This is a genomic window from Pseudomonas sp. SWRI77 (genome assembly GCF_014269105.1).
Taxonomy (GTDB): Bacteria; Pseudomonadota; Gammaproteobacteria; order Pseudomonadales; family Pseudomonadaceae; genus Aquipseudomonas; species Aquipseudomonas capeferrum.
On sequence record NZ_JABWRV010000016.1, the window covers coordinates 57672 to 112104 of the forward strand.

The window sequence follows — 54433 nt, forward strand, 5'->3', positions numbered from 1 at the left end:
TGGCTTGCTCATCCACGGCGTGGGTGGCTTCTGCCACGCGCTCGCGGCTGCTTTCACTGCGCAAGTGGTCGATGGCGAGGTTGCCGGCACAGCGCAGCAGGTAGGTGTCCAGTGCCTCGACCTTGACCTCGGGGCGGCGCCAGAAACGCAGGAACAACTCCTGCACCAGGTCCGATGCCGTAGCCCGGCAGCCGACGCGGCGGTTGACCAACGCTTCCATGCGCGCCCGCTGCGCCAGGAACACCTGGACGAAACGCGCGCGCCCGCTGGCGCTGTCGGCGTCAGGTTCGCGCATGTCTTGCGGCTGGCTCAAGCGCTCACCCCGCCAGCACAGCCAGCAGCGGGCCCAGCACCAGGCTCGCGGCGGCCAGGCCCAGCAACAGACGTGGCTGGTACGGCAGGACGAACACCCAGAGGGTCACCCCCGCCATCAACACCGCGCTCCACTCCACCAGGCCATGGCCCCAGCCCCGCAGGTGCACGCTGAGTACCAGCGACAGCATCAGCAGCAGCCAGCCAGCGACCCGCAGCAAGCGCACCTGTTGCGGGCGCGGCTTGCACCCAAGCAGGTCGCTGAAGTGTTTTTCCATGGCCAGGCACAGGGCAGCGAAGCCTGCGAAGCCGATCAGCGCAATACCTAGCATCAGCCCACCTCGACCACGTCAGCAGCCGGTTTTTTTGCCACGCGCGAGGCGCGCTTGGCCACGGGTTTGGGGGCGCGCAGCATCTTGCTGGCCGCCCAGGCCAGGAACAGGCCGACGGCCAATGCCGTGAGATCGAACCCGGCCATGGCCCAGTCGCCAACCTGCAGCGAATGATCAAGGCCCTGGCCGGTGGTCAGGCCATTGACCAGCGGCAGCAAGGCGAACGCCAGCGCGCCCAGCGCCAGTTGCTCACCCCAGGCGCGACGCCCGGGACGCAACACGGCATGCACCAGCGACAGCAGCCAGGCCAGGAAGAAGGCGTTGACCTCCCAGTCGGCGCGGCCTTCCAACGCCACAGGAACCAGCCGGTTGGCCCAGAAGAACCCCGCCACCGCCAGCAGCAGGCCGCTCATGCTGGCAATGTTGAGCACCTCGACCAGGCGTAACTCGCCTGGCATGTGCGCGCTCTTGGCATGCTTGAGCTGACGCTTGCCCAGCCACATCACCAGGCCTGTGCCGATCACCGCCGTGCCGGCCACACCGAACACGAAGTACAGCCAGCGCAGCCAGGGGCCCGCGAAATTGCCCATGTGCAGGCCGGCGAAGCTGAAGGCCGTCGCCATCGCGCCGCTCTCCGGCGCACCTTGGCTCAGCAGCGCGCCGTTGGTGCCGTCGAAGGTCCACTTGGCGCTGCGCTTGTAGGCGATGTTGTCGGCGGAGGCCTGGGTGAAGGTGACCTGGGCATTGCTGTCGCCGGGGTTGTGCAGCTGGATGTAGCCGATACGCGCACCTGGCACTTGTTCCTGAACCTTGGCGTACAGCGTCGGCAACGGCACCAGCGGCGTCGCGACGTTGGCCGCCTTGGGTGGATCGTCACGGCCGAACAGCTCGTTGAAGTAATCGCCGGTGTTGCCGCCGTAGCTGGCCAGGATGCCGGCAGGCATCACCATGTACATGAACAGCACCAGGCTGCTGTAGCTGATCATCAGGTGGAACGGCAGCACCAGCACACCGATTGCGTTGTGCCCGTCCAGCCACGAGCGCTGGCCCTTGCCAGGGCGGAAGGTGAAGAACTCCTTGAAGATTTTCTTGTGGGTGATGATCCCGGTGACCAGGCCTACCAGCATGATGAAGGCACAGAAGGTCGACAGCCAACGGCCAAGCGGATACGGCATCTCGAGCTGGAAGTGGAAACGGTAGAAGAACTCGCCGCCGCGGCTGTCGCGGGCCTCGACCGGCTGGCCGGTCTGCGCGTCGAGGCTTTTGCTGACAAAGCCACGCCGCCCGGCCTCGGGGTCACGCCAGCTCACGCTCAGCGCAGCCTCGCGGGCATTGGGCAAACGGATCATCCAACTGCCGGCGTGCGCGGCGTTGGCCTCCAGGTAGCGCTGGGCCAGGCCTAGGCTGTTGACCGGGTCGAGCGCATGGCGGCGCACTTCGGGCTGGGACCAGTGGTTGATCTCTTCCTTGAAGTACGACAGCGTGCCGGTGAGGAAGATGGCAAACAGCAGCCAGCCGAAGATCAGGCCGGTCCAGGTGTGCAGCCAGGCCATGGCCTGGCGGAAGCCTTCTTTCATGGGGTTTTCATCCAGTAGGCAATCCCGCTGGCCATGGCCATCAGCAGGCTGGGCAACAGCACGCCCAGCCAGGCACGCCAAGCGCTGCGGCAAGCGAAGCACCAGATGAAGGCCAGCAGGTAGAAGACGAACGACAGCAGCAAGCCGATGAGCGTCGCGTCTACCCGTGACAGGGGCGCCAGCAACGCGATGCAGGCACTGGCCATGGACGCCAGCAGATAACCGCCCAACACCGCGGCCAGGCAACGTGAAGCCACGGCCAGGCGGTAGCTGAGTGGGAGGCCGGCGGCTTTGCTCTTCATGGCGGAGGTCCGGGCATTTTCGGGGCTGCAATAGTAATGATTTCAATTCTCATAAGCAAAGCATTGCCTGTAGCGCAGGAGGTTGCGGGGCCCTCAACGTGCATTTGCAACAAGAAATTTATTTTCAAGAAGGGCTTGAAATCATGCCTCGGTTGCCTGACCTTAGAGTCAAGAGGCGCAGAAATTCCAAAGGTCTCAAGGGCCTAGGCACGCCTCCATGCGAGCAAGCTGAATAAGGATTGAATCATGCAAATCCAGGTCAACAGCAGCAACCATATCGAAGGTAACGCCCGGCTCGACGAGTGGGTCCGCAGTACGCTGGAAAGCTCACTCGAACGTTACGAGGACGACCTCACCCGCATCGAGGTCCACCTGCGCGACGAGAACGGCGCCAAGCCCGGACCGCATGACAAACGTTGCCAAATGGAGGCTCGCCCGAAAGGCCACCAGCCGATTTCCGTGACCCACACCGCCACCTCGCTGGACCAGGCGGTCGATGGTGCCGCCACCAAGCTCAACCATGCGCTGGAACACTTCTACGGCAAGCTGCGCAGCAAGCGCGGTGTACTGGAACTGAGTGACCCAGACGCCTGATGGTTACAACAAAACGCCCGGCCTAGAGCCGGGCGTTTTCGTTTCTGCCGATCAACGGCGCTGAACCAACGAGGTTTTTGTCGGGTCAACCTGTGCAATCCATTTGCTGCAGAAGCATGACCATGAACAACCCATTCGAACTCATCAGCGCCGCCTTCGCCCCCGAGTACCGGGTCAACCTGAGCATCGCCAACCTCGATGGCAGCATCATGCTGACCCTGTCCGACGACGCCGGCGTGGTCGCCAAGCGCCTGATCAGCCAGGCCCAGCGCAACGACCCGGTGCGCCTGCAGCGGGTCATCGACAGCATCCGCCTGGGCCTGGCCATAGAACTCGGCCAGAACCCCATGCAGGTGCTTGCCGCGCTGACCCGTGATGCGCAACACGCGCCGCGTCACTTCGTGGCCAACTAGGGTTTGGCCTGGGGTTTTACTTGCCCTCCTCCACTTCCTTGCCGTTGGCATCCAGCACCTTGGTCGAGGGATAGCGGTACGAGGCGTAGCGCACCACCAGGATCGAGAACGCCAGCAGCAGGATGCCACCGCACAGGTACAGCAGGCCCTCATCCGGCGCCTTGTGATGCGAGACATCGCCGATCAGCAGGCGCGTCAGCGCAGTGATCGCCACGTACAGCAGGAAGCGGATGGGCATGTGGTTGGTCTTGAAGTAGATCCCCACCATGGCCCCCAGCTCCAGGTAGATGAACAGCAGCAGGATGTCATCGACACTGACCCCGCCCTTGCCGAGCATGTCCAGAAACGTCACCACCGCCGCGTAGGCAGTGATGGCGCCAATGCCGAACAGCGCCAGATAATGGAATGCCTCGACGCACAGGTTGCCCAGTGAGTCGGCCGAGCCGTGCAGGCCCTTGCGCAGCTTTTCAGCCCATTTGATGTTCACGATTGTCCCATTCCCCGATACGCCATGAAGGATGATGCGCCACCTCTGTGACGCTTGTGCCTTGCAGTTAAAGGGCCAAGCCCCCCGCTTTGGAAGGCGACCGATTGCCGCAAGGCACCTGTGGGCTACGCTTTTGCGCAAGATTCTGGTTGCGCAACGATGCCCGATGCCATTACTGTATATAGATACAGTAAAACGCAACCCAACCAGCAAAAAGGCATAGAGGTGATGAATGGCCGTCGAAGTGGTGTACCGCAGCAGCCGCGACCCGGAGCGCTTGTTCATGGATAAGGCCGAAGCAGATCGTCACGACAAGATGCTCGAACTGGCCGAGCGCCTGGCCGAAGTGCTGCACAAGGCGGTGCCATCGCTGACCGAGCAGCAGGTCGAAGAAGCCGGTATCTACATGGCCAAGAACCGCGATGTGTTCGCCCGGGCGTTCAAGAGCCAGCCAGACGCCTTGGCCGAGCTGCTCGATGGCCAAGCAGCCGAATAGTATCGCGCGCATTTGGGGAGCAGGTTTAACCGCTCCCACAGGCAACAACGCCGCACTCAACCGTAGAGCAACCGCTCCGCCAGCATCTGCGCCACCCGCGCCGGCGAACGTTTCTCCGCCTGGGCATGGCCAAACACTTCGGTCAGCCGCGTGGGAATACGCGCCAGGTGCGCTGTGATGGTGCTCAGGTCCTCACCCCGATGGGTCAATGCCACATAGATCAGCCCACCGGCATTGATGACATAGTCAGGCGCATACAAGATGCCGCGCGACTCCAGTTGGTCGGCCACCTGCAGGGTGGTCAGCTGATTGTTCGCCGCCCCCGCCACCGCCGCGCAACGCAGTTGCATCACGCTCTGCCCGTTGAGCACCGGCCCCACGCCACAAGGGGCGAAGATATCGCAGGGGGTGCTGATCAAGGCATCGTTGGTCACCGGGTGCGCATTGAACTGCTCGACCGCCAGTCGCACACGCCCAGGGTCCAGGTCACTCACCAGCAGCTCCGCGCCCGCCGCGTGCAACTGCTCGGCCAAGGCATAGCCAACGTTGCCCAAGCCTTGCACCGCAACCCGCAAGCCTTCCAGGTTGTAGCTGCCCAGGCGGGCATAGGACGTGGCGCGAATACCCGCGAACACCCCCATGGCGGCATGCGGTGAAGGGTCACCCGAGGCTGTGGTGCTGGTCACATGCGGGGTACTCTGGGCGATGCAGTCCATGTCCACGGTCGAGGTACCGCTGTCTACGGCGGTAATGAAACGCCCCTGCAGGGTGTCGACGAAACGGCCGAACGCCTCGAACAGCGCAGCGCGGTTTTCGACATGGGGGTTGCGCATGATCACCGCCTTGCCCCCCCCCAGCGGCAACCCCGCCAGCGCGGCCTTGTAGCTCATGCCTTGGGCCAGGCGGATCGCGTCGGTCATGGCGCTCTCGTCATCGGCGTAAGGCAGGTAGCGACAACCGCCCATGGCGGGGCCCAGTTGCTCGCTGTGGATAACCACCACGGCCTTGAGCCCCGTGGGCGGGTCGATGAACAAGTGCAACGAGTGGGTACGGGTACTTTGCATGAGTGCGAACATCGGCGGGCTCCCCAACGAGGTGCTCCTAGCAGTATAGGCACGCCCGCGAGGGTAGAGCCTTGGTCAGACCACTGGACGAAACAGCGCGCCACGGCTAATAGTTAAACGTGTGTGGAGATACCCCCATGAAGCCACGTCAAGCCTGCTTGGCCTGCCTGGAACGCGAGCCTGTCGCCCTGCTGGAAGCCGCATTGTGGATTGCCGCCGAGCACGACGCTGCTGTCGAGCCCGCGCACAGCCTTGCCCTGCTGCACGACCTGCACCGCGAGATCAACGCCCACCTGCCGATGCTGCCCCTGTGCGAACTGGCCCAGCCGCTGCTGCGCCAACTCAATGCACTGGGTTTTCAGCAAGACGAATATCACCCATTGCGGCCCCAGGCGGCGTTGCTGAACCACGTCCTGCAACGCCGCCGTGGCCAACCGTTGACCCTGGCCATTCTGGCGCTGGAGCTGGCGGGGCGCCTGTCCATCCCGCTGGAAGGCGTGGGCTTCCCCGGCCACTTCCTGCTGCGCGTGCCCGGGGCCGACCACCTGCTTGACCCCTGCGGTGGCAGGCGCCTGTACCCAAGCGATTGCCGTGACCTGCTTGCCCGCCAGTTCGGCCCGCACGTGCCGCTGAACGCAGAGCACATGCGCACGGCCAGCCCACGGCAGATGCTGCAACGCCTGTCACGCAACCTGCGCCAGTTGCACATCAGCAACGACAACCACCTGGCCGCGCTGATCGATGCCGAGCGGGTCATGCAGCTGGGCCCGGTGCAAGTCAGCGACTACACCACCCGCGCTTCGCTGTACCAGTCCCTGGATTGCCCGCAGGCCGAGCGCTTCGACCTGGAGCATGCCCTGCTACTGACGGACGACCCGGCGCAACGCCTGAAGCTGTCCGAACGTATCGGCAAACTCCCGGCGCCGACCCATTCCATTCACTGAACCGGGGTATCGGGCTGCTGCGAGGGGTGCGCCTTGGCGAACGCCGGGTGCTGGGCAGCCAGTGCCGCAACGCGACGCAGCCGCGGGTAGCCGCTGAGGTCAATGTTGAAGCGCTCGGCAGCGTACAGCTGCGGCAGCAGGTAGACATCCGCCAACCCCGGCTCATCGCCAAAGCAGAAGCCGTGCTCGCCGATCAGTTGCTCCACCGCCGACAGCCCTTGGCTGATCCAGTGCGCGATCCACTGGTTGACCTGAGCCTCGTCCTGGCCGGCCTGGCGCAGCAGGTTGAGCACGCTGACGTTGTGCAGCGGGTGAATGTCGCAACCGATGATCGCCGCCACGGCGCGCACCTTGGCCCGCGCTTCGGCCGTGTCCGGCAGCAGCGCAGGCTGTGGATAAACCTCTTCCAGGTATTCGATGATCGCCGGTGACTGCACCAACAGCGCACCGCTGTCGGTGCGCAGGGCCGGCACTCGGCCCTGCGGGTTCACCGCGACATAGCCCGCATCGCGCTGCTCGCCCTTGAGCAGGTTGACCGGCAGTGACTGGTAACCCAGCCCCTTGAGCGCCAGCGCGATGCGTACCCGATAGGACGAGGTGGAACGGTAGTAGGTGTACAGCTCCATACCCCTGCCCCCTCAGTTGGCCGCGATGACGGTGCCGCGGCATTCGCCGAAGCCAATGCTGGCCACGCCATCACGCGTGCACCGGGCGCGCAGGATGATCTCGTCGCCGTCTTCGAGGAACTTGCGCACCTCGCCGCTGGCCAGTTCCACCGGCAGCTTGCCGCCCTCGGTGATCTCCAGCAGGCTGCCAAAGGAGCCCGGCGTTGCGCCCGACAGCGTGCCCGACCCGAACAGGTCGCCCGGTTGCAGCTGGCAACCGTTGACGCTGTGGTGGGCCACCATCTGCGCCACAGTCCAGTACATGCTGCGGGTGTTGCTCAGGGTCAGGCGGTGAGCGGCAAGGCCTTGCTCGCGCATGCGCTCGGTGAGCAGCAGCACTTCAAGCTCGATATCAAATGCGCCATTAGCCTGGTCACGCGCGTCCATCAGGTAGGACAACGGCTGCGGATCGCCTTGCGGGCGCGCCGGTTGTGCCGTGCGGAACGGCTCCAGGGCTTCGGCGGTCACCACCCAGGGCGAAACGCTGGTAATGAAACTCTTGGACAGGAACGGCCCCAGTGGCTGGTATTCCCAGGCCTGGATATCACGCGCCGACCAGTCGTTGAGCAGGCAGAAGCCGGCCACATGCTCGGCGGCATCACCCACCGGGATCGACTGGCCCATGTCGTTGCCCTGGCCGATCCAGATACCCAGCTCCAGCTCGTAGTCCAGGCGTGCGCAGGGGCCGAAGCTCGGCTCGCTGTGCCCGGCCGGCAAGGTCTGGCCCTTGGGGCGGCGCACATCGGTACCGGACGGGCGAATGGTCGACGCACGGCCGTGATAACCGATTGGCACGTGCTTGTAGTTGGGCAGCAGCGGGTTGTCCGGGCGGAACAGCTTGCCGACGTTTTTGGCGTGTTCGATGCCGACATAGAAATCGGTGTAGTCGCCGATGCGGGCCGGTACATGCAGTTGGCAATCAGCGGCCGGGTACAGCGCGGCGTTGAGCGCCGACTGGTGTTCGCTGTGTTCGCCGAGCAGTACCAGCAAGCGCTCGCGCAGGGCCACACGGGCGCCACGGCCGAGGGCAAAGAAGGCGTTCAGCGCACCGCCGCGGGTGGCTTCTGCCGCCGCCTTGGCTTCACCTTCGAACAGCCCCGCGGCAAGTACTGCCTCCAGGTCAAGAATGGCATCGCCGATGGCCACGCCGCAGCGCAGCGCTTCACCCGGCCGGCTGAAGATGCCCAACGGCAGGTTCTGCAGCGGGAAATCGCTGTGCCCGTTGGCATGCTCGACCCAGCTACGGGTAATGGCGGTCTGGTTCATGGGTTATCTCCGGTTCGGGTTGAAGGTGCTCGGCAAGGTGGCCCAGCAACTATCGTAGTCGGCCTGCAATTGCGGGCATTCGAGTGCATGGCGGCTCGGACGCAGCACTTGGCTGGTCTCGAACATGAAGGCCATGGTGTTGTCGATCTTGTGCGGCGCAAGGTCGGCGGCGATGGCCTTGTCGCAGGTATCGGCGTCCGGGCCGTGGGCGCTCATGACCCCGTGCAGCGAGGCGCCGCCAGGCAGGAAGCCCTCGGCCTTGGCATCGTAGGCACCCTGGATCAGGCCCATGAACTCGTTCATCAGGTTGCGGTGGAACCAGGGTGGACGGAAGGTGTTCTCGGCCACCATCCAGCGCGGCGGGAAGATCACGAAGTCCATGTTGGCCAGGCCATGCACGCTGGTGGGCGATGTCAGCACCGTGAAGATGGACGGGTCGGGGTGGTCGAAGCTGACCGTGCCAATGGTGTTGAAGCGGCGCAGGTCGTATTTGTAGGGCACGTTGCTGCCGTGCCAGGCGACCACGTCCAGCGGCGAATGCTGCAGCTCGCAGGCCCAGTGTTCGCCAAGAAACTTCTGCACCAGTTGCACGGGGCCTTGGGCCTCTTCGTAGTGCGCCACCGGGGTGAGGAAGTCACGCGGGTTGGCCAGGCCATTGCTGCCGATCGGCCCGAGGTCCGGTATACGCAGCGGCGCGCCATGGTTTTCGGCAAGGTAGCCACGAGCCTGGCCATCGAGCAGTTCGATGCGAAACTTCATACCCCGCGGGATCACCGCGATTTCCAATGGCTCGACGTCCATCACCCCAAGCTCGGTGGCGATCCGCAGGCGGCCCTGTTCCGGCACCAGCAGCAGTTCGCCGTCGGCATTGAAGAACACACGCTCCATGGAGCGGTTGGCGCTGTAGATGTAAATGCTCACACCCGCCGGCTTGTCCGCTGGCGCATTGGCCACCATCGGCACCCAGCCTTCGATGAAGTCGGTGGGTTCGGCCGGGATCGGTTGCGGGTTCCAGCGCAGGCGGTTGGGCGTGACCGCACCCAGCGGCCCAGCCAGTGGCTGGCGCGCCAGGCGTTCGAAACGGGGGTGCAATGCAGACGGGCGGATGCGATACAGCCAGGTGCGACGCAACTCACTGCGGCTCATGGTGAAGGCCGTGCCCGAAAGCAGTTCGGCATACAACCCATAGGGGGCTTTTTGCGGCGAGTTCTGCCCGACCGGCAAGGCGCCAGGCAGTGCTTCGCTGGCAAACTCGTTGCCGAAGCCGCTCAGGTAGTGAAGGTCGGGGGACGTGTCGCGGTTCATCGATGCCTCCGGGCTCTGGCAGAGCCGTTGCTGGCAGCTGGCTGCTGACCTGGCCCGGCGGTTTCCGGGGTCAGGCACTGGGGTGGCAGCACGTCTGCATTGTTTTTATCGTAATCAGATTACGAATAACGTAATTTGCTACGGACAAGGCGTCAAGCTATAAAGGCGCCACTCGACGAATCCGGAAGCCCATGCCCATGGCCAAAGCCAGCTCACCCACTGATAACGGCAAGCAGAAGGTCCGCTCGGCGGAAGTCGGCACCGATATTCTCAAGGCACTCGCCGAACTCGCCCCCTCCACGTCGCTGTCACGCCTGGCAGAGCATGTGCAGATGCCGGCGAGCAAGGTGCACCGCTACCTGCAGGCGCTCATCGCCAGCGGCTTCGCCGAACAGGATGCGGCCACCAACCACTATGGCCTGGGGCGTGAAGCGTTGCGCGTGGGGTTGGCGGCGTTGGCCAGCATCGATGTGCTGAAGATCGCGGCGCTGCCGCTGTCGCAGTTGCGCGATGAGCTCAACGAAAGCTGCTTTATTGCCGTATGGGGCAACCAGGGCGCGACGGTGGTCAGCATTGAACCGGCGGTGCGCGCGATCACCGTGGTGACCCAGATTGGCTCTGTGCTGCCGCTGCTCAGCTCGTCCACCGGGCTGGTGTTCGCCGCCTACCTGCCAGAACGCGAAACCATCGACTTGCGCGACCGGGAACTGACTGCGCTGCAGCACCAAGCCTGCGACTACGCAGCCTTGTTGGAAGGCATTCGCGCGCGTGGCCTGCACCATGTGCATGGCCTGCTGATGCCGGGTGTGGATGCGCTGTCGGCACCGGTATTCAATGCCATGGGGCAGATCGCTGCGGTGATGACCGTGGTGGGGCCGACGTCGATATTCCATGCTGACGAACATGGCCCTGCGGCGCAGCGATTGTTGGCGGCTGCGCGGGATACCAGTTGGCGGATGGGGTATGCGCCTGCGGGTTGAGCGAAGTGGGCACTATTGCCCGAAACGTAAAGGTGAATGTCATAGGCGGCTATTTTTCCCACGGGATCAAGCGCTTATTCTTGACTCACTGGCCGGCATGAAGGGCACTACCCCCCGCCTTTCAGGCCTGCGAGGTTCACCGACGTAGATTTTGAAGCTCCTTGATCTAACGTCTCGATTGGCCGCTGCGATTGCAGCGGCCTTTTTTTTTGGGTGATCGCCTGAGGGCTGGGAGGGGCAAGCCCCCCTCAAGACCACGCCACCTTCTGCTGCAAGAAACTCAGCGGTTGCTCACGAAAGGCCAGGTAATGGCGCAGCACCTGCACCGGCGCTTCGGTATGCGGGTAATGCCCGATGCCCTGCAGCAGCACGGTATCCGGCTGCGGCACCAGTTGCCGGTAGCGCTCGACCATGCGCCCGCCAGACACCGGGTCGACCACACCGTTGATGAAACGCAGTGGCACCCCCTCGCGTTGCAACGCACCCACCCAACGCTCGCGATGCACGGTGCGCTCCGGCAAGTAGCCGACCAGCTTGTGCAAGATACGCGTGCCCCGGTTGGCGGCGATCAGGCTCCAGCAATCATCCAGCGCGCTTTCACTCGGGTGGGTGCAGGGGCCATAGACCTGCGACACGTTGCGCACCAGGTCGTCCCGCCCGAACGAGCGCCCCACCAGCCAGCCCAGGCGGCTGAGCAACAGCTTCTGGATCAGCAGCATCCGGTAGCTCTCGGGGAACAGCCCGCTGTTGAGAAACACGCAACTGGCGATGTTCGCTCGCTGCTCGTGGTGCCGCGCCAGCAGCTCCTGGGCCACGCTGCCGCCATAGTCATGGGCCAGCAGGTGCACAGGCTGGTTGACCTTGAGATGGGCAAGCAACGCTTGTTGCAGGTCTGCCTGTTCCATCAGGCTGTAGGCATGGTTGACCGGCTTGGCCGAATCGCCAAAGCCGAGCATGTCGCAGGCAATCAGCCGAAAACGCTGCGCCAAAGGCGTCCATAGGTAGTGCCAGTCCCAGCTGGCGGTGGGGAAGCCATGTAACAGAAGCAGGGGCTCTCCTTGCCCTGCGGTCCAGTAGCGGATGCTCTGGCCCCGGAAGATGAAACTCTGTCCCCGGGTACGCCAGACGCACAATGGAATTTCGGCCAAAGGCATCAGATCGGTCCCGGTGGAGTTGTGTTGACGGAATAGGGCAAGGCTGCGGTCATTGCATGTTACCTCGGCACTTACATGTGCTCTCTATGTCGAGGCTGAGTCTAGCCAGCAGCCCATGGGCTGAAACTTGCGTTTCCAGCCAGCTTGATGACCTTGCGAGTCAGTGGCACGAACGGTCAGAGCAGCATGGCCAGCAGCGGTGCGGCGAACAGGTTCAGCAACCCGGTCAGGACCATGACCAGGCCGGCCACGGAACCTTCTTCGCGGCCCATTTCCTGCGCCCTGCTGACTCCGGCACCATGCGCGCCCACCCCGAACAACGCGCCCCGCGCCAGCGCGGTACGCAACGGCAACCAGCGCAGCAGCACACCGCCGAACAGGGCGCCCAGTACCCCAGTGAACATCACGAACACCGCAGTCAGTTCCGGCACGCCGCCCAAGTCGTGGGCCAGCGGCATGGCAAACGGCGTGGTGATCGAGCGCGGCACCAGCGACAGGCTGGTTGCATTGTCCAGCGCCAGCAGGTGGGCCAACCCCCACGAGCTGGCGATCGAGGCCGTGCTGCCAGCCAGCATGCCCATCATCAGCGCCGGCCAGTGACGCGCCAGCAGCGCCCGCTGTTGCCATATGGGCACGGCGAACGCCACGGTCACCGGGCCGAGCACGGCCATCAGCCAATGGGTGTTGCGGGCGTATTCGGCATAGGCGGTATGCAGCGGTACGGCCACCGCCAGCAGCAATGCGGGCACCAGGATCAGCGGAGACAGCACATAGCGCCCGCTGCGCCGGTACAGCCAGCGGCTGCCCAGGTACGCCAGCAAGGTCAGCGCCAGCCAGAACAACGGCATGGGTTCAAGGCTCATGGCGCAAGCTCCAGCGGCACACCAGTTCGACGGTGAGTGCGGTCACTACCATGACCATCAACGTGCTCACGGCAATCACCAACAGAATGCGCCAACCTTCTTCGCGCACCAGGGTGCCGTAATCGAGCAGGCTCATCAGCGCCGGAATGAAGAACAACAACATCTCGGCCATCAGCCAGCCGGCGCCCAGTTGCAGCGTGGCCGGCTTGACCACGCCGCTGGCGAACAGCAGCAGAAGCAATGCCAGCCCCATGACCCCGGCGGGGATCGGCCAGCCCAGCCAGGCAGCCAGCTGGCCGCCGAACAGGAACAAGGCATAGAGGGTCGCCAACTCGACAAGCAGGCGCAGGGCTTTTTTCACTAACGCGGGTTTCATGGGGGCTTCCTCGACAGGCCCTCATTTTAAGATTTGCCTGCCTAGGCCAGAAGCGAATTGTTAGACTGGCCTGCATTCCAGAATGGAATTGGAAACATGGAATTCAAACAACTGCGCAGCTTCATCGAAGTGGTCCACCGCGGGGGCTTTACCCAGGCGGCGCAGACCCTGCACATCAGCCAGTCGGCGGTGAGCAAACAAGTGGCTCAGCTGGAGCAGGACGTGGGCCAGCCGCTGCTTGAACGGCAAGCCTCGCAACTGCACCTGACTGCGGCCGGGCGTATCGTGCTGGAGCGCGGCGAAGCACTGCTGCGCCAGCGCCAGGCATTGCTCAGCGAACTCGATGACCTCGGCCAGATGGCTCGCGGCGAACTGCGCCTGGGCTTGCCGATGCTGGGCAGCGATGCCCTGTTCGCCGGCCTGTTCGCCGAATACCGGCAACGCTACCCGAACATCACCATCCAGTTGCTTGAAGGCGGCAGCCGTAGCGTCGAGCAAGCGGTACGCAGCGGCGAGCTGGAACTCGGTGGTAGCCTCACGCCCAGTGACAGCGCCTTCGAGCACCAGCCTTTCTGCAACGAACCACTCGATGCCCTGCTGCCCGCCGGGCATGCGCTGGCGGGCGCGGATGGCGTGCATCTGCGGCAACTGGCCGATACGCCGTTTCTGCTGTATCAACGCAGCTTCGTACTCAATGACCGGTTGCTAAAGGCCTGCCAGCAACAGGGTTTCACCCCGAAAGAAGGCGGGCGCAGTGGCCAGGCGGATTTTCTGGTGGCGTTGGTGGCAGCGGGCCAGGGCGTGGTGTTGCTGCCCCGGGTGGTGGCCAAGGCCCTGGAACGCCCCGGGGTGGTGCGCTTGCCGCTGCAGGCGCCGCTGGACCTGCGCTGGGACATCGCGTTCATCTGGCGGCGGGGGGCGTACTTGTCACGGGCAGCGCAGGCGTGGTTGGCGTTGTTGCGTGAGCGCGCCCGTTGAATCGCAGGTTGGAGCGGGTCAGCCGTTGAGGGCCTGCGCAAACGAGGCCAACCACGGTTCGGCATCGGTTTCCGGGGTCACCGTCTCACTGGCATCCAGGCGCAACATGGGCTGCACTTCATGCACCCCCAGCTCAGCGAACAGCTCACGCATCTGCTCGCCACCGCCGCAGTACGTATCACCATAACTGGAGTCGCCCAATGCGATCACCGCCCCCGGCAGACCACGCCAGGCGGCGGGCAAAGTGTCGCGAATCATGCTGTACAGCGGCATGAGGTTGTCCGGCAGCTCGCCCATGCCGGTGGTCGAAGTCACCGCCAGCAATGCCTCGGGGGCAAAACCTTCTACGTCCTGCAGGGTGGCACGCGCGGCATGCCAAGCCTCATGGCCCGCAGCCTTGAGCAACGATTCGGCATGGCGGGCGACTTCTTCGGCGGTGCCGTACACCGACCCGGAAATAATGGCGACTTTCATCGGGAAGAGGATTCCGAAACTGAGTGAAAACGTAGGATACTAGCATTCAACGCTGGCAAAAGGCCGCCTCGCCCCAACTACCAGCCCCCTTTTCTCGCCCAATGGCCCGGACATGATCAACGCGCAACTGCTGCAATCGATGGTCGCTGCGTCCAACGACGGCATCGTGGTCGCCGAAAAGGAAGGTCAAGACACCATCCTGATCTACGTGAACGCCGCCTTCGAACGCCTCACCGGCTACTCCCGTGACGAGATCCTCTACCAGGATTGCCGCTTCCTGCAGGCCGACGACCGCACCCAGCTAGGCCGCGCGCGTATCCGCAAGGCCCTGGCCGAAGGCCGCCCGTGCCGCGAAGTGCTGCGCAATTACCGCAAGGATGGCAGCGCCTTCTGGAACGAACTGTCGATCACCCCGGTGAGACAAGACGCCGAGCAGCGCACCTACTTCATCGGCATCCAGAAGGACGTCAGCCGCCAGGTCGAACTGGAGCGCGAACTGGCAGAAATGTACGCTCGTCAGAAATCTGACCTACGCTCCTGAACCAAGCGCGCCTCGCACGGTCAATCCCGTTGAAGAAATCGCCACCGCCGAGTTCGATCATGCAAGCAGATGCGCTCCTGACCCAGGACGAGCTGGATTTCATCCAGAACATGCAGCACTCGCCCCAGTTCAACCTGGCTGACACGATGTCCAGCCTGCTGGTCAATGGCGACCGCCGGATTCAGACCTTGCTCACCCGCCTGGTGGCCAACGAGCAGGTGACCTTGCAGGCGCAGTTCAACAACCAGCAGATCAGCTTTCCGCTGCAACTGGTGGAAGACGAGTTCCATGCCCTGCACCTGCAGTTAGGCTCCCCGGAAATCTACGAAGACGGCCCGATGCGGCGCCCATGGCGCTTGTCCATGGACCAGCCAAGCGCCCTGCTCGATGCACATGATCAGCAAAGCGGCCTGTGGGTTCGCGAAATCTCGTTCAAGGGCGCTTTGCTGGAGATCCGCGACCTGGCACAAGCCCCTGCGCGCTTCGAATTGTGCTTTGCACCTGCCGGCATTGCCCCTATCGAGCTGCACGGCGTGCTGCGTCGGCGCATTGGCCCCGACCTTGCGGCCTACGATTTGAGCTGCAGCCCCGCCGAAGAGATCGAGCGCCTGCGCGAATACATCCTGCAAGCCCATCGCCAGGCTCACCCGGAGCTGCACAGTCAGGTATCGAGCTGACCACCCAGAAACTGCCGCAGCCGTTGGCGCATCACGCTGCCTTGTGCCCCCAGGCACGCTACCGGGCTGCCTGCCAGGCTGTCCTGGGCGAGCTCGGCCACTTTACCGGCCAGCAGCAACGGGCACTCAAGGCCCACCACCAGCCGCCCAAGGCGCTTGCTCAACTCGGCGGTCGGCGCCTGATTGGAAAACAGCACCAAGGCATCAGGCCTGAGCCGCTCGCAAATCAGCGTCAGCTCTTGCAAAGGCTGCCCTGGCGCCAACACGCTTACCTCCACCTCGTCGCACCCCAGCAACAAGGCCGTCACCAGCAATTCCAACTCGTGACAAGGCCCCGCCAATGGCGCCAGCAAGACGCTGCGGCTGCGCGGCATGCGCGATAGCTGCAAGCGCACGAATACGCGGCTGCGCATGAACTGATCGAAGAACAGCCATTCACTGGCCTGGCCGAAGGCCCGCTGGCCGTAGCCGCTCTGGCCTGCCGCCAGATCGTGCCACACCGGCATGAAGATTTCGCCGAATACCTGATCCAGCGAATGGCTCGCGAACGCCTTGTCGAACAGACGGTGCAGGCGCGTGCCATCAAAGCGCAGAACCGCCTCGTGTATCTGCTGCCGCCATCTCAGCCGGGCACTTTGCTCATCGCCGTTATCCTCCACCAGCGCCTGGCTGCGGACAAGGATGCTAGCCACCTTGCTCACTGCAACGCCGCGCTCCAGCCAGCCGAGGATGTTGCGGATATCATCGATATCGGCTTGGGAGTACAGGCGATGGCCACTGTCGGTACGGGTGGGCTGAATAAGCCCATAACGGCGCTCCCAGGCGCGCAGGGTCACCGGGTTTACGCCCGTCAGGCGGGAAACTTCACGAATCGGGAACAATTCCTGGTGTTGCAGTCCCTCGTCGATCGGCGAGGTACGTCCCTGTTTGCTCATCTGCACTGAGTACCCGTGTGCGGAAGTTGAACGCGCATGTTACTACGAACAGCCTAGTGCGCATGTTAACAACTGTTCGCCCCTTGCTCTTGCGGTACGACGCCATATCGCGATAATTCGCGCCCGATTCTTGCATGCATGCCTGTGTCGCCCACCACCCCGGGCGACGCCGCCAAGGGGCCAGCTACCCGCCAGCCCCGTCGCCAGGAGATACACAATGTCTACCCCACCCGTCACCCTGCTGGTGTCGCGCCGCGCCGCCCATGGCCGTTACCAGGCCCTGCTGGCTTGGCTCCACGAAGGCGAGCAACTGGCCACCGACTTCCCCGGCTACCTCGGTTCGGGCATCTTCGCACCGCCTCGCGATAGCGATGAATTCCAGATCATCTTTCGCTTCAGTGACGAACCGACACTGCACGCCTGGGAGCATTCCGCCTCGCGCCGGGCCTGGCTGCAACGTGGCAACGGGCTGTTCGAACGCCCCAAAGAAGCGCGCGCTAGCGGTCTCGATGACTGGTTTGGCACCAATAGAGTGCAAAAACCGCCACGCTGGAAGCAGGCAGTCGCTATCTGGCTAGCCTTTTTCCCGGTCTCGTTGCTGTTCAACCTGTTGTTCGGGCATTGGCTGGCAGGCATGGACCTGGTGCCGCGTGTGATGCTCAGTACCTTGGCCCTGACGCCTGTGATGGTGTACCTGTTCATCCCCCTCTCCACACGCCTGCTGGCGGGCTGGCTGCATGCCGCCCCAGCTACTGCTGCAGCCCTGCGCAGCCGCTGAGGGCTGGTCTACAAGAGGGAAACAGTTCGGGTATGCTGGGCGGCAACGAAAGGACAGACAAGTTGACCGCCCCGAACATGAACAGCCCAATTCTCGTTACCGGAGCCAGCCAGCGCGTCGGGTTGGCCCTGGCCCTCGAACTGGCGCAAGCCGGCCATACGGTGGTCAGTGCCAGCCGCAGCCTGCAGCCGCAGTCCGCACACCCCAACATCGTGCAGTTCCAGGCCGACCTGTGCCAGGCTGCCGACCGCCAGGCGCTGATCGACTACCTGCAAGGCCACTACGACGGCTTGCGCGCGATCATCCACAACGCGTCCCTGTGGCTTGACGATGGCCTGGCCAACCTCGACACCATGTTCCGCCTGCACGTCGAAGCCCCCTACCACCTCAACCTGGCCCTCGGCGACATGCTGGGCAAGGCAGGCAGCGTGGGCAAGGCCGACATCATCCACATTTGCGACGAAACCTCTTCGCGGGGCAGCAAGAGCCACATTGGCTACGCCGCCACCAAGGCCGCGCTGCAGAACATGGTGCTGTCGTTCGCCGAAAAGTACGCGCCCAAGGTGCACGTCAACGGTATCCTGCCCGGGCTGCTGATCCTCAAGGAAGGGGGTGACGAAGCCTACCGCCAGCAGACCCTGAAAAAGGCCCTGCTGGAATTCGAGCCCGGCGCCGGCCCGCTGATCGAGACGGTCAAATACCTGCTCGAAAGCCAGTACAGTACCGGTAGCCAGGTGGTCATCAACGGTGGCCGCCACCTGAAGAATCGCATGACCTGAGAGAAGCCCATGACCCCGCAACAACAGCTCGAACTCGAAGCCGCCGCGTTCCGGCGCCTGGTCGACCACCTGCAAAAACGCACCGACGTGCAGAACATCGACCTGATGAACCTGTCCGGCTTCTGCCGCAACTGCCTGTCCAAGTGGTACAAGGCCGCGGCCGACGAGGGCCAGGTCGATGTCAGCCTGGATGACGCCCGCGAAGCGGTGTACGGCATGCCCTACGCCGAGTGGAAAGCCCAATACCAGAAAGAAGCCAGCGCCGAACAACACGCGGCGTTCGAAAAAGGAAAACCTCGTGACTGATCTGAACACCCTGCGCGCCAGCCTGAAAAGCGGCGAACACGTCTTTGCCGATACCTTGGCGTTCATCGCCGCCCACTACAGCTATCAGCCACAGGCCTTCAACAACGGCGGCGTGGAAAATGCCGCCGGGCAGAACGAAGGCTCGTGCAAGACCCTGGGGCTGGCGCTGCTGGAGGGCTTGAGCGATGAAGAGGCCCTGTTGGCCTTTGGTGAGCATTATCGCGATGTGGTGGCCACGCCTGAGGGCAGCGACCATGGCAATATCCGTGCGCTGATCGCGCATGGCCTGGCTGGGGTGAAGTTCACCGGGCAGCCACTTTCGCGTAAGGCTTGAGCGTGCTGGGGCCGCTTTGCGGCCCTCTTCGCGACGCGTGGCCGCGCCTACAAACGTTACCCGACCCCTGTTATTTGATGACCGTCCCCGGCACCTCTTCGGGCAAGCTGCCCTGCTGCAACCACGCCAAGGCAATCGGCCACAGGCTGCCCCGAAAGCGGTCATGGAAAAACGCAAAATGGCCAATTTCCTCGACCGAGATATCCACAGGTGCAATACGCAGGTGCTGACGCTCAGCCCCCTGCAGGTACCCTAGCAATCGCTCTGTAGCCGCCACGGTGCCAAACGGGTCATCGGTCAGGCTGATTGCCAGCGTCGCCCCCCGCACCTGTGCAAACGGCACCCCCTGCAACCGGCGCCCGCTTGGCCGGTGCTCATAGCGTGGCGTACGGGTCGTCCAGTCGTGCACTACCCCGGCCGGCGTGTCTTCCATCCAGCCCAGGCGCTTGCCCGGGAAGTAGCCGAACGCACGGGTCAGCAAAGGCATCACCAGATGCCATTTACCGAACAGCCGCCAACGCTGATCAGCCGCGTAGTCGCGCCAGTAGGCGAATTGCGCACCCACCATCACCACCCGCCTGACTTGCCCGGCAGACGGTGCCAACCCCACCGCGCAACCGCCGAAGCTATGCCCCACCACGTCCACCGGTTGCCCGGGAAACGCCTGCGCGGCGTGGGCCAGCATGGCTTCGAAGTCCAGCCGGCCCCAGTCGCTCCAGGACGCCTGGAAGCCACGCAGTGACGGCGGCCGTGATTCGCCGATGCCTCGGTAATCGTAGGTCAGCACATCGCAGCCATGGGCGAACAGGTAGTCGGCAAAGCGGGCGTAATAGCGGCAACGCACAGAGGTGGCGGCGTTGATGATCACCAGCGGGCGCAGGGGGTTGGCCTGGGCGTGGCGCCAGCAGAAGCCGCCGAGGCTGTAGCCGTCGGCTGCGGTGTGGCGAAAGGCGGTGGCCGGTTGGGTGAGGCTGCTCATGGCGCGCGTCCTGTTGTTGTGCGCCAACGCTAGCAAAAAAATCGGGGGCTGTACCGGCCTCTTCGCGGGGCAAGCCCGCTCCCACAGGATCCCCATTGAGCCAAAGCCTTGTGGAGCACCGGTGGGAGCGGGCTTGCCCCGCGAAGAGGGCGGTACAGCCCCCTCATGTTTCAGCCGTGCTTACAGCTCGATGCAGTCGAACTTCACATCGGTGGCCACGTCTTCGTCGTAGTTGACGTCAGCGCGCTCGAAGCCGAACAGGTTGAGGAACTGCTTCTTGTAACCGGCATAGTCGGTCAGCTCGAACAGGTTCTCGGTGGTGACTTGCGGCCACATGGCCTTGCAGGCGTCCTGCACGTCATCACGCAGCTCCCAGTCGTCCAGGCGCAGGCGGCTCTTCTCGTCGACTGCGGCCGGGGCACCGTCTGCACGGTACAGGCGATCACGGAACATGCGGTCCAACTGGTCCTGGGTACCCTCGTGAACACCCTTCTCCTGCATGATCTTGAAGACCATCGACAGGTACAACGGCATCACCGGAATGGCCGAGCTGGCCTGGGTGACCACCGACTTCAGCACGGCCACATTGGCGCCGCCCTTGATTTCGCCGGCCAGTTTCTGGTCAAGGCGCAGCGCGGTTTCGTCCAGGTCCTGCTTGGCCTTGCCCAGGGCACCGTGCCAGTAGATCGGCCAGGTGATCTCGGTACCGATGTAGCTGAAGGCCACGGTGCGGGCGCCTTCGGACAGCACGTCGGCACCGGCCAGGGCATCGATCCACAGCTGCCAGTCCTGGCCACCCATGACGGTGACGGTGTCAGCGATTTCCTGCTCGGAAGCCGGCTCGATGCTGGCCTCGATGATGGTGTCCTTGTTGGTGTCGATGGCGGTCGACTTGTACGGCTGGCCGATAGGCTTGAGCGCCGAGCGAATCACTTCACCGGTTTGCGGCAGCTTGCGCACGGGGGAGGCCAGGGAGTAGATGACCAGGTCGACCTTGCCACCCATTTCGTTCTTGATCAGCTCGATGACCTTGGCACGGGCCTCGTCGGAGAACGCATCACCGTTGATCGACTTGCTGTACAGGCCTTCGGCCTTGGCAAACTTGTCGAAGGCGGCGGAGTTGTACCAGCCCGCAGTACCGGCCTTGGTCTCGGTACCTGCTTTTTCGAAGAACACGCCCAGGGTGTCGGCCTTGAAGCCGAACGCTGCGGTGATGCGGGCCGCCAGGCCGTAGCCGCTGGAAGCACCAATCACCAGGACCTTCTTCGGGCCATCCTCGCGCACGCCCAGCTTGCGGGTGGCTTCGATCTGGTCACGGACGTTGAGCTCGCAGCCCTTCGGATGGGTCGTGGTGCAGATGAAACCGCGGACCTTAGGATGAATGATGGCCAATGTCTGTACCTCGTCAGGTTTATGCCAGGGAAGCGCCACCACGGGCGATTCCGATTGATCAGAGGGTGAGACTACCCCCGCCGGTTATCCGACACATATTACGGGGTGATTGGGGGTATACAAAACCCAGGTTGCCGCCGAGTACCGCTTTCAGCCACTGCAGAAACGGCTGCGCCAGTGGATCGTCCTGTTGCACTAACACGCAACGCGCCATGCCTGGCGCACAACTAAAAAGGGCCAGCCAAATGGCCAGCCCTATTGCTTTCAACCGCCTGGTCAGGCCGCCTTGTGCTTCACAGTGATATCAATTTCCAGATTTGCGCTGGCCAGCATGTTCACCAGAGCATCCAGGGAAAATTTGTCGATTTTCCCATTCAGCAGCTCGCTCAAACGCGGCTGTGTTACGTGCAGCTGACGTGCTGCATCTTTCTGTGGGAGGTCCCAAGACTTAACTGTCTTGGTAAGGATACGCATTAGCTTTGCGCGTACCCGAAGGTTCTCGGCGTCTTCTGGCGAGTCAACCAACGCGTCCCACACGGAGGTAGTGCGTTCGTTTGCCATTTTATATGTCCCTCTGTTACGGATTAAGTTGTTTCTTGCACAAAGCAATTCGTAAGTTAATCGAGTGGGCCCTAGGTCTAGAACTTTACCCCTTGCCGTGAGGGAAGGGGTATCCAAGTCCTTTACCCCCAGCATTGGCAGGGGATAGCAGCAGTCCATCAGTCCAGCGACTTGTACCGAGCCTTACCCAGGTCGATATCGCGCTTTTCCGTCTTTTCAGTGGTCTTGCGAAACGCATGCAGGACGTATACCGCTTCCGGCCGGTTTACCACATAAAACACGCGAAAAGCCCCGTCTTTGCATTTGATACGGATTTCCCGCACCCCCTGCCCTACGCTTTCCATTGGTTTCCAGTCGTTAGGTTCATCACCGTACTGGATCAGCTCCAGCTGGTAACCAGCCCGCTGTTTCGCACCCTCCGGGAAATCCCGCAGGTCTTCCCTACTGCTGCCAACCCATTCGAGGGGCTTTTGCTCGTCTTGTATGGGACAAACTTCTTAATCGTTCGTGACAAAAATGTTGAGTGCTCATCATGAGATCCATCCTGGTATTGGTAAGGGAGGCTGAGTACCCGGCGTGCCTATCGTGGGGCTCAAATGCGCGGGGTTAGCGACATCAGCAAGGCGCTGATTATATCGGTTTCGAGATAACATCAAGCTCCCGTCACGATTTTTATATCGATATCGACATACGACAAAGACACCACCGCCCAGCCTACAGGCTCTACCGTGTGGGATTTTGAAGAGCGTCGGGGCATGGAGCGCCATTGCGGCAGGGGGTGACGGCATCTATTGCGCGACCCATCAGTGCTCGGCGGTGTAGGTGGCCGCGAGCGTAAAACGCTCACTGATCTTCCGGTAATCGTCTCCGGCCGGTGATCATCGACAAGGGCAGGTTCTCGCCCAGGCGCAGGCTTTCGACGATGGCTGCCAATACATGCACGCAGACCAACGCCAGCACCGCGTCGGCCAGAAAGCTGTGCAGGCTCATCGGCCAGTCGGCGCCCCACAGGGCGTCGACCTCTTGCGACGCCCAACCGGTCAGGCCCAGGCCCGCGATGCCGGTGAGCATCAGCAGCATCACCAGGGCGCCGATCGGCGAATGCCCCAGGCGATGGTAGGGCTGCCCGCTTATCAGCGCGCGGGCGTGGGCGGCCAGGCGCGCCGGGGTCGGCCAGAAGTCGGCCCAGCGCGCGCTTTGCGGCCCGACGAAGCCCCAGACCAGGCGCAACATCACGCACGCCAGCCCGTAATAGCCCAGCCACTGGTGCCAGTCGTCGCCCTCTTCATTGAAAAAATAATCCGCGAAGAACACCGTGGCCAACGACAGGTGGCACAGCCGCAGGAGCGGGTCCCACAGCTGTACCGTGGGGCGGGCCTTCAATCGTGGTACTCGGTCTTGACCGCCTTGCCGCTGATCGGGTCATGGTAGATCTCGATCTTGCGGCCATCCTTGTCGAAACCATAGATTTCGTAGCAGTTGCCTTTAGTGACCTTGAACTTGCTGATCTTGTAGCCCTGATCCTTGAGCTGGGCCTGGAACTTGCCCGGGTCTTGCCAGGTGCTTTTGTCTGCAGTGGTGCACTGGGTGGCGGCGAATGCTGTGCTGCTGCCGATCAGGAGGGTAAGAGCGATCAAGATGCGCATGGCCATGAGCTCCGTTGCGTTGAGTGAAACAGCACGACATCCAGCTTAGACCCAGGGTCAGCGCCTTGCCTGCAGGGCCGGCATCATTCATTTGCTTTCCAGAACAATCGCAAAGAAAAACAAACTTAACAAATGAACCAAACCCGCCGATGCTGACAACATCCTGCCCTCGCGGCGCCCACCCTTGCACGGAGAACAACAACATGAACGACGTGGTCATCGTCGCCGCCACCCGTACCGCCATCGGCAGCTTCCAGGGCGCCTTGGCCACAGTGCCCGCCGTCGACCTCGGCGCAGCCGTGATCAAGCGCCTGCTGGAACAGACCCAACTGGACCCTGCCCTGGTCGACGAAGTGATCCTCGGCCAGGTACTCACCGCCGGCGCCGGCCAGAACCCGGCCCGCCAGGCCGCGATCAAGGCCGGCCTGCCCTACAGCGTGCCCGCGCTGACGCTCAACAAGGTCTGCGGCTCGGGTCTCAAGGCCCTGCACCTGGCAGCCCAGGCTATTCGTTGCGGTGACGCCGAGGTGGTGATTGCCGGCGGCCAGGAAAACATGAGCCTGGCCCCCTACGTCATGCCTTCGGCCCGCACCGGCCAGCGCATGGGCCACGGTCAACTGGTCGACAGCATGATCACCGACGGCCTGTGGGACGCCTTCAACGACTACCACATGGGCATTACCGCCGAGAACCTGGTGGACAAGTACGGCCTCAGCCGTGAACAACAGGACGCCTTCGCCGCCGAGTCCCAGCGCAAAGCCGTGGCCGCGATCGAGGCCGGCCGATTCAAGGACGAGATCACGCCGATCGTGATGCCGCAGAAAAAGGGCGAGCCCACGGTCTTCGAGCGCGACGAACAACCCCGCCCAGGTACCACTGCCGAGTCCCTGGGCAAGTTGCGCGCAGCCTTCAAGAAAGAGGGCAGCGTGACGGCCGGCAATGCTTCCAGCCTCAATGATGGCGCCGCTGCCGTATTGCTGATGAGTGCAGCCAAGGCCAAGGCCCTGGGCTTGCCGGTGCTGGCGAAGATCGCGGCCTATGCAAGTGCGGGCGTGGACCCGGCGATCATGGGTATGGGCCCGGTTTCGGCTACCCAACGCTGCCTGGACAAGGCGGGCTGGCAGCTGGCGGACCTGGACCTGATCGAAGCCAACGAGGCCTTTGCCGCACAGGCGTTGGCGGTGGGCAAGGCCCTGGAATGGGATGCGGCGCGGGTCAATGTGAATGGCGGGGCGATTGCCCTGGGCCACCCGATCGGTGCGTCGGGGTGCCGGGTGCTGGTGACCCTGTTGCACGAGATGATCAAGCGAGATGCCAAGAAAGGGCTCGCCACGTTGTGCATTGGTGGTGGCCAGGGGGTAGCGCTGGCGATCGAGCGTTGATCCGTCATTGATGCCTGCAGGCCCGGCCTCTTCGCGAACAAACCCGCGAAGAGGCCGGGCCTGGTTACTCAGAAGCGCTCATCGGCAATCGCTGGCAGTGTCAGCTCACGCACATAACTGGCCGCCGACAGTTCCAGCATCGTGCGCACCATCAGCACCACATCGTGCAGCGGAATCAGCCCCCCTTCCCCGCGCGCCGCGGCTTCTGCCACTGGCACATCCAAGCCATCCTCGGTGTTCAGGTAGCCCAGGTTCAGGCACGTCACACCAAGCCCCTGCTCGCGATACCCTTCACGCAAGGCTTCAGCAATACCGCGCAGGGCAAACTTGGACGCGGCAAAGGTCACTTCAGGGCGCCCGCTTTGCGGCAGACCCGAGGTGGAACCGGTAAGCAGGATCCGTGGCTTTTCGCTTTCGAGCAGCATCGGCAGCAAGCGCTTGATCAGCAGGATGGTGGCCGTGATGTTGCAGTCGACCATGCCTTGCAGTTCGGCATCGCGGTCGGCAAGAAAGCTGTAGTGCTCGGCAAACGCCTCGGCTTCCCACAGCCCGAGGTTGTAGATGAGGGTATCCACGCCACCGCCCGCCAGCGCCTGGGCAATGGCCTCGACGGCGGCGGCCGGCTGAGCGAGGTCGGCCGCGATCCACTGCACCTCCACATCCTTGCTGGCCACCACCCGCTCGGGGCGCGAGCGGGACACGCCGATCAGCGTATCGCCCGGTTTGCCCAGCCCTTCCATGAAGGCCTTGCCCAGCCCCTTGCTGGCGCCGACTACCAGAACTCTCATCGCATCATTCCCTGTCGATTACCTTTCGAGCCGGCATTATAAGCACCCGTAGCGGCCCGATGATCAAGCCGTGGCGCGCAACGCGCGGGCAGCCTCTGGCGCGTCGAGCGCTTTGCTCAGCGCGGCCACTTCCTGGCACTTCTGCACGGCGAAGGCCAACCCGCCTTTGCGCTCGGCGTCGAGCTGGTCTTCACAGGCCAGCCCCAATGGGTTGTGCAACAGCGAGCAGGACGGCGCGACCCACAGGCGGTCACCCAGGCGTTCGGCCGCGTGCTGCAGCACAGCCAGGGCTTTTTCCAGGTCGCAGGCCGAGACACTACAGCCGTCGACCAGGCCCAACGACAGGATCTTGTAAGCCGGCAGGCGGTCGAGCAGGGTCGGGTACTGGTCTGGCGCACGCACCAGGTCGATGTGCAGGCCATCGACGGGCAGGTTCGCCGCCAGGCCCAGGTTTTCTTCCAGGCCACCAAAGTAGGTGGCGATCAGTTTTTTCAGCGGCGCACGTTGCAGGATGTTGTAAACGCGCTCGTAGGCATTTTTCCATTCTTGCGGCAAATCCAGCACCAGGATCGGCTCGTCGATCTGCACCCATTCAACGCCCTGTGCGGCCAGGCGGTTGAAGATTTCGTCGTACAGCGGCAACAACCGGTCGACCAGCTCAAGCTTGTCGACGTCGGCGCCTTGGGCCTTGCCCAGCCACAGATAGGTCAGCGGGCCGATCAGCACGGGTTTGACCGCATGGCCCAGGGCCTTGGCTTCTTCGACCTCTTCGAACAGTTGCTCCCAGCTCAGGGCAAACTGTTGGTCGGCGGTGAATTCCGGTACCCGGTAGTGATAGTTGCTGTCGAACCAGCGGGTCATTTCCTGGGCGTGGGCACCGCTGCTGTCGCTGCGCTCGGTCGTGCCTCGCGCCATGGCAACCACGGTTTGCAAAGTGGGCTTGGCACCGTCGTGGCCGCGAAAGCGCTGCGGGACGACACCGAAGGTCAGCGAATGGGTCAGCACCTGGTCGTGCCAGGCGAAATCGCCCACCGGCAGCAGCTCGATGCCGGCGTCCTTCTGCACCTGCCAATGGCTGGCACGCAGCGCGCGGCCCACAGCGCGCAGGCCGGCTTCGTCGAGTTCACCTTGCAAGAAGGCTTCCTGGGCTTTTTTTAGTTCGCGATCATGGCCGATGCGTTGAAAGCCCAGGGAATGTGCCAGTGCCATGTCTCGTGCCTCAGAATGTCTAAATGAATGTGGGCATTTTCGGGACCAACGAGCGCTGAGACAAACTCATTTAATTTGATATGAAATCAAGATTTACTCATGTTGATGTGTCCACCTGCATGTCTCGTTCAGAGCAGCACCCTACGCATCCGGACATGACCCCATCGGCCCTTTGCCGCACAATGCCACCCTGCCCCAACCCGGTGCCCGATCCATGAGCCTGCTGAAAACGGCGCTGCACGAAAAAACCTTCGTCTGCGTCATGGAGTTCGTCCCCAAGCCCTCGGCGGAACGTTTCGCCGCCATGGAAGCGATCATGGCCCGTGCGCACCTGTGTGGCTGGCCGATGACCCTGGCCATCGGTGATCGCGTCGGCAGCCCATTGGACCTGTCGCCCCTGGACGCCCTCGCCAGCTTCAGCTCACCCGTGCCTGCCCTGCCGCACTTTTCTGGCAAGGACCGCGAACGGCACCACTTGCTGGCGCAACTGCAACGCATGGATGCCGACGGGCTTGACCAACTGCTGCTGCTCACTGGCGACCGCCTGCCTGGGCATCAACCCGCAGAGCGTCCGGTGCGCTACCTGGAATCGGTGGCCGCCCTGCAGCTCGCGCGCCAGGCTTGCCCACACTGGTTGCTCGGTGCCGCGCTCAACCCATTCAAGTACTGCGAGGAAGAAGGCGGCGCGCAGTACTTCAAGGCCGAGAAAAAACTGGCTGCGGGCGCCGACTTCCTGACCCTGCAGCTGGGCTTCGATGCCAGCAAGCACCAGGAAGCCCAAACCTGGATGAACCGCCAGCCGCACCCGAAACCCTTGCTGGCCTGCCTGATGAGCCTTACCCATGGCCGCGCCGCAATGCTCGATCACGTGGCTGGCGTGACGGTCACGCCGTCCATGCGCGACATGCTCGAAGCGGAAGCAGCCGTGTCCAAGGCCCACGCCCAGGCGCGCAGCGTCGACCGGCTGGCGCTGCAGGTGATTGGTGTAAAACTGATGGGCTACGCCGGGGTGCACGTGTCGGGCATTCACGAACTCAAGCAGCTGTTGGCCCTGGAACAACGCATCGAACACTGGCAAACGCAGATCCACTCACTGGAACAGTGGGCGCCAGCCTGGGCGGCCAGTTGGCAGGTGCCCGGCCTGCCTGCCGTGGTCTTTCATCCACCGTCAGCGAGCTGGCGCCAGGGCGAGTCGAAGGTCAGCGCGTCGAACAAAGAGAAGGCGCGGTACCACCTGCTGCACGCGTCCCATGCCTTGCTGTTCAGCCGCAGCAACTGGCTGAGCCAGGCATTCGGCTGGGCCGTTCGCCAACCGTTGTGGGCAACAGCCCGCGGTGCGCGCGTGCTGCACGGGGTGGAGCGTGCGCTGAAGCGACCGCTGGTGGGCTGCGATACCTGCGGCCGCTGCCGCCTCGAAGACACCCTCTACATCTGCCCGGAAACCTGCCCCAAGGGCCTGGCCAACGGCCCCTGCGGCGGTACCTCGCTGAACCGCTGCGAATTCGGCGACCGCGAATGCATCCACAGCGTCAAGTACCGCACCGCCAAGGCCGTGCGGCAGACGGCTGTGCTCACCGAGCGGCTGATCCCGTGCATCGAAGTGCAAACCCGCCACCGCAGTTCATGGCCGGCCTGGTTCGCGGCCCAGGCACCTCACCGGCTCAAGCCCTGCTCAAAGCCTCGAACCCAGCCCGAATCGTAGCCTCGGGCAGGTCATCGGCAATGAACACCAGCACGCTTTCGCGGGCCTCGCCTGCTGCCCATTCGGCATCCCAGTCAAAGCCGTAGAGCTTGAGCACGCCCTGAAACACCAGGCGACGATCGTCCCCGGCAATGTTCAGCACGCCCTTGTAACGCAGCAATTGCTTGCCGTGGGTTTCCAGCAGCGCGTTCATGAAGTCGCTGAGGCGGTCGATGTCCAGCGGGGTGTCGGTGCGCAACACCAAGGTCGAGATACGGTCCGGGGTGGCCGGCTTGAGCACCGGGCGCAGGGCCGGCTTGAGGCTGGCGCCCAGGTCGGTATTGAGGTTGAAACCGCGCACATCGAGTAGTTCGGCCAAGTCGATGCGCCCCTGTTCGACCACACGAATGGCGGCACGGCCGTTGATGCGCGACAGGCGCTCGCGCAGGGCATCCACCGCCGCAGGTTCGACCAGGTCGGTCTTGCTCAGCAGCAGGCGGTCGGCAAAACCGACCTGGGCCTGGGCAATGGCCTGGGTCAGGTGCAGATCGGCATGGGCGGCGTCGACCAGGGTGATGATGCCGTCGAGGATGTAGCGATCACGCAGGTCCTCGTCGATGAAAAAGGTCTGCGCAACCGGTGCAGGGTCGGCAAGCCCGGTGCATTCGATCACCAGGCGGTCGAAGGCGATCTCGCCGGCGTCCAGGCGCTCCAGCAGCAGGTACAGGGCGCGGGTGAGGTCACCATGGATGCTGCAGCACACGCAGCCGTTGGCCAGGGTCATGACCTGTACCGGCTCGTCGCCCAGCAGCTGGCTGTCGATACCGGCCTCGCTGAACTCGTTCTCGATCACGGCGATCTTCAGGCCGTGCTCGGCCTTGAGCATGTGCTTGAGCAAGGTGGTCTTGCCGGCACCCAGAAAGCCGGTCAGTACGGTGACGGGAATAGGCGATTGCACGCAAAAAGCTCCTGAAGCTGAAAATGAATGTGGGAGCCCGGCTGCCCGGGCTCCCACAGGTTCACAGGTGTTGCAGGCTCAACAGCACTTGGGCCCGGACTTGCCACCGTAACGCGCTTCCTGGCGTTCACGGAAGAACGCCTCGTAGCTCATCACCGGTTTGTCCGGGTGCTTGTTCTGCATGTGTTCGACATAGTTGTCGTAGTCGGGCATGCCGACCATCAGGCGGGCTGCCTGCCCCAGGTACTTACCCAGTCGACCCAGGTCGTTGAACATAGCTGCAGTCCTCTCGTTTACGCGTCAGGCAGCGCCTGGAACGGGGTTTCCTTGTCGGTGCGTTCCTTGCGGCCCCAGGCGGCGTAGCCGACCTTGATGGCGAAGAACAGGATGCTGAACACCACCAGCAGGAACAGAATCGTCAGGCCCGCGTTGGTGTAGGCGTTGTAGATCACGTGCTGCATCTGCCCGATGTCCTTGGCCGGGGCCAGTACCTGGCCGGCGTCCAGCGCAGTGCTGTACTTCTTGGCCAGGGCCAGGAAGCCAACGGCCGGGTTCGGGTCGAACAGCTTGATCAGGCCTGCAGCAGTGGTACAGATCAGCAGCCACACGGCCGGCACCAGGGTGACCCAGATGTAGCGCTGACGCTTCATCTTGATCAGCACCACAGTACCGAGCATCAAGGCGATACCGGCCAGCATCTGGTTGGAGATGCCAAACAGCGGCCACAAGGTGTTGATGCCACCCAGCGGGTCGATCACGCCCTGGTACAGCAGATAACCCCACATTGCCACGCAGCCAGCGGTGGCGAGCAGGTTGGCACCCCACGATTCGGTGCGTTTGAGCGCCGGCACGAAGCTGCCCAGCAGGTCCTGCAGCATGAAGCGCCCGGCACGGGTACCGGCGTCCACGGCGGTGAGGATGAACAGGGCTTCGAACAGGATCGCGAAGTGATACCAGAAGGCCATGGTGTTCTCACCCGGCAGCACCTGGTGAAGGATCTGCGCGATACCCACCGCCAACGTTGGCGCACCACCGGCACGGGCCAGCACGGTGTGCTCGCCAATGTCGCGGGCAACCGCTTCGAGCTGCTCAGGGGTGATCAGGAAGCCCCAACTGCTGACCGTCTGCGCCACCGTAGCAACGTCGGCGCCAACCACCGCAGCCGGGCTGTTCATGGCGAAGTACACGCCAGGCTCGATCACCGAGGCGGCGACCATGGCCATGATGGCGACGAACGACTCCATCAGCATGCCGCCGTAGCCGATGTAACGGGCGTTGGTTTCGTTATCCAGCAGCTTGGGCGTGGTGCCCGAGGAGATCAGCGCGTGGAAGCCCGATACCGCACCGCAGGCGATGGTGATGAACAGGAACGGGAACAATGTGCCCTTCCAGACCGGCCCAGTACCGTCGGTGAACTGGGTCAGGGCCGGCATTTTCAGCTCTGGCGCGATGATCAGGATACCGATGGCCAGGCCAACGATGGTGCCGATCTTGAGGAAGGTCGACAGGTAGTCACGCGGTGCCAGCACCAGCCATACCGGCAGTACGGCAGCGACGAAGCCATAACCCACCAGCATCCAGGTGATCTGCACGCCGGTGAAGGTGAACGCCGGGCCCCAGACCGGGTCCGCAGCGATCACGCCGCCCAGCCAGATCGACGCCAGCAGCAGCACCACGCCGACCACCGAAATCTCGCCGATGCGGCCCGGGCGGATATAGCGCATGTAAATGCCCATGAACATCGCGATCGGGATGGTCGCCATCACCGTGAACATGCCCCATGGGCTCTCGGCCAGGGCCTTGACCACGATCAGCGCCAGCACCGCGAGGATGATGATCATGATCAGGAAGCAACCGAACAGGGCGATGGTGCCCGGGATCCGGCCCATTTCCTCGCGCACCATGTCGCCCAGCGAGCGACCGTTGCGGCGGGTAGACATGAACAGGACCATGAAGTCCTGCACTGCACCGGCCAGCACAACGCCGGCGATCAGCCAGAGCGTGCCGGGCAGGTAGCCCATCTGCGCGGCGAGTACCGGGCCCACCAGTGGGCCGGCGCCGGCAATAGCGGCGAAGTGGTGGCCGAACAGGATGTGCTTGTTGGTCGGGACGTAGTCCAGGCCATCGTTGTTGAGCACCGCCGGGGTGGCTCGGCGCGGGTCGAGTTGCATCACCTTGGTGGCGATGAACAGGCTGTAGTAGCGGTAGGCGACCAGGTAGATGGCCACTGCCGCGACCACGATCCACAAGGCGTTGATCGCCTCGCCGCGACGCAGGGCGACAACACCCAGCGCGCAGGCTCCTATGACCGCCAACGCCAGCCACGGGATGTGGCGTAGCAGGCTGTTATTGTTGTTCATGGCATGCTTCCAGCTAAGTGGTTGGAATAGACAGCCCCTTGAGTCTAGGGCCTGCTTGACGGCTTTACCATCCCGATTTGGCGCTCAGCCACTGACCAGCACGCGCTCTAGCACGCTGCTACCCGAACTACCCGCAGTCCGTGGCGACAACGTTACTTCGGCTGACCTGTCATTTCTGCCAGTTGCGCAGGGAGGCCCCCGCGCATTCAATGATCAGGCAAACCCGTTGTCACGACATGACGCACGGGTTCAAGTGCGCAAACGCTCGAACCGTGCGTCGAACATTTGATAACCAGCAAGCAGGGACCGATGATGACTCAGGATAAGAGCAGCTCCACGTGTGACTCAGACTCAATCGAACTCAAACATGGCTCGATCTCGACGCCCAAGTCCCGAGCGACTTTCGCTGAAGAGAGACGCCTCATTGAGGGAAATCTTCACAACGGCATCGAAAGCGGCAAATTCTTCCCTCAGACCACGGGCGGGCTGGCCGATCCCTACGCCAAGGACGACGTGAGAAGTATGGCGCCACCGGTCGATGGCAAGATTGCCAGCGGCGAGAGGCAGGGCGCTGCCTACCTGGACCGCACAGATGTCGACTGGGACAAGCATGACGTTACCAGCGACACACCGCTGGAGTTCGTCTGGAGCTTCAGCGCGCGCCACAAGTACCGCCGTTTCAACTACTTCATCACCAAAGCCGGATGGAACCCGACTCAGCCGCTTTCGCGTGCACAGTTCGAATCTGAACCCTTCGCCACTTTCCTCAATGAACGCCAACCCTATTGGAGTTACTCGGACGAAGAAATGTGGCCGGAGCAGCCGACCAGACACACCCTGACGTTGCCTGAGCGCGACGGTTATCAAGTGCTGCTTGGGGTATGGGAAATTGCCGAGACCGATAAAGCCTTCTATCAGGTGGTTGACCTGAATTTCGTCTCCAAGTAAGGGTGGCACCGGGCGACGCCCGCAGACGGTACCTTGTCGCTCGCCCTCAGGCAGAAAAGGCCATGGCTGGTCTATAGTCAGAACATCTGACGAGGGGCCCGCCATGACCACTTCTTCCAACAATCGCCGACGCTTCCAGCGCATAGACTTCGACGCCCCCACCGAACTGCGCCAGGGTGACCGCCGCTGGCCGGTCAAACTGCTTGACCTGTCGCTCAAGGGCCTGCTGGTCGAGCGCCCCCAGCCGTGGAATGCCGACCTCTCACAGGACTTCGATGCGATCATCCACCTTGACCCGCATACCCACGTGCGGATGCAGGTGGAGCTTCGTCATGAAGAAGCACAGCGCCTGGGCTTCGTCTGCCTCTACATCGACCTCGATTCGATGAGCCATTTGCACCGTCTTGTAGAACTGAACGTGGCCGACAGCACCGAAATGATGCGTGAGCTGCGAGAACTCATCGAATAATGGGATCTCTTAGCTAGCTAACATCCTTCCCACCTAGCGTTTCCTGTCTACCCAGACAGCTTTAAGCCTGGGTAGCAGCTCTTTGTACACACCCCTCTAATACAGCCTTTCATGACTTGGTACGCGTTCTGCATTGGGTTTCAGGCCACCCTGAAGCCGGGCTTGTTCGCGCTCCGATCAAAATATTGTATACAATTCTTGTAGCAATCAATTGTAGGAAGTGTCTACAGTAGCGGCACAACAATAAACGCAGAGAGCCTGCTCCATGACTACGTCCCCTAGCACGTCTCCCGCCAAGCGCCCCGAGGATGAAAACCTCGGCCTTGGGGCCAACCTGGCCTATGGTCTGCAGCATGTGTTGACCATGTATGGAGGGATCGTTGCGGTACCCCTGATCCTGGGGCAGGCCGCGGGCCTGAATGGTGCCGAAATCGGCATGCTGATCGCCGCGTCATTGTTTGCCGGAGGCCTGGCCACCTTGCTGCAGACGCTTGGCCTGCCATTCTTCGGTTGCCAGTTGCCGCTGGTGCAGGGCGTATCGTTCGCCGGCGTGGCAACCATGGGCGCCATTCTCAGCAGCGAAGGCGGTGGTGGCCTGCCGGGTGTGCTGGGTGCGGTCATGGCGGCCTCGTTCATCGGCTTCCTGATCACGCCGGTGTTCTCGCGCATCACCAAGTATTTCCCACCGCTGGTAACCGGCATCGTCATCACCACCATCGGTTTGACCCTAATGCCGGTGGCCGCACGCTGGGTGATGGGCGGCAACAGTGCTTCGCCGGAGTTCGGCAGCGTGGCCAACATCGGCCTGGCGGCACTGACCTTCGCCATCGTGCTGCTGCTGAGCAAACTGGGCAGCGCGACCATCTCGCGCCTGTCGATTCTCCTGGCCATGGTGTTTGGCACCCTGATCGCCTGGGCGCTGGGCATGACCGACTTCAGCAAGGTCACCCAAGGCCCGATGTTCGCCTTCCCCACGCCGTTCCATTTCGGCATGCCGGAATTCCACATCGCCGCGATCCTGTCGATGTGCATCGTGATCATGGTGACCCTGGTGGAAACCTCGGCCGACATTCTCGCGGTGGGCGACATCATTGAAACCAAGGTCGACTCCAAGCGCCTGGGCAATGGCCTGCGTGCCGACATGGCGTCGAGCATCCTGGCACCGATCTTCGGCTCGTTCACCCAGAGCGCCTTCGCCCAGAACGTCGGCCTGGTGGCCGTGACCGGGGTCAAGAGCCGCTACGTGGTGGCCACCGGTGGCGTCATTCTGGTGGTGCTCGGCTTGCTGCCGGTCATGGGCCGGGTAATTGCCGCCGTGCCTACCCCGGTATTGGGCGGCGCGGGCATCGTGCTGTTCGGCACCGTGGCAGCCAGCGGCATCCGTACCCTGTCCAAGGTCAGCTACAAGAACAACGTCAACCTGATCATCGTCGCCGCTTCGCTGGGCTTCGGCATGATCCCGATTGCCGCACCGACCTTCTACCACCACTTCCCGAACTGGTTCGAGACCATCTTCCACTCGGGCATCAGCTCGGCGGCGATCATGGCGATTCTGCTGAACCTGATCTTCAACCACTTCACCACTGGCAACTCGGACCAGCAGTCGGTATTTGCCGCAGCCTACGAACGCACCATCCAGTATTCGGACATTTCTGCACTGCGCGATGGCGATTACTTCAAGGATGGCAAGCTGTTCGATGCCGAGGGTATTGAAGTGCCGATGCTGGAGCTGGACGAGCATGGCAACGAGGCGCCCAGGCGCAGCCCGGTTGCCGAGCATTGACCGCTGATTGAGCGGTTAAGCAAGGGGAGCCGATGCGCATCGTCGGCTCCCCTTTTTGTTTGCCTTTACAGGCAATACATCACTCGAACAGGGCATCCAAAGCCTGTTCCAGCCGGGTCACGGCGATCACCTGCAACCCTGCCGGCGGCTCCTTGGGCGCATTGCCCTTGGGCACGATGGCCCGCTTGAAGCCATGCTTGGCCGCCTCTTTCAGCCGCTCTTGGCCACTGGGCACCGGCCGCACCTCGCCCGACAAGCCAATCTCGCCAAACACCAGCAACCCATGGGCCAACGGCCGGTTGCGCAGGCTGGACATCACCGCCGCCAACAAAGCCAGGTCAGAAGCCGTCTCCAGCACCTTCACGCCGCCCACCACGTTGAGGAACACATCCTGGTCATGGGTAGGAATGCCGCCATGCCGGTGCAGTACCGCCAACAACATGGCCAGGCGGTTCTGGTCCAGGCCCAGGGTCACCCGCCGCGGGTTGGCCAGGTGGCTGTCATCGACCAGCGCCTGCACCTCGACCAGCATCGGCCGAGTGCCCTCCCAGGTGGCCATCACCACACTGCCCGGCACCTCTTCCTGGGTGCGATTGAGGAAGATCGCCGAAGGGTTCGAAACCTCCTTGAGGCCGCGGTCGGTCATGCCGAATACGCCCAGTTCGTTGACCGCACCAAAGCGGTTTTTCACCGCCCGCAGCAGGCGCAGGCGGCCATCGGACTCGCCCTCGAAATACAGCACGGTGTCGACCATGTGCTCCAGCACCCGCGGCCCGGCCAGCGAGCCTTCCTTGGTGACGTGGCCCACCAGGAAGATGGCCGTGCCGCTCTGCTTGGCGTAACGCACCAGCAACGCCGTGCTCTCGCGCACCTGGGCCACGCCACCGGGCGCTGATTGCAGCTGTTCGGTGAAAATGGTCTGGATCGAGTCGATGACCATGACTCGGGGCTTTTCCTGGCGAGCCGTGGCGATGATGGTCTCGATACAGGTTTCGGTCATCACCTTGAGCTGGTCCTGGGGCAGGCCCAGGCGGCGCGAGCGCATCGCCACCTGCTGCTGCGACTCTTCGCCGGTGACATACAGCGCAGGCATGTGCACGGCAATGTTGCACAGGGTCTGCAACAGAATGGTCGACTTGCCGATACCCGGGTCACCGCCGATCAGCACCACCGAGCCATCGACCAAACCGCCACCCAGCACGCGGTCCAGTTCGCTGCTGCTGGTGGTGAAGCGCGGGATCTCTTCCACGCTGACTTCGGCCAGGGTCTTGATCTGCGCCTGTTGCCCGGTCCAGCCGGCCCGGCCACTGCTGGGTGCCGCCGCCCCGCCGCTCTCGATCATGGTTTCGACCAGGGTGTTCCAGGCCCCGCATTCGCCGCACTGGCCGGCCCATTTGGGGAAGGTCGCGCCGCATTCGGTGCAGCCATACAAGCGCTTGGCCTTGGCCATGGGCGGTTTCTCCTGGAAAAAACCGCCATGATAGCCGAGCGAGACGTGTCTCGAACGCTTCGGCGTGCGACAAAACTATTCGTTCTAACCGCAGTCACTACCCCTGAACACAACGCATGAAGCGTTTTAGTGGCTTACACTGCGTTAACCTCACCATTTGTTACAAAGGAATCGAACATGGGCATGATCAGTGAGTTCAAGGCCTTCGCGGTCAAAGGCAACGTCGTCGACATGGCGGTCGGTATCATCATCGGCGCGGCCTTCGGCAAGATCGTCTCGTCCTTCGTGGGTGACGTAGTCATGCCACCACTGGGCCTGTTGATCGGTGGCGTGGACTTCAGCGACCTGGCCATTACCTTGAAGGCTGCAGAAGGCGACGTTCCGGCAGTAATGCTGGCCTACGGCAAGTTCATCCAGACCGTGATCGACTTCTTGATCGTTGCGTTCGCCATCTTCATGGGCGTGAAGGCGATCAACCGCCTGAAGCGCGAAGAGGCCGTGGCACCGAGCGCGCCACCCGTGCCAAGTGCCGAAGAGACGTTGCTGACCGAAATCCGCGACCTGCTCAAGACGCAGAACCAGAACCGCCTGCCTTGAAGGTGCCGGGGCCGCGTTGCGGCCCCCGTGTCACCAGTAGTTTTCTACCGCCACCTGCCCTGGCCGCTTGCTCAGGCTCAACTGCAGATCACGCGCCTTGAGCACCTTGCGCGTTTCATCGATCATCTCCGGGTTGCCGCAGAGCATCACACGTGAATGCTCGGGCGACAGCGCAAGCCCCGCCGCCTTCTCCAGCTCACCGTTCTCGATCAACGTGGTAATGCGTGCATTCAACGCGCCCGGATGCTGCTCACGGGTCACTATCGGGATGAACTGCAATTTGCCGGCGTGCTCCGCCAGGTAGTCGCGCTGCTCCAACTCGGCGATTTCCTTCACGTAGGCCAGCTCCTTCGCTTCGCGCACCGAGTACACCAGCTTGATGCTGTCGAAACGCTCCCAGGCCTCGAAGTCCTGCAGGATGGACATGAACGGTGCAATGCCGGTGCCGGTGGCCAGCAACCACAGGTCGCGGCCGCCAATGAAGCGATCGAGTGTCAAAAAGCCAAAGGCCTGCCGGTCGATCAGCAGGCTGTCACCCTCGCCCAGCCGGCTCAGCTCGCTGGTGAACTCCCCGCCGGGCACCACGATCGAGAAGAAGTCGAGGTACTCGTCATGGGGCGCGCTGACCATGGAATAGGCGCGCCACACCACACTGCCATCGGCCTTGGTCACCCCGAGACGAGCAAACTGGCCGGCCCGGAAGCGAAAGCCCGAATCGCGTGTTACCCGCAGGCTGAAGAGGTTCGGCGTCAGTGGCTGAACATCGAGCAGGGTCTGGCGGGTGAACTTTTCGGCGCTGGCAGTCATATCGGGCTCCAAGGTTGACGTGCGCACAGTGTCGCGCAAAGCGGCCTGGATAAAAACCACCCGTTTGTAAGGCCTCACCACCTCGATGCTGCCGATGTCGCAGACAAACATGATCGCTATAACAAAAAATTCCCAACGCTTTAGTAGGTTTTTCCTACAATGATGCGGGTATGCAAACGGATTGGATCCTGTTGCCCCATCCATAGGAGCGTTACGGATGCCTCACTGGAAACCCGAGCATCTCCATCAATTTGTCAGCGAGCGGTGCCCGCGCAAGTTGTTCAACATCGCTGTGCATCTGGTGCAAGACTTGGGTATGGAACACCTGGGGCTGAACATTCGCATCCAGATTGCCACGCAGACACCCCGGCTTTACCTCTACAGCAATTATCCAAGCGAATGGATCGAGCGCTATCAGCGCGATGATTTCTACAAGCAAGACCCAGCCGCACGCTTGAGCCATGGTCAGACCACACCTGTATTGTGGACCGACGAACTGTATTGCGAGGCCCCGCAATTTCGCGAGGCTGCCTGCCAGCACGGGCTGCGTCATGGTTGGACACAGTCGCTGCACGACCTGCAGCACAATGAAAGCCAAGTCAGCGTCGCCAGGCCAGCAGGCCAGATTGCAATCAACGAACTCTACGAAAAAGCCGCCAGCGTGCAGTGGCTGTGCCACACCCTGCACTCGGTACTGTGCGAGCACCACCTGGACGCGCTCTGCCCGCCTCAGCCGAAAATGAGCGAGCGGGAGCTGGAAGTGCTGAGGTGGTCAGCTGCAGGCAAGACCGCCGCCGACGTTGCCTCCATCCTGTCGCTGTCACAAAGTACGGTCAACTTCCATATCCGCAGCGTGATCACCAAGACCAACGCCTCCAACAAGGCAGGCGCCATCGCCATAGCCGCCCTGCGTGGGTGGATCTGACAGCCCCCCCTGCGACTACCGGCAAAGCCCTGTAGAATGGCACGGCAAAGCCCGCGGCGATCCGCAACGGGCAGATTCGTACCCGAGCCAGACGCCATGCCCTTGTTGACCACCCCCTACGCCGAACTCGACCTGATCCGCCAGCCGGACCAGGCCAACGAACCTCTGCAGGCATTCGACGCCGCTGACGAGTACCTGCTCGCGCACTTGCATGAGCAGGCGCCTGACGCCAGCTGCCGGGTATTGGTGCTCAATGACAGCTTCGGTGCCCTGGCCGCCAGCCTGGCCGGGCAGCTTGCAGTGACCAGCAGTGGCGATTCGCACCTGGCGCACCTGGCCTTGGAAAAAAACCTCGCGCGCAACGGCAAGCCGTTCGACAGCGTGCCGTTCGTACCGGCCAGCGAACCGTGGCAGGGTCCGTTCGACCGGGTGCTGGTACGCGTGCCCAAGACCCTGGCCTTACTCGAGGAGCAACTTATTCGTCTGCAGGGCCACCTGGCGCCCGGCGCGCAGGTGATTGCCGGGGCGATGATCAAGCACCTGCCCCGTGCCGCCGGTGAGCTGATGGAAAAGTACATCGGCCCGGTTCAGGCCTCGCTGGCGCAAAAGAAGGCCCGACTGCTGACGGCCACCGATGCCGAGCGCCCGGCCGCGCGCTCGCCCTACCCTAGCCGCTATCAGCTCGAAACGCCGGCTCTTGAGCTGCTCAACCACGCCAACGTGTTCTGCCGCGATGGCCTGGATATCGGCACCCGTGCCTTTCTCCCGCACCTGCCGCGCAACCTGGGCCAGGCCCGTGTCGCCGACCTTGGCTGCGGCAACGGCGTCCTGGCGATCGCCAGCGCACTGGCCAACCCCGAGGCGCATTACACGCTGGTCGACGAGTCGTACATGGCGGTGCAATCGGCGCGGGAAAACTGGCAGGCGGCACTGGGCGAGCGCCCGGCATTGATGCTGGCGGCCGATGGTTTGGCGGGGGTAGAAAAGCAGTCGCTGGACGTGGTGCTGTGCAATCCGCCGTTCCACCAGCAACAGGTGGTGGGCGACTTCCTCGCCTGGCGCATGTTCCAGCAGGCCCGGGAGGCACTGGTGGTAGGCGGTGCGTTGTATATCGTCGGTAACCGTCACCTGGGTTACCACAGCAAGCTGGCGCGGCTGTTCCGAGGGGTGGAACAGGTGGCGGCAACGCCGAAGTTCGTGATTCTCAAGGCCCGCAAGTAAGTGGCTGGGGCCGCTTGGCGGCCCCAGCCCCTTTAATGGGTAGTCAGCCCGGCTGCCCCCATGAACAGCCGCATTACCCAGGCCGCCACCCCCAGGGCCGCCACGCTCATCGCCCAGATCAGCACCAGCCAACCCAGCCGCTGCCACAAGGGCTTTTTCTCTTCTACACCATGCTTGCCGGTCATCATGCGGCCCTCCTAGTGATAGCCGTCTTCGTGAGTCACCTTGCCGCGGAACACGTAGTAGCTCCAGAAGGTATAGCCAAGGATGAACGGCAGGATGAACAACGTCCCCACCAGCATGAACCCTTGGCTCTGCGGCGGCGCCGCTGCATCCCAGATCGAGATCGACGGCGGGATGATGTTCGGCCACACACTGATACCCAGGCCGCTATAGCCGAGGAACACCAGCACCAGGGTCAGCAGGAACGGCGTGTAGTTGGCATTGCGCGCGACTGCCTTGAGCAACCCGTAGAAGGTCACCAGCACCAGGATCGGCACCGGCATGAACCAGATCAGGTTGGGCATGCTGAACCAGCGATCGGCAATCTGCGGGTAGGCGAGCGGCGTCCACAGGCTGACGATGCCGATTACCACCAGCAGCACCAGCGCCAGCGGCCTTGCCAGGTCATGCATCTGCAGTTGCAGCGGCCCCTCGGTCTTCATGATCAGCCAGGTGCAGCCCAGCAGGGTGTAGGCGACGATCAGGCCCAGGCCGCTGAACAGGCTGAACGGGGTCAGCCAGTCGAGCGTGCCACCGGCATAGTGGCGGTCGACCACCTTGAAGCCCTCGATGAACGCGCCCAGGGCAACCCCCTGGAAGAAGGTGGCGATCAGCGAACCCCAGATGAACGCCTTGTCCCAGATGTGGCGCTTGTCGTCCTTGGCCTTGAAGCGGAACTCGAAGGCCACGCCACGGAAGATCAGCCCGATCAGCATGAGTATTAGCGGCAGGTACAAGGCTTCGAGCACCACCGAATAGGCCATCGGGAAGGCCCCGAACAGCCCGGCGCCGCCCAGCACCAGCCAGGTCTCGTTGCCGTCCCATACCGGGGCGACGGTGTTCATCATCACATCACGGTCACGCTCGCCCTTGACGAAGGGGAAGAGCATGCCGATGCCCAAATCGAAACCATCCATCACCACGTACATCATGACGCCGAAGATGATGATCACGGCCCAGATCAGCGGAAGGTCGATACCCATGGCTCAGTTCCCCTTGCTCAGGCTGGCAGTGTCGGCCTCATGGCCATCATCGGCGGCGGACAACGGCCGCGCCGGCGTGCGTTTCTGGCCTGGGCCACCCGGGTTGGGTTCATCACCCTCGCCCGTCTGCGGCCCTTTGCGCACCAGGCGCATCATGTAGCCAAGGCCGGTGCCGAACAGCGCGAAGTACACCACCACGAACGCCACCAGGGTAAAGCCGAGCTGCGCATAACTGTGGTTGGACACCCCTTCGGAGGTGCGCATCAGGCCATACACCACCCACGGCTGGCGGCCGATTTCGGTGGTGAACCAACCCGCAAGGATGGCGACAAGGCCAGAGGGGCCCATCCACAAGGTCAGGTACAGGAACGGCCTGGAGCTGTAGAGCGTGCCGCGCTTGCGCAGCCACAGGCTCCATAGGCCAACGAAGATCATCAGCAAGCCCAGCCCGACCATGACCCGGAACGACCAGAACACGATGGTCGAGTTAGGCCGGTCCGCCGCCGGGAATTCCTTCATCGCCGGCACTTGCTTGTCCAGGCTGTGAGTCAGGATCAGGCTGCCAAGCGCTGGGATCTCGACCTTGAAGCGCGTGGTCTCGGCTTTCATGTCGGGGATGCCGAACAGGATCAGCGGGGTCGGCTCGCCCGGCACGTTCTCCCAATGGCCTTCGATGGCCGCGATCTTCACGGGCTGGTGCTTGAGCGTGTTGAGGCCGTGGAAGTCACCGATCACCGCCTGGACCGGCGCGACGATCAGCGCCATCCACATGGCCATCGACAGCATCTTGCGCACGGCCGGGTTGTCACGCCCGCGCAGCAGGTGCCAGGCCGCCGATGCACCGACGAAGAAGGCGGTGGCGACGAACGCGGCGGTGGCCATGTGCATCAACCGGTAGGGGAACGAGGGGTTGAAGATCACTGCCAGCCAGTCCACCGGCACCACCCGGCCATCGATGATTTCGTGGCCTTGCGGGGTCTGCATCCAGCTGTTGGACGCCAGAATCCAGAAGGTCGAGACCAGCGTGCCAAGCGCCACCATGACCGTGGCGAAGAAGTGCAGGCCACGGCCCACACGGTTCCAACCGAACAGCATGACGCCCAGGAAGCCTGCCTCGAGGAAGAACGCCGTCAGCACCTCGTAGGTCAGCAAGGGGCCGGTGACGGCGCCGGCAAAATCGGAGAAGCGGCTCCAGTTGGTGCCGAACTGATAGGCCATGACCAGGCCAGAGACCACGCCCATGCCGAAGTTGACGGCGAAGATCTTCGACCAGAAGTGGTAAAGGTCACGGTAGACCTGGTGGTGGGTCCGCAGCCAAAGGCCTTCAAGGACCGCCAGATAGCTCGCCAGACCAATGGTGATGGCCGGGAACAAGATGTGAAAGGACACGGTAAACGCAAACTGGATTCGGGCGAGATCTAGGGCCTCTAAACCGAACATAGTGCTTCCTCTTCAGATAATCCGGCGTTCGGGCTCGTGGCCTTTGCGCCTACTGCCCCCACGGTATCGAGTGCGGCGAGTTTGAATTGTTCTGTGCAATCGCAGGGATTCCGGCCCAAGGGCCACATCGTTGCCGGTTCGTTGCAAATACAACGATTGATCCAGATCAACGACTGACTGCAAGCATAGTCCTGAATAGCCAGCCGGGCCGTGTGGTTGATTGCCGCGTGACCTGTTGCCCCACCCTCTTTCAGAACCTGTGAAAAAGTGCCGATCACGGCAAACAGTAACTGCTTGTTACAAACAGATGATAATCTGCCGGCCCCTCTACTGCGCCGAGGCCACAGGTTTCCGATGCCCGATTCCGCACCGCAGTTGTTGCGCCATCATCGCCCCTTCCTCGCCTTCTGGCTGGCCCGTGTGTTCACCGCCAGCGGCTTCCAGATGCTCACCGTGGCCATTGGCTGGCACCTCTACCAGCTCACCGGCAATGTGCTCGACCTGGGCCTGGTCGGCCTGGTCGAATTCGCCCCACGGGTGCTGTTCATGCTGCACACTGGGCATGTCGCCGACCGCTATGACCGGCGCAAGGTCGCTGCCCTGTGCCAAAGCCTGCAGGGGCTGATTGCCCTGGCGCTGGTAGTGGGCAGCGCCACCGACAACGTCAGCCGCGAGCTGATCTTCGCCCTGGCCTTCCTGCTGGGCGCCACGCGCTCGTTCGAGATGCCGGCCACCCAGGCCCTGCTGCCCAATGTGGTGCCGCCGGGGTTGTTCCCACGGGCGGTGGCGGCCTCGGCCTCGGCGACCCAGGCAGCCACCATCGTCGCCCCGGCGGTGGGCGGGTTGCTGTATGCCTTCGGCAGTATCTGGGTGTACGGCCCGACCGTGGCGCTGTACGCCATTGCCTGTGCGCTGACATTGAGCCTGGACGCACGCCAGCAAGTGGCCCAGCGTGGCCGTGCCAGCCTGGAGTCGCTGCTGGCCGGCATCCGCTTCATCCGCAGCCGGCCAGACATCCTCGGCGCCATCTCGCTGGACCTGTTCGCCGTGCTGCTGGGCGGTGCCACCGCGTTGTTGCCGGTGTTCGCCAAGGACATCCTGCTGACCGGCCCCTGGGGCCTGGGCCTGCTGCGCTCGGCACCGGCGGTGGGGGCGTTGCTGATGTCGCTGTGGTTGGCGCGCTTCCCGTTCGAGCGCAAGGTAGGCCGCACCATGTTCACCGCCGTGGGCGTGTTTGGCGTGGCGACCATCGCATTTGGCCTGTCGACGTCGTTCTGGTTCTCGCTGGCGGTGCTGGTGTTACTGGGCGCGGCGGACATGATCAGCATGGTCATTCGCAGTTCGTTCGTGCAACTGGAGACGCCAGATGAGATGCGCGGGCGGGTGAGCGCTGTGAACGGGCTGTTCATCGGTGCCTCGAACCAGCTCGGTGAATTCGAATCGGGCGTCACCGCGCACTGGTTTGGCACAGTGCCGGCGGTGGTGCTGGGGGGCGTGGGCACGCTGGTGGTGACCGGGGTGTGGATAAAATTGTTCCCGACCCTGGCCAAGCGCGACCGCTTGCACAGCGGTTGATGGCTCGGCGGTACTGGCCTCTTCACCGCTAAACCCCACTGCCACAGGCGATGGAAAAGCCATTCCCCGAAGGCCATAGGCCCCTGCCGAGCATGCTGGTATGATGCGCGGCTTTTTTCCGCCCCAGATAAAACCACGGCAACCGGTACGGTCTGTGCTTTGCTGATGGGGTCGATACATATCACGGCGCCGGGGGCGCCTTGGGGAGCGGGCATGCTGGAAAGGCTGTTTCAACTAAAAGCACACGACACCAATGTGCGCACCGAGATTCTTGCGGGCGTCACCACCTTCCTGGCCATGGCCTACATCCTGTTCGTCAACCCCAGCATCCTGGGCGAGACCGGCATGGACAAAGGTGCGATCTTCGTCGCCACCTGCCTGGCCGCGGCCATCGGTTCGGCGACCATGGGCCTGATCGCCAACTACCCGATCGCGCTGGCGCCGGGCATGGGCCTGAACGCCTTCTTCACCTATACCGTGGTTCTGCACATGGGCCATACCTGGCAGGTTGCGCTGGGTGCGGTGTTCCTGTCGGCGGTGATGTTCTTCCTGTTGTCGATCTTCCGCATCCGCGAATGGATCGTGAACAGCATCCCGCTGCCGCTGCGCTCGGCCATTGCCGCAGGCATCGGTTTGTTCCTGGCATTGATTGCCCTGCATAACGCGGGCATCGTCGTCGATAACCCGGCCACCCTGGTGGGCATGGGCGACCTCAAGCAGCCCTCGGTGATCCTCGCCACGCTGGGCTTCTTCCTGATCGTCGGCCTTGAGTCGCTGAAGGTGCGCGGCGCGGTGCTGATCGGCATCCTGGCCGTCACTGTCGCGTCGATCGCGATGGGCGTCACGCCGTTCGGCGGCATCGTGTCGATGCCCCCTTCGCTGGCACCGACCTTCCTGCAACTGGACATCGCCGGTGCCCTCGATGTGGGCCTGATCAGCGTGATCTTCGCCTTCCTGTTCGTCGACCTGTTCGACAACTCCGGCACCCTGATCGCCGTGGCCAAGCGCGCCGGCCTGATGGGCAAGGACGGCCACATGCCGAAGATGGGCCGCGCCCTGATCGCCGACAGCACCGCGGCCATGGCCGGTTCGCTGCTGGGCACCTCGACCACCACCAGCTACATCGAATCGGCTGCCGGCGTGAGCGCGGGCGGGCGTACCGGCCTGACCGCCATCGTGGTGGCCGTGCTGTTCCTGCTGGCGCTGTTCTTCGCACCGCTGGCCGGTAGCGTACCGGCCTTCGCCACGGCCCCGGCGCTGCTGTTCGTCGCCGTACTGATGGCTTCGGGCCTGGCGGAAATAAACTGGGATGACGTCACCGAAGCCGCGCCCGTGGTGGTGACGGCCCTGGCCATGCCACTGACCTACTCGATCGCCAACGGCATCGCCTTCGGCTTCATTTCCTGGACTGCCATCAAGCTGATTTCCGGCCGCCACCGCGACCTGAACCCGGCCCTGGTGATCCTTTCCATCCTGTTCGTCATCAAGCTGGGCTGGTTCAACGCATGAGTGCTGCTTTCGACCCCTCCTCCTACGCCACCCAGCTGGACGCCAAGGTTGCCCGGCTGCGCGAGCTGCTAGCGCCGTTTGGCGCGCCGGAACCGGCTGTTTTCGATTCGCCGCGCGAGCACTACCGCCTGCGCGCCGAGTTCCGCCTGTGGCGCGAGGACGGTCAGCGCCACTACGCGATGTTCGCCCCAGGCGAGAAGCACAAGGCGATCCTGATCGACGACTTCCCCATCGCCAGCGAGCGCATCAACCTGCTGATGCCGCGCCTCAAGGCGGCCTGGCAGGCCAGCGAGGCACTGAGCAACCGGCTGTTCCAGGTGGAGTTCCTTACCACCCTGGCGGGCGATGCGATGGTCACGATGTGCTACCACCGCCCGCTGGACGAGGCCTGGGAAGTGGCCGCACGGCAGCTGGCCGAAGACCTGGGGGTGAGCCTGATCGGCCGCTCCAAGGGCAAGCGCCTGGTGATCGGCCGTGATTATGCGGTGGAGCAACTGGACGTGGCGGGCCGCGTATTCAGCTATCGCCAGCCAGAAGGCGCGTTCACCCAGCCCAACGGCGCGGTGAACCAGAAGATGCTGAGCTGGGCCTACGACGCCATTGGCGAGCGCGACGATGACCTGCTGGAGCTGTACTGCGGCAATGGCAACTTCACCTTGCCGCTGGCCACCCGCGTGCGCCAAGTGCTGGCCACCGAGATCAGCAAGACGTCGGTCAATGCAGCGCTGAGCAACCTCGATGAGAACGGTGTGGATAACGTGCGGCTGGTGCGGCTGTCGGCTGAAGAGCTGACCCAGGCACTGAACGAGGTGCGGCCGTTCCGCCGGCTGGAAGGCATCGACCTGAAAAGCTATACGTTCGGCACCGTGTTCGTCGACCCGCCGCGTGCCGGCATGGACCCGGACACCTGCGAGCTGACCCGGCGTTTCGAGCGCATTCTGTACATCTCGTGCAACCCGGAAACGCTGGCGGCGAACATCGCCCAGCTGCAAGATACCCACCGTATCGAACGCTGCGCGCTGTTCGACCAGTTCCCGTATACCCATCACATGGAAAGCGGGGTGCTGCTGGTTCGGCGCTGATCCGTGTCGCGTTGGGGCCTGGCCGGCCCCAACGCACACTGCCAGGAGAGTTGCGCCGATGGACCAGTTCAGTGCCATGCACACCTTCCGCCGGGTCGTAGACCTCGGCAGCTTCAGCGCCGCCGCCAAGCAGGCCGGCGTCTCGCATACCGTGCTGTCACGCCAGGTGAAGCACCTCGAACGCCACCTCGGCACGCAGTTGCTCACCCGTACCACCCGCCGCCTGCACCTGACCGAAGCCGGTGCGCTGTTCTATCGCCATTGCGTGCAGATCCTCGAACAGATGCAGGCCATGACCCTTGAACTGTCCGAGCATCAGCAACAACCTGCCGGCACCTTGCGCCTGGGCGTTGCCACCGCCTTTGGCGAGCTGGAACTGGGGCGTTGGTTGCCAGATTTTGTCGAGCGCCATCCCCAGCTACAGATTGAGCTGCACTGCAGCGATCGCTTCGTTGACCTGCTGGAGGAGGAGATCGATGTGTGCCTGCGGGTCACCGACCACCTGCCTGACTCCAGCCTGGTGGCACGCCGTCTGGCCACCAGTGAAGTCCTGCTGGTGGCCGCACCGCGCTACCTGCAACGCCACGGTACGCCCGCCTCACCCGACGACCTGGCCGGCCACCCGTTGCTCGGCTACAGCCAGTTGCTGCACCCGCAACGCTTGCAGGTGGCCAACGACACGGGCGAGCAGCGTGAAATCCTGATGCCCCGGCGCTTGAGCGCCAACTCCCCCATGGCCCTGCGCACCGCCGCCATCGGCGCCCTGGGCATCGCCAGTTTCGACCGTTTCATCGTCGATGATGCGCTGCGCGACGGGCGCCTGGTGCAGGTGCTGAGCCATTGGCGGCAGCCGGCGCGCAGCCTGTTCGCGGTTTATCCACAGAGCCGTTACCTGGCGCCCAAGGTGCGTGCACTGCTGGATTACGTGCAGCACTACTATGTAACGCCCAGGTGGCAGGGCTGATTCGTGCTTTATCTGCACAAGTCTTGCGGAGTTGAGGCCGTATTTGTGCTCTTGATGATTCATTAACCTTCGCTGCACGTTACTTCAGCGAAGAGGACTCATCATGAAATCATTGCAGGCAGTCATCACCGGCATCGCGCTCAGCGCTGTGGCAATCCTCGCCCATGCAGCAGAACAAACCGTTTCGGTCCCTGACAACGCGGGCTTGAAGTGGCAGGACGTGCCCAACACCCACAGTGCCGTCAGCTACGCCAACGTCGAAGGCGATATCTTTGGCAAGGGGCCGTATTCGGCTTATGTGAAATTCAGAAAAGGCACCGACAACGGCCTGCACCAGCACAGCCAGACCTTGCCGACAGTGGTATTGAGCGGGACGTTCTACGCAGTGATCGATGGCAAGCGCACCGAGTACCCGGCCGGGGCCTACTACAAACTGCCCGCCGACCTGGTGCATGAAAGTGGCTGCACGGCGGCTGCCGATTGCCTGTTGTTCCAGTATCAGGCCGATGCCTTTGACCTGAAACCGGTCAAAGGTTGAGAGGCCGGGGCCGCCTTGCGGCCCCAAGCTTCACTCAGAAGTCGAAGAACACCGTCTCCCCTTCCCCCTGAATACGGATATCGAAACGATAGGCCGTCTTCCCATCCACTTCGCAACGCTTGGCAACCAACGTCTCACGGCGCTGCGGCTGCTCGATCAGGTTGAGCACCGGGCACTTGGCGTTGGCTTCGGCTTCATCGTCGAAATACAGGCGCGTGTGCAGGTGGATGTTGATGCCACGGGCAAACAGGCTGATGTTGATGTGCGGCGCCATCGGCACGCCAGCAGCATTGTTCACCACACCCGGCTTCACCGTTTGCACGGTCCATTCACCGGCATCGAAGGTGGTGGCGGTGCGGCCAAAGCTGTTGAAGGCGTTTTCCAGGTTGTATTGATCCTGGTACTGGCCGGCGGCATCGGCCTGCCACAGCTCCAGGAACGAATCGCGCACCAGGTGCCCGTTACCGTCATAGACCTGGCCGATCAACAGGATGTGTTCACCCGGTGCTTCTGGCTTGGCCAGGCGGTTCCAGATTTCCTGGTCGCGGGTCGGGTTGCCGGCCGCTTCCAGGGCCAGGCCGATGTGCACGTAGGGGCCGGCAGTCTGCGAAGGGGTTTCCGGCAGCAGTTCGATTGGCATGGCGGGGTCCTCAGCAGTTTTCGAAGTGGGTCTTGCGCTGGCCGCGCAGCACGATGTCGAAGCGGTACGCCAGGCAGTCCATCGGGTTGGCGTTGCTCATGTCGAGCTTGGCGATCAACTGCTGCACAGCCTCGGGGTTGGCGATCGACTTGACGATCGGGCACTTCGGGATCAGCGGGTCGCCCTCGAAGTACAGCTGGGTGATCAGCTTGGTGGCGATCGACGGGCCGCTGATGCCGAAGTGAATGTGCGCAGGGCGCCAGTCATTCGGGCCGTTGCGCCATGGGTACGGGCCGGGCTTGATGGTGCGGAAGCTGTAGTAGCCGTCGCGGTCGGTCAGGCAACGGCCAACGCCACCGAAGTTCGGGTCCAGCGGGGCCAGGTAGCGGTCGTTCTTGTGCCGGTAGCGGCCGCCGGCATTGGCCTGCCACATTTCTACCAAGGTGTTGGGCACCGGTTTGCCGTACTGGTCGACAACCCGGCCGGCAACGATGATGCGCTCACCGACTGGCAGGCCACCGTTGTTGAAGTTCAGCAGCAGGTCATGGTCGTGGGCACCGAAACCCAGGTGGGTGAAATCCGGGCCGGTGGTTTCGCTGATCGACTGCGGGATGCTGACCAGTGCCTGGCGCGGGGAGCGGGCAATGGACGTCTTGTAGTCGGGGGTCAGGGCTTTGGGGTGCCAGTTGCGATCACGGATCACGAAGCGGCTGGTGTCCTGGGCGGGCATGCCGTTTTCCTCTCTTGGTATTATCAAAACGCCTGTACGTGGCAGGCGGACTTGCAGTTTCGGATAACTCGCGTGGGATGAATACTGAAATCAGCCCCTCAATACATAACCATATGGTTATGGCTTAACACCTTTGGCTGACACCTTTCGCTGAGGTGAACTAGTCTTTGTCTTCTTGTTTCACGCTCCGGAGAGCATTCATGGAATGGCGAAAAGGCCGACGCAGCGACAACGTGGTCGATGCCCGAGGCGAAGGTGGCGGTGGTGGCGGCATGCGCTTTGGCGGCGGCAAGGGCCTGGGGCTGGGGGCGATCCTGCTGATCGTGGGCATTGGCTGGCTCACCGGGCAAGACCCGCTGCAGATCCTTGGCCAGCTCACCGGGCAAATGCAACAGCAACAGCAGGCCCCCAGTAGCGTGGGCACCAAGGCGCCGCCGGCCAATGACCAGCAGGCCGAATTCGTCGCCTCGGTGCTGGGTGACACCGAAGACACCTGGAAGGCGCTGTTCTCCGAGGCCGGCAAGCAGTACCGCGACCCCAAGCTGGTGCTATTCAACGGCCAGGTCAACTCTGCCTGCGGCTTCGCTTCGGCGGCGGTGGGCCCGTTCTACTGCCCGGCCGACCAGCGGGTGTACCTGGACATGTCGTTCTTCCGCGAGATGGAAACCCGCTTCGCCGCAGCGGGCGACTTCGCCCAGGCCTATGTCATCGCCCACGAAATCGGCCACCACGTGCAGACCCTGCTCGGCGTGTCGGCCAAGGTTGATGCGGCCCGCCGCAATGGGCAGCGCATGGAGGGCGACAACGGCTTGCTGGTACGCCAGGAACTGCAGGCCGATTGCCTGGCCGGGGTGTGGGCGTATCAGGCACAAAAGCGCCTGAACTGGCTGGAGCCAGGGGACGTCGAGGAAGCACTGAATGCGGCCAACGCCATTGGTGACGACCGCCTGCAGCAGAAAGGCCAGGGGCGCGTGGTGCCCGACTCTTTCACCCACGGCACCTCGGCGCAGCGCGTGCGCTGGTTCAAGGCTGGCTTTGCCGAGGGCGAAGTGAACAGCTGCGATACCTTCAGTGCACGTAACCTGTGACACCCTGCGGGGCTGCCTGGCAGCCCCCGCTTCAACCGGACGACCGGTTACAAATCTGCTGAAAAAGCGTTTCAGCTTCCAGCTTCATTGCCGATAACCCCTGCACGAATCAGCGGGCACCCAGAACAACAACGCCTTGCGATCGACGATCAAGAGAGCGAAAACAACTTCTGGAGTGCGTGCATGAACAGCTGGTTTGCCAACATCAGCGTCAACCTCAAACTCGGCCTGGGCTTCGGCCTGGTGCTGATCCTCACCGGCCTGCTGGCCCTGACTGGCTGGACCAGCCTCGGCAGCCTGATCGACCGCAGCAACTGGATGAGCGATATCAGCCAGCTCAACAAGGACCTGACTGACCTGCGCATTGCCCGCCTGCAGTACATGATTGCCAACGGCGACGATGCGGCGGCTGCCAACACCCTGGCCAAGCTGGATACCTTCAGCAACCAGCAGCAACGCCTGGTCGGCTCGTTCAAGAGCCCGGAGAACGTCAAACTGCTGCACGACCTTGGGCAGACCATCAGCCAGTACAAGGTGTCGCTGGGCACCATGCGCGCAGGCTACAACGCCACCCGCGCCGCCCGCGATGCCATGAATGTTTCTGCAGCCAAGGCCGACCAGGCCATGGATGCCCTCAGCCAGGACGTCATGGCACGCCTCGAAAGTGACAGCGTGCGCCTGGCCCAGTACCAGCTGATCAGCAAGACCCGCCAGCAACTGCTGCAGGTGCGCATCGACGTGCGCGGCTACATTGCCGATAACAGCGCGGCCAACGAGCAGGCTGCGCTGCGCCAGCTCGAAGCGGCGCTGGCCGAGGTCGACAACCTCAAGCGCCAGCTGCCCACTGCTGATGCCCGCCTGCAACAGTTCGAACAGTCGGTGCTGGCCTACCGTGACGCCGTGCGTCAGTTCCGCGATGCCCTCGCCGATATCACCAGCGCACGCGCAGAAATGACCGTCCAGGGCGCCGACATCGTCAAGACCAGCGACGCGCTGTACAAGATCCAGCTGGAGCGCCGCGACATCGAGAGTGCACAGGCCCGCAGCCTGCAGGCCATCGCGACCCTGCTGGCGTTGCTGGTAGGCGTACTGGCAGCGGTGCTCATCACCCGGCAGATCACCCGCCCGCTGCAGGAAACCTTGCAAGCGGTGGAACGCATCGCGGGCGGCGACCTGACACACGACCTGCGTGTCACCCGCCGTGATGAGCTGGGCGTGCTGCAACAGGGCATCGCCCGCATGGGCACCACCCTGCGCGAACTGATCAGCGGCATCCGCGACGGCGTCACCCAGATCGCCAGCGCCGCCGAAGAGCTGTCGGCCGTTACCGAACAGACCAGCGCAGGTGCCAACAGCCAGAAGGTCGAAACCGACCAAGTGGCCACCGCGATGCATGAAATGGCGGCAACCGTTCAGGAAGTCGCCCGCAACGCTGAGCAGGCCTCGCATGCCGCCACCGGTGCCGATGACGAAGCCCGTGCCGGCGACCGTGTGGTCGGTGAGGCAATCAGCCAGATCGAACGCCTGGCCGCAGAAGTGCACCGCTCCACTGAAGCCATGAGCCTGCTGCAGCAGGAAAGCCAGAAGATCGGCAGCGTCATGGACGTGATCAAGTCGGTGGCCGAACAGACCAACCTGCTGGCGCTGAACGCCGCGATCGAAGCCGCCCGTGCCGGCGAGGCGGGCCGCGGCTTTGCCGTGGTCGCCGACGAAGTGCGCGGCCTGGCGCAGCGTACGCAGAAGTCCACCGAAGAGATCGAAGAGCTGATCGCCAGCTTGCAGCACGGCACCCAGCAAGTGGCCACGGCCATGCAGGGTAGCCGGACCCTGACCGACAGCAGCGTCGAACTGGCACGCAAGGCCGGTGCCTCGCTGGAAAGCATCACCGGCACGGTGTCGAACATTCAGTCGATGAACCAGCAGATTGCGGCGGCGGCGGAAGAGCAGAGCGCGGTGGCGGAAGAAATCAGCCGGAGCATTCTGAATGTGCGGGATGTGTCTGAGCAGACCGCGGCGGCCAGTGACGAGACGGCGGCGTCCAGTGTTGAGCTGGCGCGGTTGGGGGGGCAGTTGCAGATGCTGGTGAGCCAGTTCCGTGTCTGATCTCTGAAGCGCATTCGCGGGGCAAGCCCGCTCCCACAACCTGAAAGTTTGTGGGAGCGGGCTTGCCCCGCGAAAGGACTCCCCGCCCGCTGGAAGCTATTACTTGACGACCATCCCCACCCCGCGCCCACGCGGGTCCGACGCCGTCTCAAGCTTCGCCCCGTTCACCCGAATGGCCTGGATATCGCCCATCTCCCAGCCTTGGTCTTCGAGCACGTAACCCATTTTCTTCAGGTCGTCCGCTACCGGCCCGGTCAGCGGCGCATAGCTGTCGAAATAAAGGGTGTCCTTGGGCAGCAACTGATGGTGCACGCGCTGTGCGGCCACCGCCTTCTCAAGTGGCATGCCGTAGTCGTACAGGTTGTTCATCACCTGGAAGATCGACGTGAAGATCCGCGAACCGCCCGGCGTGCCGATCACCAGCTCGACCTTGCCATCGCGGGTCATCAGGCTTGGGCTCATGGATGACAGCATGCGCTTGCCGGGCTCGATGGCGTTGGCATCACCGCCGACCACGCCAAAGGCATTGGCCGCCCCCGGTTTGGCGCTGAAGTCGTCCATCTCGTCATTGAGCAGGAAGCCGGCGCCCTTGACCACCACACCACTGCCGTAGTCGAGGTTGAGGGTGTAGGTGTTGCTGACCGCATTGCCCTGCTTGTCGACGATCGAGAAGTGCGTGGTCTGGTGCGGTTCCAGGCCCGGCTTGACGTCGTCGGTTGCCGAAATGGCCTTGGGGTTGACCTGCGCGGCGCGCTTGGCCAGGTAATCCTTGGCAATCAATTGATCCACCGGCACCTTGGTGAACGCCGGGTCACCCAGGTAGTCGGCGCGGTCGGCGAACACGCGCTTCTCGATCTCGGCCAGCAAGTGGATGTACTGCGCAGAGTTGTGCGCGACGCCTTTGAAGTCCGCCGCACGGTCTTCCTTGATACCCAGCAGCTGGGCCAGGGCCACACCGCCAGAGCTTGGCGGCGGCGCGGTGTAGACCACGTTGCCACGCCAGCTCAGGGCCATCGGCTCACGCCAGACGGCCTTGTAGTCCTTGAGGTCTTGCTTGGTGATCAGGCCTTTGTCCGCCTGCATCTGCGCCACCAGCAGGTCGGCGGTCTTGCCCTGGTAGAACTCGCTCACGCCCTTGTCGGCAATGCGTTCGAGGGTCTGGGCCATCTCGGGCTGCTTGAACAGCTCGCCCACCTTCATGGTGCCGAAATAGTCGTTGAAATTGGTCGCGGTCTTGAACAGGCCTTGGGCATCGTTGCGGTACTGGTATTGCTTTTCGGCGATCTTGAAGCCGTTTTTCGCATAACCGATGGCCGGGGTCAGCAACTCGCTCCAGGGCAGCTTGCCGAACTTCTGGTGCGCCTCCCACAACCCCATCACCGTGCCGGGCACGCCGGCGGCGCGCACGCCAACCAGGCTCAGGTTCTCGATCACTTCGCCCTTGTCGTCCAGGTACATGTTGCGGCTGGCG

The 54433-nt window shown here is 63.1% G+C and carries 59 protein-coding genes and 1 pseudogene (2 of these 60 only partly in view); 27 read left to right on the forward strand and 33 right to left on the reverse strand.

Annotated elements, in window-relative coordinates; all coding sequences use genetic code 11:
- The 4 genes in view from HU766_RS16415 to HU766_RS16430 are tightly spaced (at most 4 nt apart) and all read right to left on the reverse strand, a layout consistent with a single transcriptional unit that may run on beyond the window.
- Nucleotides 1-313 carry the 5' portion of an RNA polymerase sigma factor gene (locus HU766_RS16415; RefSeq protein ID WP_033702901.1) on the reverse strand. The gene continues 263 nt to the left of window position 1, outside the view, so only the first 313 of its 576 coding nucleotides appear in the window; it begins with the start codon at nucleotides 311-313; its stop codon lies off the left edge, out of view.
- Between the two features lie 4 nt (nucleotides 314-317).
- A complete protein-coding gene (locus HU766_RS16420) occupies nucleotides 318-644 on the reverse strand; it encodes a DUF3325 domain-containing protein (protein WP_186658816.1) in 327 nt (108 codons plus the stop codon).
- On the reverse strand, nucleotides 644-2221 hold the full coding sequence (locus HU766_RS16425; RefSeq protein ID WP_186658819.1) for a PepSY-associated TM helix domain-containing protein: 1578 nt from the start codon (nucleotides 2219-2221) through the stop codon (nucleotides 644-646). Before HU766_RS16425 ends, HU766_RS16420 begins: the two co-directional genes overlap by 1 nt.
- Entirely contained in the window at nucleotides 2218-2523 is a 306-nt protein-coding gene (locus HU766_RS16430) for a DUF3649 domain-containing protein (RefSeq protein WP_186658822.1), read from the reverse strand. The genes HU766_RS16425 and HU766_RS16430 overlap by 4 nt, the downstream gene beginning before the upstream one ends.
- A 246-nt stretch (nucleotides 2524-2769) precedes the next feature.
- Between HU766_RS16430 and HU766_RS16435 the strand changes: the two genes are divergently transcribed.
- Together HU766_RS16435 and HU766_RS16440 are read left to right on the forward strand one after the other, a co-directional pair.
- A complete protein-coding gene (locus HU766_RS16435) occupies nucleotides 2770-3117 on the forward strand; it encodes an HPF/RaiA family ribosome-associated protein (RefSeq protein ID WP_027595269.1) in 348 nt (115 codons plus the stop codon).
- A 122-nt stretch (nucleotides 3118-3239) separates the two neighbouring features.
- The gene (locus HU766_RS16440; RefSeq protein ID WP_033702905.1) at nucleotides 3240-3530 is read left to right on the forward strand and encodes a DUF3509 domain-containing protein; all 291 of its coding nucleotides are present in this window, start codon (nucleotides 3240-3242) and stop codon (nucleotides 3528-3530) included.
- Between the two features lie 16 nt (nucleotides 3531-3546).
- Here the strand turns inward: HU766_RS16440 and HU766_RS16445 are convergent, their stop codons facing one another.
- Nucleotides 3547-4017, reverse strand: a complete 471-nt coding sequence (locus HU766_RS16445) for a phosphate-starvation-inducible PsiE family protein (RefSeq protein WP_012274137.1) — start codon at nucleotides 4015-4017, stop codon at nucleotides 3547-3549.
- 232 nt (nucleotides 4018-4249) lie between these two features.
- Between HU766_RS16445 and HU766_RS16450 the strand changes: the two genes are divergently transcribed.
- Nucleotides 4250-4513, forward strand: coding sequence for a YebG family protein (locus HU766_RS16450; RefSeq protein ID WP_033702906.1), 264 nt, complete (start codon nucleotides 4250-4252; stop codon nucleotides 4511-4513).
- 56 nt (nucleotides 4514-4569) lie between these two features.
- Here HU766_RS16450 and HU766_RS16455 read toward each other — a convergent pair whose 3' ends face one another.
- Nucleotides 4570-5589 carry a Glu/Leu/Phe/Val dehydrogenase gene (locus tag HU766_RS16455; RefSeq protein ID WP_186658825.1) on the reverse strand — a complete coding sequence of 340 codons (1020 nt, stop codon included), beginning with the start codon at nucleotides 5587-5589 and terminating at the stop codon, nucleotides 4570-4572.
- A 125-nt stretch (nucleotides 5590-5714) separates the two neighbouring features.
- Here HU766_RS16455 and HU766_RS16460 point away from each other — a divergent pair, with 125 nt between their 5' ends.
- Nucleotides 5715-6521, forward strand: a complete 807-nt coding sequence (locus tag HU766_RS16460) for a tetratricopeptide repeat protein (protein WP_186658828.1) — start codon at nucleotides 5715-5717, stop codon at nucleotides 6519-6521.
- On the opposite strand, the gene maiA is transcribed toward HU766_RS16460, so the two are convergent.
- From maiA to hmgA, 3 genes are read right to left on the reverse strand one after another with little or no spacing between them, the layout of a single operon-like run.
- The gene (maiA, locus tag HU766_RS16465) at nucleotides 6515-7147 is read right to left on the reverse strand and encodes a maleylacetoacetate isomerase (protein ID WP_186658831.1); all 633 of its coding nucleotides are present in this window, start codon (nucleotides 7145-7147) and stop codon (nucleotides 6515-6517) included. The genes HU766_RS16460 and maiA overlap by 7 nt on opposite strands.
- 12 nt (nucleotides 7148-7159) lie before the next feature.
- Nucleotides 7160-8452: a fumarylacetoacetase gene (gene fahA / locus HU766_RS16470; protein WP_033702910.1), complete on the reverse strand. Its 1293-nt coding sequence runs from the start codon at nucleotides 8450-8452 to the stop codon at nucleotides 7160-7162.
- Nucleotides 8453-8455: 3 nt separating this feature from the next.
- Nucleotides 8456-9757: a homogentisate 1,2-dioxygenase gene (hmgA, locus tag HU766_RS16475; protein ID WP_186658834.1), complete on the reverse strand. Its 1302-nt coding sequence runs from the start codon at nucleotides 9755-9757 to the stop codon at nucleotides 8456-8458.
- Nucleotides 9758-9954: 197 nt separating this feature from the next.
- Between hmgA and HU766_RS16480 the strand changes: the two genes are divergently transcribed.
- Complete coding sequence (locus tag HU766_RS16480; RefSeq protein ID WP_033702912.1) at nucleotides 9955-10737, forward strand: IclR family transcriptional regulator; 783 nt, start codon at nucleotides 9955-9957, stop codon at nucleotides 10735-10737.
- Between the two features lie 248 nt (nucleotides 10738-10985).
- Here HU766_RS16480 and HU766_RS16485 read toward each other — a convergent pair whose 3' ends face one another.
- The 3 genes from HU766_RS16485 to HU766_RS16495 form a co-directional block, all read right to left on the reverse strand.
- Nucleotides 10986-11891, reverse strand: coding sequence for an alpha/beta hydrolase (locus tag HU766_RS16485; RefSeq protein WP_156311117.1), 906 nt, complete (start codon nucleotides 11889-11891; stop codon nucleotides 10986-10988).
- A 176-nt stretch (nucleotides 11892-12067) separates the two neighbouring features.
- Nucleotides 12068-12754 (reverse strand): LrgB family protein, encoded by a 687-nt coding sequence (locus HU766_RS16490; protein ID WP_033702914.1) that lies wholly within the window; start codon nucleotides 12752-12754, stop codon nucleotides 12068-12070.
- Nucleotides 12744-13130: a CidA/LrgA family protein gene (locus HU766_RS16495; RefSeq protein WP_033702915.1), complete on the reverse strand. Its 387-nt coding sequence runs from the start codon at nucleotides 13128-13130 to the stop codon at nucleotides 12744-12746. The genes HU766_RS16490 and HU766_RS16495 overlap by 11 nt, the downstream gene beginning before the upstream one ends.
- 96 nt (nucleotides 13131-13226) lie before the next feature.
- Between HU766_RS16495 and HU766_RS16500 the strand changes: the two genes are divergently transcribed.
- Nucleotides 13227-14108 (forward strand): LysR family transcriptional regulator, encoded by an 882-nt coding sequence (locus tag HU766_RS16500; protein WP_186658839.1) that lies wholly within the window; start codon nucleotides 13227-13229, stop codon nucleotides 14106-14108.
- An 18-nt stretch (nucleotides 14109-14126) separates the two neighbouring features.
- On the opposite strand, the gene HU766_RS16505 is transcribed toward HU766_RS16500, so the two are convergent.
- The gene (locus HU766_RS16505; protein WP_033702917.1) at nucleotides 14127-14582 is read right to left on the reverse strand and encodes a flavodoxin; all 456 of its coding nucleotides are present in this window, start codon (nucleotides 14580-14582) and stop codon (nucleotides 14127-14129) included.
- 112 nt (nucleotides 14583-14694) lie between these two features.
- On the opposite strand from HU766_RS16505, the gene HU766_RS16510 reads away from it, so the two are divergent.
- Both HU766_RS16510 and HU766_RS16515 read left to right on the forward strand, forming a co-directional pair.
- Nucleotides 14695-15123, forward strand: a complete 429-nt coding sequence (locus tag HU766_RS16510; protein WP_186658845.1) for a PAS domain S-box protein — start codon at nucleotides 14695-14697, stop codon at nucleotides 15121-15123.
- Between the two features lie 59 nt (nucleotides 15124-15182).
- A complete protein-coding gene (locus HU766_RS16515; protein ID WP_033702918.1) occupies nucleotides 15183-15800 on the forward strand; it encodes a hypothetical protein in 618 nt (205 codons plus the stop codon).
- Here HU766_RS16515 and HU766_RS16520 read toward each other — a convergent pair.
- A complete protein-coding gene (locus tag HU766_RS16520; RefSeq protein ID WP_186658848.1) occupies nucleotides 15785-16735 on the reverse strand; it encodes a MerR family transcriptional regulator in 951 nt (316 codons plus the stop codon). The two genes, HU766_RS16515 and HU766_RS16520, sit on opposite strands and share 16 nt — an antisense overlap.
- Nucleotides 16736-16952: 217 nt before the next feature.
- Between HU766_RS16520 and HU766_RS16525 the strand changes: the two genes are divergently transcribed.
- Genes HU766_RS16525 through HU766_RS16540 form a run of 4 tightly spaced genes read left to right on the forward strand, consistent with a single transcriptional unit; the run spans nucleotide 16953 to nucleotide 18932 of the window.
- The gene (locus HU766_RS16525) at nucleotides 16953-17513 is read left to right on the forward strand and encodes an antibiotic biosynthesis monooxygenase (protein WP_186658851.1); all 561 of its coding nucleotides are present in this window, start codon (nucleotides 16953-16955) and stop codon (nucleotides 17511-17513) included.
- A 32-nt stretch (nucleotides 17514-17545) separates the two neighbouring features.
- Nucleotides 17546-18292 (forward strand): dihydromonapterin reductase, encoded by a 747-nt coding sequence (gene folM, locus HU766_RS16530; RefSeq protein ID WP_186658854.1) that lies wholly within the window; start codon nucleotides 17546-17548, stop codon nucleotides 18290-18292.
- A 9-nt stretch (nucleotides 18293-18301) separates the two neighbouring features.
- Nucleotides 18302-18598, forward strand: coding sequence for a DUF1244 domain-containing protein (locus HU766_RS16535; protein WP_186658857.1), 297 nt, complete (start codon nucleotides 18302-18304; stop codon nucleotides 18596-18598).
- A complete protein-coding gene (locus tag HU766_RS16540) occupies nucleotides 18591-18932 on the forward strand; it encodes a HopJ type III effector protein (RefSeq protein WP_033702922.1) in 342 nt (113 codons plus the stop codon). Before HU766_RS16535 ends, HU766_RS16540 begins: the two co-directional genes overlap by 8 nt.
- A gap of 70 nt (nucleotides 18933-19002) precedes the next feature.
- Here the strand turns inward: HU766_RS16540 and HU766_RS16545 are convergent, their stop codons facing one another.
- The 6 genes from HU766_RS16545 to HU766_RS16570 form a co-directional block, all read right to left on the reverse strand.
- A complete protein-coding gene (locus HU766_RS16545) occupies nucleotides 19003-19911 on the reverse strand; it encodes an alpha/beta fold hydrolase (protein ID WP_186658860.1) in 909 nt (302 codons plus the stop codon).
- 180 nt (nucleotides 19912-20091) lie between these two features.
- Nucleotides 20092-21303 carry an enoyl-ACP reductase FabV gene (gene fabV, locus HU766_RS16550; protein ID WP_047582624.1) on the reverse strand — a complete coding sequence of 404 codons (1212 nt, stop codon included), beginning with the start codon at nucleotides 21301-21303 and terminating at the stop codon, nucleotides 20092-20094.
- 276 nt (nucleotides 21304-21579) lie between these two features.
- The gene (locus HU766_RS16555) at nucleotides 21580-21864 is read right to left on the reverse strand and encodes an XRE family transcriptional regulator (RefSeq protein ID WP_033702926.1); all 285 of its coding nucleotides are present in this window, start codon (nucleotides 21862-21864) and stop codon (nucleotides 21580-21582) included.
- 158 nt (nucleotides 21865-22022) lie between these two features.
- The gene (locus HU766_RS16560; RefSeq protein ID WP_186658975.1) at nucleotides 22023-22349 is read right to left on the reverse strand and encodes a type II toxin-antitoxin system RelE/ParE family toxin; all 327 of its coding nucleotides are present in this window, start codon (nucleotides 22347-22349) and stop codon (nucleotides 22023-22025) included.
- Nucleotides 22350-22707: 358 nt separating this feature from the next.
- A complete protein-coding gene (locus tag HU766_RS16565; protein WP_186658862.1) occupies nucleotides 22708-23247 on the reverse strand; it encodes a cytochrome b/b6 domain-containing protein in 540 nt (179 codons plus the stop codon).
- The gene (locus tag HU766_RS16570) at nucleotides 23244-23510 is read right to left on the reverse strand and encodes a PepSY domain-containing protein (protein WP_186658865.1); all 267 of its coding nucleotides are present in this window, start codon (nucleotides 23508-23510) and stop codon (nucleotides 23244-23246) included. The genes HU766_RS16565 and HU766_RS16570 overlap by 4 nt, the downstream gene beginning before the upstream one ends.
- 203 nt (nucleotides 23511-23713) lie before the next feature.
- Here HU766_RS16570 and HU766_RS16575 point away from each other — a divergent pair, with 203 nt between their 5' ends.
- Complete coding sequence (locus HU766_RS16575; RefSeq protein ID WP_186658868.1) at nucleotides 23714-24892, forward strand: acetyl-CoA C-acetyltransferase; 1179 nt, start codon at nucleotides 23714-23716, stop codon at nucleotides 24890-24892.
- Between the two features lie 68 nt (nucleotides 24893-24960).
- On the opposite strand, the gene HU766_RS16580 is transcribed toward HU766_RS16575, so the two are convergent.
- Nucleotides 24961-25680 carry an SDR family NAD(P)-dependent oxidoreductase gene (locus HU766_RS16580; protein ID WP_186658871.1) on the reverse strand — a complete coding sequence of 240 codons (720 nt, stop codon included), beginning with the start codon at nucleotides 25678-25680 and terminating at the stop codon, nucleotides 24961-24963.
- Nucleotides 25681-25767: 87 nt separating this feature from the next.
- Nucleotides 25768-26889 (reverse strand): annotated as a pseudogene (locus HU766_RS16585) (5-methyltetrahydropteroyltriglutamate--homocysteine S-methyltransferase); the annotation flags it as partial.
- A 214-nt stretch (nucleotides 26890-27103) separates the two neighbouring features.
- Between HU766_RS16585 and HU766_RS16590 the strand changes: the two are divergent.
- Nucleotides 27104-28591: a methylenetetrahydrofolate reductase C-terminal domain-containing protein gene (locus tag HU766_RS16590; RefSeq protein ID WP_186658874.1), complete on the forward strand. Its 1488-nt coding sequence runs from the start codon at nucleotides 27104-27106 to the stop codon at nucleotides 28589-28591.
- Here the strand turns inward: HU766_RS16590 and yjiA are convergent.
- The 3 genes from yjiA to HU766_RS16605 form a co-directional block, all read right to left on the reverse strand.
- Nucleotides 28551-29528 carry a GTPase gene (gene yjiA / locus HU766_RS16595; RefSeq protein ID WP_186658877.1) on the reverse strand — a complete coding sequence of 326 codons (978 nt, stop codon included), beginning with the start codon at nucleotides 29526-29528 and terminating at the stop codon, nucleotides 28551-28553. The genes HU766_RS16590 and yjiA overlap by 41 nt on opposite strands.
- Nucleotides 29529-29606: 78 nt before the next feature.
- A complete protein-coding gene (locus tag HU766_RS16600; RefSeq protein WP_027595234.1) occupies nucleotides 29607-29804 on the reverse strand; it encodes a YbdD/YjiX family protein in 198 nt (65 codons plus the stop codon).
- Between the two features lie 17 nt (nucleotides 29805-29821).
- Nucleotides 29822-31888, reverse strand: coding sequence for a carbon starvation CstA family protein (locus tag HU766_RS16605; RefSeq protein WP_033702935.1), 2067 nt, complete (start codon nucleotides 31886-31888; stop codon nucleotides 29822-29824).
- Between the two features lie 312 nt (nucleotides 31889-32200).
- On the opposite strand from HU766_RS16605, the gene HU766_RS16610 reads away from it, so the two are divergent.
- The 3 genes from HU766_RS16610 (at nucleotide 32201) to HU766_RS16620 (ending at nucleotide 35088) form a co-directional block, all read left to right on the forward strand.
- Nucleotides 32201-32836 (forward strand): lytic polysaccharide monooxygenase auxiliary activity family 9 protein, encoded by a 636-nt coding sequence (locus tag HU766_RS16610; RefSeq protein ID WP_186658880.1) that lies wholly within the window; start codon nucleotides 32201-32203, stop codon nucleotides 32834-32836.
- 103 nt (nucleotides 32837-32939) lie between these two features.
- Nucleotides 32940-33305, forward strand: a complete 366-nt coding sequence (locus HU766_RS16615) for a PilZ domain-containing protein (RefSeq protein WP_186658883.1) — start codon at nucleotides 32940-32942, stop codon at nucleotides 33303-33305.
- Nucleotides 33306-33570: 265 nt separating this feature from the next.
- Complete coding sequence (locus HU766_RS16620) at nucleotides 33571-35088, forward strand: nucleobase:cation symporter-2 family protein (protein ID WP_033702938.1); 1518 nt, start codon at nucleotides 33571-33573, stop codon at nucleotides 35086-35088.
- Between the two features lie 79 nt (nucleotides 35089-35167).
- Here HU766_RS16620 and radA read toward each other — a convergent pair whose 3' ends face one another.
- The gene (radA, locus tag HU766_RS16625) at nucleotides 35168-36538 is read right to left on the reverse strand and encodes a DNA repair protein RadA (protein WP_033702939.1); all 1371 of its coding nucleotides are present in this window, start codon (nucleotides 36536-36538) and stop codon (nucleotides 35168-35170) included.
- Nucleotides 36539-36715: 177 nt separating this feature from the next.
- On the opposite strand from radA, the gene mscL reads away from it, so the two are divergent.
- A complete protein-coding gene (gene mscL / locus HU766_RS16630) occupies nucleotides 36716-37135 on the forward strand; it encodes a large-conductance mechanosensitive channel protein MscL (protein WP_033702940.1) in 420 nt (139 codons plus the stop codon).
- Between the two features lie 30 nt (nucleotides 37136-37165).
- On the opposite strand, the gene HU766_RS16635 is transcribed toward mscL, so the two are convergent.
- The gene (locus HU766_RS16635) at nucleotides 37166-37942 is read right to left on the reverse strand and encodes a ferredoxin--NADP reductase (protein ID WP_033703015.1); all 777 of its coding nucleotides are present in this window, start codon (nucleotides 37940-37942) and stop codon (nucleotides 37166-37168) included.
- Between the two features lie 217 nt (nucleotides 37943-38159).
- Between HU766_RS16635 and HU766_RS16640 the strand changes: the two genes are divergently transcribed.
- Both HU766_RS16640 and HU766_RS16645 read left to right on the forward strand, forming a co-directional pair.
- Complete coding sequence (locus HU766_RS16640; RefSeq protein ID WP_033702941.1) at nucleotides 38160-38867, forward strand: autoinducer binding domain-containing protein; 708 nt, start codon at nucleotides 38160-38162, stop codon at nucleotides 38865-38867.
- Between the two features lie 96 nt (nucleotides 38868-38963).
- Complete coding sequence (locus HU766_RS16645; RefSeq protein ID WP_186658888.1) at nucleotides 38964-40088, forward strand: methyltransferase; 1125 nt, start codon at nucleotides 38964-38966, stop codon at nucleotides 40086-40088.
- 32 nt (nucleotides 40089-40120) lie between these two features.
- Here HU766_RS16645 and HU766_RS16650 read toward each other — a convergent pair whose 3' ends face one another.
- The 3 genes from HU766_RS16650 to HU766_RS16660 are packed head-to-tail and all read right to left on the reverse strand — an operon-like array spanning nucleotide 40121 to nucleotide 42733.
- Nucleotides 40121-40276 carry a DUF2474 domain-containing protein gene (locus HU766_RS16650; protein ID WP_033702943.1) on the reverse strand — a complete coding sequence of 52 codons (156 nt, stop codon included), beginning with the start codon at nucleotides 40274-40276 and terminating at the stop codon, nucleotides 40121-40123.
- Between the two features lie 9 nt (nucleotides 40277-40285).
- Entirely contained in the window at nucleotides 40286-41293 is a 1008-nt protein-coding gene (gene cydB / locus HU766_RS16655) for a cytochrome d ubiquinol oxidase subunit II (RefSeq protein ID WP_033702944.1), read from the reverse strand.
- A gap of 3 nt (nucleotides 41294-41296) precedes the next feature.
- Nucleotides 41297-42733 (reverse strand): cytochrome ubiquinol oxidase subunit I, encoded by a 1437-nt coding sequence (locus tag HU766_RS16660; protein ID WP_033702945.1) that lies wholly within the window; start codon nucleotides 42731-42733, stop codon nucleotides 41297-41299.
- A gap of 354 nt (nucleotides 42734-43087) precedes the next feature.
- Between HU766_RS16660 and HU766_RS16665 the strand changes: the two genes are divergently transcribed.
- From HU766_RS16665 to HU766_RS16685, 5 genes are all read left to right on the forward strand, one after another.
- Complete coding sequence (locus HU766_RS16665) at nucleotides 43088-44308, forward strand: MFS transporter (protein ID WP_186658891.1); 1221 nt, start codon at nucleotides 43088-43090, stop codon at nucleotides 44306-44308.
- A 213-nt stretch (nucleotides 44309-44521) separates the two neighbouring features.
- Nucleotides 44522-45817, forward strand: a complete 1296-nt coding sequence (locus HU766_RS16670; RefSeq protein ID WP_033702948.1) for an NCS2 family permease — start codon at nucleotides 44522-44524, stop codon at nucleotides 45815-45817.
- On the forward strand, nucleotides 45814-46899 hold the full coding sequence (trmA, locus tag HU766_RS16675) for a tRNA (uridine(54)-C5)-methyltransferase TrmA (protein ID WP_033702949.1): 1086 nt from the start codon (nucleotides 45814-45816) through the stop codon (nucleotides 46897-46899). Before HU766_RS16670 ends, trmA begins: the two co-directional genes overlap by 4 nt.
- Before the next feature lie 58 nt (nucleotides 46900-46957).
- Complete coding sequence (locus HU766_RS16680; protein WP_186658894.1) at nucleotides 46958-47863, forward strand: LysR family transcriptional regulator; 906 nt, start codon at nucleotides 46958-46960, stop codon at nucleotides 47861-47863.
- 103 nt (nucleotides 47864-47966) lie between these two features.
- Nucleotides 47967-48401, forward strand: coding sequence for a cupin domain-containing protein (locus HU766_RS16685; protein WP_186658896.1), 435 nt, complete (start codon nucleotides 47967-47969; stop codon nucleotides 48399-48401).
- A 34-nt stretch (nucleotides 48402-48435) separates the two neighbouring features.
- Here HU766_RS16685 and pcaG read toward each other — a convergent pair whose 3' ends face one another.
- Nucleotides 48436-49041: a protocatechuate 3,4-dioxygenase subunit alpha gene (gene pcaG, locus HU766_RS16690; RefSeq protein WP_033702952.1), complete on the reverse strand. Its 606-nt coding sequence runs from the start codon at nucleotides 49039-49041 to the stop codon at nucleotides 48436-48438.
- A gap of 10 nt (nucleotides 49042-49051) precedes the next feature.
- Entirely contained in the window at nucleotides 49052-49771 is a 720-nt protein-coding gene (pcaH, locus tag HU766_RS16695; RefSeq protein WP_033702953.1) for a protocatechuate 3,4-dioxygenase subunit beta, read from the reverse strand.
- A 200-nt stretch (nucleotides 49772-49971) separates the two neighbouring features.
- On the opposite strand from pcaH, the gene HU766_RS16700 reads away from it, so the two are divergent.
- Complete coding sequence (locus HU766_RS16700; protein WP_186658899.1) at nucleotides 49972-50859, forward strand: neutral zinc metallopeptidase; 888 nt, start codon at nucleotides 49972-49974, stop codon at nucleotides 50857-50859.
- Between the two features lie 183 nt (nucleotides 50860-51042).
- Complete coding sequence (locus tag HU766_RS16705) at nucleotides 51043-52962, forward strand: methyl-accepting chemotaxis protein (protein ID WP_186658902.1); 1920 nt, start codon at nucleotides 51043-51045, stop codon at nucleotides 52960-52962.
- 99 nt (nucleotides 52963-53061) lie between these two features.
- Here HU766_RS16705 and ggt read toward each other — a convergent pair whose 3' ends face one another.
- Nucleotides 53062-54433, reverse strand: partial view of a gamma-glutamyltransferase gene (gene ggt, locus HU766_RS16710; RefSeq protein ID WP_186658906.1) — the 3' portion only. Its footprint extends 296 nt past the window's final position; 1372 of the gene's 1668 nt are visible here — the last part of the coding sequence; the start codon falls outside the window, past its right edge; the stop codon is at nucleotides 53062-53064.

Excerpts from the sequence above, each read along its gene's own strand:
- HU766_RS16515 (WP_033702918.1), top strand. The coding sequence starts at position 15,183 with ATGCAAGCAGATGCGCTCCTGACCCAGGACGAGCTGGATTTCATCCAG.
- HU766_RS16555 (WP_033702926.1), bottom strand. The coding sequence starts at position 21,864 with ATGGCAAACGAACGCACTACCTCCGTGTGGGACGCGTTGGTTGACTCG.
- HU766_RS16420 (WP_186658816.1), bottom strand. The coding sequence starts at position 644 with ATGCTAGGTATTGCGCTGATCGGCTTCGCAGGCTTCGCTGCCCTGTGC.
- fahA (WP_033702910.1), bottom strand. The coding sequence starts at position 8,452 with ATGAACCAGACCGCCATTACCCGTAGCTGGGTCGAGCATGCCAACGGG.
- maiA (WP_186658831.1), bottom strand. The coding sequence starts at position 7,147 with ATGGAGCTGTACACCTACTACCGTTCCACCTCGTCCTATCGGGTACGC.
- HU766_RS16435 (WP_027595269.1), top strand. The coding sequence starts at position 2,770 with ATGCAAATCCAGGTCAACAGCAGCAACCATATCGAAGGTAACGCCCGG.
- mscL (WP_033702940.1), top strand. The coding sequence starts at position 36,716 with ATGGGCATGATCAGTGAGTTCAAGGCCTTCGCGGTCAAAGGCAACGTC.
- HU766_RS16495 (WP_033702915.1), bottom strand. The coding sequence starts at position 13,130 with ATGAAACCCGCGTTAGTGAAAAAAGCCCTGCGCCTGCTTGTCGAGTTG.
- HU766_RS16660 (WP_033702945.1), bottom strand. The coding sequence starts at position 42,733 with ATGTTCGGTTTAGAGGCCCTAGATCTCGCCCGAATCCAGTTTGCGTTT.
- HU766_RS16575 (WP_186658868.1), top strand. The coding sequence starts at position 23,714 with ATGAACGACGTGGTCATCGTCGCCGCCACCCGTACCGCCATCGGCAGC.
- HU766_RS16570 (WP_186658865.1), bottom strand. The coding sequence starts at position 23,510 with ATGCGCATCTTGATCGCTCTTACCCTCCTGATCGGCAGCAGCACAGCA.
- HU766_RS16665 (WP_186658891.1), top strand. The coding sequence starts at position 43,088 with ATGCCCGATTCCGCACCGCAGTTGTTGCGCCATCATCGCCCCTTCCTC.
- HU766_RS16590 (WP_186658874.1), top strand. The coding sequence starts at position 27,104 with ATGAGCCTGCTGAAAACGGCGCTGCACGAAAAAACCTTCGTCTGCGTC.
- HU766_RS16600 (WP_027595234.1), bottom strand. The coding sequence starts at position 29,804 with ATGTTCAACGACCTGGGTCGACTGGGTAAGTACCTGGGGCAGGCAGCC.
- HU766_RS16510 (WP_186658845.1), top strand. The coding sequence starts at position 14,695 with ATGATCAACGCGCAACTGCTGCAATCGATGGTCGCTGCGTCCAACGAC.
- HU766_RS16615 (WP_186658883.1), top strand. The coding sequence starts at position 32,940 with ATGACCACTTCTTCCAACAATCGCCGACGCTTCCAGCGCATAGACTTC.
- HU766_RS16520 (WP_186658848.1), bottom strand. The coding sequence starts at position 16,735 with ATGAGCAAACAGGGACGTACCTCGCCGATCGACGAGGGACTGCAACAC.
- HU766_RS16700 (WP_186658899.1), top strand. The coding sequence starts at position 49,972 with ATGGAATGGCGAAAAGGCCGACGCAGCGACAACGTGGTCGATGCCCGA.
- hmgA (WP_186658834.1), bottom strand. The coding sequence starts at position 9,757 with ATGAACCGCGACACGTCCCCCGACCTTCACTACCTGAGCGGCTTCGGC.
- HU766_RS16430 (WP_186658822.1), bottom strand. The coding sequence starts at position 2,523 with ATGAAGAGCAAAGCCGCCGGCCTCCCACTCAGCTACCGCCTGGCCGTG.
- HU766_RS16705 (WP_186658902.1), top strand. The coding sequence starts at position 51,043 with ATGAACAGCTGGTTTGCCAACATCAGCGTCAACCTCAAACTCGGCCTG.
- HU766_RS16480 (WP_033702912.1), top strand. The coding sequence starts at position 9,955 with ATGGCCAAAGCCAGCTCACCCACTGATAACGGCAAGCAGAAGGTCCGC.
- HU766_RS16425 (WP_186658819.1), bottom strand. The coding sequence starts at position 2,221 with ATGAAAGAAGGCTTCCGCCAGGCCATGGCCTGGCTGCACACCTGGACC.
- pcaH (WP_033702953.1), bottom strand. The coding sequence starts at position 49,771 with ATGCCCGCCCAGGACACCAGCCGCTTCGTGATCCGTGATCGCAACTGG.
- folM (WP_186658854.1), top strand. The coding sequence starts at position 17,546 with ATGCTGGGCGGCAACGAAAGGACAGACAAGTTGACCGCCCCGAACATG.
- HU766_RS16505 (WP_033702917.1), bottom strand. The coding sequence starts at position 14,582 with ATGAAAGTCGCCATTATTTCCGGGTCGGTGTACGGCACCGCCGAAGAA.
- HU766_RS16645 (WP_186658888.1), top strand. The coding sequence starts at position 38,964 with ATGCCCTTGTTGACCACCCCCTACGCCGAACTCGACCTGATCCGCCAG.
- pcaG (WP_033702952.1), bottom strand. The coding sequence starts at position 49,041 with ATGCCAATCGAACTGCTGCCGGAAACCCCTTCGCAGACTGCCGGCCCC.
- HU766_RS16525 (WP_186658851.1), top strand. The coding sequence starts at position 16,953 with ATGTCTACCCCACCCGTCACCCTGCTGGTGTCGCGCCGCGCCGCCCAT.
- HU766_RS16670 (WP_033702948.1), top strand. The coding sequence starts at position 44,522 with ATGCTGGAAAGGCTGTTTCAACTAAAAGCACACGACACCAATGTGCGC.
- HU766_RS16650 (WP_033702943.1), bottom strand. The coding sequence starts at position 40,276 with ATGATGACCGGCAAGCATGGTGTAGAAGAGAAAAAGCCCTTGTGGCAG.
- HU766_RS16620 (WP_033702938.1), top strand. The coding sequence starts at position 33,571 with ATGACTACGTCCCCTAGCACGTCTCCCGCCAAGCGCCCCGAGGATGAA.
- HU766_RS16450 (WP_033702906.1), top strand. The coding sequence starts at position 4,250 with ATGGCCGTCGAAGTGGTGTACCGCAGCAGCCGCGACCCGGAGCGCTTG.
- HU766_RS16485 (WP_156311117.1), bottom strand. The coding sequence starts at position 11,891 with ATGCCTTTGGCCGAAATTCCATTGTGCGTCTGGCGTACCCGGGGACAG.
- HU766_RS16610 (WP_186658880.1), top strand. The coding sequence starts at position 32,201 with ATGACTCAGGATAAGAGCAGCTCCACGTGTGACTCAGACTCAATCGAA.
- HU766_RS16535 (WP_186658857.1), top strand. The coding sequence starts at position 18,302 with ATGACCCCGCAACAACAGCTCGAACTCGAAGCCGCCGCGTTCCGGCGC.
- HU766_RS16545 (WP_186658860.1), bottom strand. The coding sequence starts at position 19,911 with ATGAGCAGCCTCACCCAACCGGCCACCGCCTTTCGCCACACCGCAGCC.
- HU766_RS16440 (WP_033702905.1), top strand. The coding sequence starts at position 3,240 with ATGAACAACCCATTCGAACTCATCAGCGCCGCCTTCGCCCCCGAGTAC.
- HU766_RS16640 (WP_033702941.1), top strand. The coding sequence starts at position 38,160 with ATGCCTCACTGGAAACCCGAGCATCTCCATCAATTTGTCAGCGAGCGG.
- HU766_RS16635 (WP_033703015.1), bottom strand. The coding sequence starts at position 37,942 with ATGACTGCCAGCGCCGAAAAGTTCACCCGCCAGACCCTGCTCGATGTT.
- HU766_RS16500 (WP_186658839.1), top strand. The coding sequence starts at position 13,227 with ATGGAATTCAAACAACTGCGCAGCTTCATCGAAGTGGTCCACCGCGGG.
- radA (WP_033702939.1), bottom strand. The coding sequence starts at position 36,538 with ATGGCCAAGGCCAAGCGCTTGTATGGCTGCACCGAATGCGGCGCGACC.
- HU766_RS16455 (WP_186658825.1), bottom strand. The coding sequence starts at position 5,589 with ATGTTCGCACTCATGCAAAGTACCCGTACCCACTCGTTGCACTTGTTC.
- cydB (WP_033702944.1), bottom strand. The coding sequence starts at position 41,293 with ATGGGTATCGACCTTCCGCTGATCTGGGCCGTGATCATCATCTTCGGC.
- trmA (WP_033702949.1), top strand. The coding sequence starts at position 45,814 with ATGAGTGCTGCTTTCGACCCCTCCTCCTACGCCACCCAGCTGGACGCC.
- HU766_RS16460 (WP_186658828.1), top strand. The coding sequence starts at position 5,715 with ATGAAGCCACGTCAAGCCTGCTTGGCCTGCCTGGAACGCGAGCCTGTC.
- HU766_RS16490 (WP_033702914.1), bottom strand. The coding sequence starts at position 12,754 with ATGAGCCTTGAACCCATGCCGTTGTTCTGGCTGGCGCTGACCTTGCTG.
- HU766_RS16685 (WP_186658896.1), top strand. The coding sequence starts at position 47,967 with ATGAAATCATTGCAGGCAGTCATCACCGGCATCGCGCTCAGCGCTGTG.
- HU766_RS16580 (WP_186658871.1), bottom strand. The coding sequence starts at position 25,680 with ATGAGAGTTCTGGTAGTCGGCGCCAGCAAGGGGCTGGGCAAGGCCTTC.
- HU766_RS16605 (WP_033702935.1), bottom strand. The coding sequence starts at position 31,888 with ATGAACAACAATAACAGCCTGCTACGCCACATCCCGTGGCTGGCGTTG.
- HU766_RS16680 (WP_186658894.1), top strand. The coding sequence starts at position 46,958 with ATGGACCAGTTCAGTGCCATGCACACCTTCCGCCGGGTCGTAGACCTC.